Here is a 57,671-nt window from a genome sequence, read left to right as displayed (position 1 = left end):
CTTCGTTGGGCCCAAGATGACCCACACCATTGGCGCGCTAAAATGGATGAACGTTCTTCATGCTAGGATTTCTCTTCTTTTTGGAGGTACAGATGATCATTAGTGACCAATTCAGGGCCTTGATGGAAGAATTCAGGAAGGCAACAGAAGAGGAACTTGAAGCTATCAATGCGGTAATTCCTGCTGCGGAACTTGGTATGGCCCAAGCCATGGAAGTTACTAAGCATATGGAAGAAGTGCATGACCGCAAAATGCACTTGTACACGCAGCTTCAGTCCTTGAATCCCAGCGTGTAAATACTTCACATGCTACTGGTTCTTCCGGAAGGGTCGCACAGTGCGTCGACTGGGCCGGCATGCCATCGGCATAGCATCACATGTTCCCGTCGAGGTAACCCGGCCAGATCGGTTTGCTGGCTTTCTTGTCGAACAGCATAACAGTGTTGTCACTGTCGGGAACACGTTCAGAAACGTGCCTCCGAATAGTCATGCTAGGATTCTTTCCATACAACCAAGGAGGCCGGAATGACACGTCAGATTGTTTCGATCGAGCAAATCAACGCCTTGATTGCTGCTGAGATGGAGAAGCATGAGGAATGTCGGGACGTAAAAATTGCGTCGGCATATGTGCATGAGCCTGACGCAGATGGCTGTAATTGGGACCTCAATTCATGGTCGGACGATCGCGACGACTTACGCGTATGCCGAGATTGCATCTTTGACGCAGTGCGGGGTCTTCGGGCTAAATATAACGCGCCCGATCCAGTGCAAGCCCCGCCTGATTTTGCTTGATGTAACCATCAATCTTCACCAAACCTAGCCGGTTCTTAGGCGGGACGGTATGCGTGGGATCGCGCATTCGATGCCATTGGCCCCCTTGCCGAAAGACTTTAGCAGGAATGCTAGACCACGCGAATGAATGCTATCAAGTCGTAGCAAGTATCGGGCAGGTTCTTAATTGAACCGCTGTGAATCGCTTGACCAAAAAGTTTGAAAGATTGGCTGAGCAGCATGGAGCTGAATATAATGGCTGGGTAAATGGGATTGTCGAATAGAGGGTTAACCCACCAGTGGGCACTAACACGTCTTCGGCGCGTGGATCAATTTAATAGTTTGGATTCTTCATGGGCGCGTGGGGGACAGCTCTATATTCGGACGATACAAGCTGCGACGTCAGGGACGATTACGTCAACTATTTAAGGCAAGGTCTCAGTAACTCCGAAGCCGTATCAATGGTTCTGAACCGAATCGGTGACTTGCTGAAAAATCGTGAAATTGAATGCCTGGTTTACTTTGCGCTATCAGATATGGCATGGAAGTACGGTCGGCTCGATCAGAATATCCGACAACATGCCTTGAATTTGATTGAGGAAGGTGGAGATATCTTTGTATGGGAAAGAGATGCACCTGTTGAAGTGCCAGGACGAAAGCGTGCGTTAGCGGCCCTTAAGAAAAGATTGATGTCGGAACAGCCACCTCGCAAAGAGCTTAAAGTCGTAAAGCAGGCTCCGAAGAAGGTTAGAACGACTGCCGAAGTTGGTACGGTCTTTTTACTTCCTTTGTCGAGCAAGCTGCACGCCGCCTTGGTTCTGATAGGTTATCAAGAATTGGAAAAGAGTATTGAACCGAACTTTGTAGCATTAGACTGGCACGGTTACGGCCTGCCTGAAGAAAAGCTGCTTAATGATGTCGCAAGCAATGTAATCTTATTTAAGTCCGGGCTAGGTCCAAAAATGCAGGTTGGAGTCTTGCCTGCGGATGGGCGGAAAAATCCGATTGACAGCTTGATCATGACATCGACTCAAGTAAGTCGGGCCTTCTCTTTCATTCCATTCGATACCGTCTATCTATCTCTTGGACAAATCGTTAAGGAAATCAATACACGTTTTGCGATATTAGACGATCTTAACTCTGTAATGTAGTCGGGAGCTACACGCCGTTTATTTTCTTCTTTATACATTCAGTCGGTGGTGAGAGCACGATGCCATTTATAGAAGGAATAGGTACGATTGCATGCAGATGCGTGCTTGAAAACGGAGAGCCCGTTTTATTTGTTTCTCACGCTGGTAATGATTGGCAAATGTGTTGCCGGGCCGAGAATCATGACTTCAATGACTCTGCTGCCATGAAGCGTGATTTGGTTTTGGTGCATATAAAACATCTGGTTTCGCGTGACCCTACATTGGATGAGCTATCTGACCTTCCTGTAGATATGGGTGCGGCACGTACGTCCATTAGCACACCATGGATCACTTTCGAAGATGCTGATGACTAGTATGAACAACATACCGATGAAATAATGCGCCTTCGGCGCCTATTCCGCGTCTGGTATAAATTGCAGCAGGGCTTCGCGATAGGATGCCGTATCTTCAAACGACGCAGCGTAATTTTCATCCGCGAGGAGTTTTCTAAGGTTATAGAGAGCCGTCTCAGGATCTTCTAAGGCATGCCTTGCGTTCGTCCGTTCATACGGTTTTGCGGAAATGAGTGCGTTCACTGCGGCTCTGGCCTCCGCATTCTGGTGTTGCAAGACGGCCAACTGCTCCAGTAGCGCAGCTTGCTGGCCAAGTACTTCTTGATATCTGGCGGCCAAGGTTTTTTCGGCCTCCTGGCGTTGCTTAATCTCGGCTTGAAGCGTTTCAATGTAATCGGCAGCGTAAGCGCAGCCGTTTTTTCTCAGGCCCGAAAGTAGAGAATCGATCTTAGTCATCAGCGCATTTTACAACGTCAATATTTACTTCATTTGCCAGCAATCTCAATAGAGCTTTTACCCAGTGAGACAGTCGAGCCGCCATTGCCTCCGTAATGGATTCACCCCTGCTTACCAGTATCATCGGTATTAGAGAGAAGGCGTACTCTTTAAAAGAACCTGGAGGTAGGTACTTCAACGCACCGTGTGGATGCCAGGTTATTGGCAGAATTAACGCAACTCGCTCTATAAAAAGTAAAGCAGATAAAGCACTGAACTTTTGCGTTGTGGAAACGCTCTTATTGCCGTTTCTAATGCTTAAGCCAATGCTTTCTCTAAATCCAGTCTCGCCTCGTCTCTTGACCCTTGTTTTTACGCTCATACTTACAGCGTGTGGGGGAGGGGAGGAAATATCAGATGAGTCAAGGCTCGCCAAATCCATACGAAACGATACGCGACTTCCTATTGTGCGCGCTAAGGCCCGACAGCTTGTAGCCAAGGAGCTTACTGCCGGCAGCGGTTATCCGGCCGTGTTTATCCGGGATCTCAATACATTTGTTGAACTTGCAATCGAAGGGCAGGGGGCACAAAAAGTGCGATCCCAGCTCAAACAGTTCCTGGAGCATCAGGGAGACGATGGAAACGTTGTCGACGGAATCACCGTGCATGACGGTTCAACCTTCAAGGCTACGGTTGAAAGTGACCAGGAAAGCTCTCTTGTCCAGGCGGTCGGAAAGTACGTCGCAATGACCGGTGACAAGGCGTTTCTGGTAGAAGACGTTCGCGGTGTTTCCGTGATTGAGCGCCTCGAACACGCACTCATGTTTCTGTACAAGCAGCGCTTCGCGGCCGGTTACGGTTTGGTCTTCGGCGGCACGCGCGCGGATTGGGGCGATGTACAACCAGAAGATACTCCGGGCGTTTACCTGAATGCGGCCAGCCACCCAAGCTTAAGTATCTATGACAATGCAATGCTGACTCTGGCGCTGGTCGATCTGCAAACTTTATTAAGTAAGGCAGGGCGCGACACCAGCGTCTGGGCTGTCAGGGAGCGTGAATTACGCGCCGCGGTGAGGAGGCACCTGTGGAACGGCAAGCAGTTTGTGCCGCACATCTATCTTGATCGAGGATCGCCGTTTCCATCGAATTTTGACGAGTCCCGAATTTATTTCCAAGGGGGCACGGCAGTAGCGATTCAGGCCGGCTTGCTTGAGCCGGCCGAAGTGACACAGGCATTTACCCGGATGATCAAAAACAAGAACGACTCAGGCTCGGGGACCGTTGGCGTCTCTCTCTATCCAGCCTATCCCGCAGGATTCTTTCAGAATAAAGACTACATGGGCGCGGAATACGTGTACCAGAACGGTGGCGACTGGCCATGGTTCGGCGGCCGTATTATTCAACAGATGGTCGCACACGAGCAGGTGGCCGCTGCTTACCAGGAGATTGCCCCAATGCTGGACCGTGTGCTGCGAGACGATGCGTTTTTCGAGTGGTATACCCGCGAGGGGATAGCACAGGGTTCAGGCGAGTACAGGGGCTCTGCAGGGCAACTTGCCAAAGCGATCGACATGATTTTGGAATGGGCGGCGCACCGGTAAATTGCTCAGTTACACCCGGCGAAAATCTGCCGACGATCGAGCACTTGGCGTTCTCGGCAAGTCAGTGCAAGTCAGTATTCAGGCAAGGATTGACTGCTGAGGGCAGGTCGCGATCAAAGCGAGGGGAACTATAAAACATTTGCATTCATCGACAACACAAAATATAGCCATTACGGCAAAATGCGCTACAACCACCAATTGTCTCGATATAAGCTATGTCTGTAACATCTCAATTGAAATATATCCGCCTGCAGTCGGACGATGACCTGCCAGAATTGAGCGAACCAGGTCCATTTAAAGTCATTCTTGTTATTGACGAAGAAACGTCGCAGCCTTGGCAGTGGGACGTGGCCCGCTGGCTTGTTCGCACCAATTGCCGTTGTGTAATGACGTCGGGCCTGGAATGTGTTTCATGGGAGGAGGCGGTTGAAGATGCGCATCTGGAGGCGTTCGACTTTGAAGAGGTGCCTGAAGATCAGGCCATCGTCACGACTTCGCATGAGGACGAGGAATTAGCCGAAGTTTTCTGGTATTGCCGCCACCGTGCGAGGCATCCGGTACACGAGTTGACGCATACCGTGGTCCTGCATATTTCAAATGAGATAAAAAAGACGGAATTTGAGAAGTTATATGCGAATGCATGAGGTGGTAAGCTGATCGTCTCCGCCTAAGCGCCCCCGCCTAAATTTTGCATACGCGTACCGTTGCAGCAAATGCACTGCATACAGGCTCATTCTGATCCAGGCGGCACCAGAATTTCGCGGCTGCCATTGGTCGCCATCGAAGACAAGATGCCTGCCGCTTCCATCTGTTCCACCAGCCTGGCCGCACGGTTATAGCCGATCCGTAATTGACGTTGAACCGATGATATCGACGCCTTGCGACTGCGAATGACAAAGGCAACCGCCTCGTCATAAAGCGGATCGGATTCGCCATTGGCATCCTGTCCGGGTACCTCTGGAGCTGATTCATCGCCGGCCGCGCCCGCAAGGATCGCTTCCTCGTATTCCGGCTCGCCAAATTGCTTGAGGTATTCGACGACCCGATGCACTTCTTCATCCGATACAAAAGCGCCATGCACGCGTTGCGGATAGCCGCTGCCGGGTGGCAGGAACAGCATGTCGCCATGCCCCAGGAGCGTCTCTGCACCCATCTGGTCCAGCACCGTGCGTGAATCGATTTTCGACGACACCTGGAACGCTACCCGGGTCGGAATGTTTGCCTTGATCAGACCCGTGATCACGTCAACCGATGGCCGCTGCGTGGCCAGAATGAGGTGAATGCCTGCTGCCCGTGCTTTCTGTGCGAGGCGCGCAATCAGTTCTTCGATCTTCTTCCCGGCGACCATCATCAAATCGGCCAGCTCATCGATTACAACCACAATCAAGGGAAGTGTCGACAAGGGTTCCGGCGCATCCGGCGTCAGCGAAAACGGATTGGTGACCTTTTTTTCGGCGGCCTCGCCGTCACGTATCTTCTGGTTGAATCCCGCGAGATTACGAACACCGAGCGCCGACATGAGCCGGTAACGCTTTTCCATTTCAGCGACACACCACGACAGTGCATTGGCCGCAAGCTTCATGTCAGTCACGACCGGCGCAAGCAAATGTGGGATGCCGTCATAAACCGACAATTCGAGCATCTTCGGGTCGATCATGATCATGCGCACATCGGTCGGTGTCGACTTGTACAACAAGGACAGAATCATGGCATTGATCGCAACGGATTTACCGGAGCCGGTGGTGCCGGCAACAAGCATGTGCGGAGCACGGGCGAGGTCGGTGACGACAGGTTTACCTGTAATGTCTTTGCCCATCGCGAGTGCAAGATGCGAAGGCGATCCACGGTACGCATCGGATTCAAGCATTTCGGCAAGACGAATTATCTGGCGTTTGGCGTTAGGCAATTCAAGGCCCATGCAGGTTTTTCCTGGAATGGTCTCTACCACGCGAATGGACGTCAAACCAAGTGCACGGGACAGGTCTTTCATCAGGCCGACGATCTGCGCGCCGCGCACGCCGACGGCAGGCTCGACTTCAAAACGGGTGATGACAGGGCCGGCTCCGGCACCAAGAACAGTTACGGGTACCTTGAACTCCTTAAGCCGCTGTTCGATCAGCTGACCGGTTGCGGCGAGCTCTTCAGCGGGGATTTCCTCCAAGTCACCGGCGGGCGCATCAAGAAGATCGAGCCCCGGCAAATCCACGTCAATTTCGACCGGCGCCTGAAACTCGAACTGTGTTCCTGGCGCCGCGCGTACCGCCGTCACAGGTGCTGGCTGCGCGGCGGTCACTGAAGTTTCCACGATGGGAGCTGAATCCGGCTTTTCCGTTGTCTGACCGAGTACAGCAACGCATTCTTCAGCTTGGACGGTTGGTGCGGAGCGCGATACTGCAACTTCGCTGGGAATCTCAAACACTTCCGACCTGACGGCAATCACTGCTTCAGATAACCGCGTCGGTACGTCGATGTCGGGCACGACCGCTGTTGTAACTGGGATTGCTGCGGTGAGCGAGGAGACGCCAGACTCCTGCACCGCCGAACTGACCGGCATCGGTGTCGTGATTGTGAACTTTGTCAAAGAGGCCGTCGTTGACAACAATCCTGACGTCTCGAGCGGCACACTGGTCGCTGGCTCGGCAACAGCAAGCGTTTTCAGAATGCCGGATTCTTCGGAGATGGGCATCCGAACAAGTTGATGGCTTTCATTCAACGCACCCGGTTTCGCTTGTGCCGGTTCGCGAGGCGACGCAGATGACTTAGTTTCGGTAGCCGGAGCGGATGGCGCACGGATGATCGTCCTTGTTACCTTTCCGATAACAGGCCTTTCGTCGCTATCCCATGAAGAACGCTGCATCGATCTTTGAGCCGCCGCCGATGGACTGACCATGTGCCTGCGAGCGGTGGGTAGACTGGCTACCGGCGCTTCACTCCTTGCCAGCATTGCCGAAGTCGGGCGTATCAGTTCAAATGGCGCCCATTCTTCGCTTGGCCGTGGACTTGCTTTGTTCTCGTTCGAAGCAGCGTTTGATTTCCGCGAGGGGTTGAGGAAATCCTTCGAAGGGGGCGGCGTTACCGGAGTAGGCAGTGTCCACGATTTGGTTTTTCGTGTCCCTGCCTTTTCCAGCGTCACGGCATCGGGTTTTGAACGACGAGGAAGAGCATCTTGCGGGGATACTAGTGGCAACCTCTCGTTGCTCTGCCGGGCTTGCCTCGTTGCGGTATGAATCGCACTGCGCCCTTTGGACATCGCCTGGAGGGTTCGCATACCGAAGAGCCAGGGCATTGCCAATACGACCACGCCGAGTAACAGTAATACGCCCAGCAAGATGCCAAAGGTGCCGGTAATGCTTGTGGCGAGCATATTCCCGAACACAACGCTCCCCCGACCTGCTGCGCTGCTCCGGAGCATAGCCTCCAGCGCACTGCTCGCGCATAACATCAGCAGCGTCCCAAGCCAAAGGCGGATGGAACCATGTCCTTGCAAAGTCGCTTTTTTAAGGGCAAATGTTTTGAAAAGACGCACCAACAGGGGTGCAAGCCACAATGCAGACCAACCAAACCACCCAAAAACAAACATGTGCGTTCTCTGTTTTACTCTAACCAATCAAGCGATTATCGCTGTTTCCGGAGGAGTTGGTTTGCCTGCGGAAACGAGTGTTGTACTGTAGCAGATTGGGTGAGGATAAAAGCAGACGTCGCTGGACTTTTCACATGGCGGTACCGGTTATGCAGGTGCCTTGCTGAATTGAGACAAAGGGATCGCCGGTGGTTTCTCAACTCCCGGATCTTTGTCCCACCCTTTCCCCGAACTTGTCGAAGCGTTTGCTATAAAACAGGTCCAGGCCCGCCACTGTTCCGCCACGTACGACAACCGTCCAGTACCGCGTAAGTTCGTAGGTCAGCTTGAGTACGCTCTCGGCACCGGCAAGACTTTGTTCATAGCCAATGAACAGGCGGTCTGTCAGCTCTTTCCCCAGATTGACGACCTGCCCGCCGCCAAGGCCGAATTCGCTGGCGCCGATAGAAAATTCGTCCAGACCGAAGCCTTTGGCAATACGCGATCCGCCGAACTTGTTCAACAATCCAAGCGCCGCTCCCTTGGCGGCGGATTGCGCTTGTCCCTGCGCTGCGCTGCCGCCGCTGCGGCCAAAAATCAGCCACGAAAGTTTTTCTTCTTCCGCTACATTGGGTTCCGAGACCAACTGAACACGGGGTTGCGAAACTGTTCCGGTTACCTGCACGCCCGCGGCGACGTCCTGATTACGCCGCATGGCAAGGATGTTCAGGTTTGGATTGGTCAGCGGCCCGTCAAAGTTGATCACACCGCGTTCGACCGCAAGTTTGGTACCGAAGGCTTCATAGCTACCCTCGGCGATACGCACGGTGCCGAACGCCTGCGGTGTTTCCGCCGGCTCACCGATTATCCGGACTGATCCCGCAAGCCGCAAGTCGGCACCCGCGCCTTCGAACCGGAAATTCCTGCCGAGCCCTACGGTGACGTCGATGCGGGGTGAATATGGGCTGGATTTCGGAGCCTTGTCCTTGGCCGCATTCTTTTGCGGTGGCTGGTCTCCACGAATAATCACGACATCGTCGTCGAGCTTGGGTGCGGATTTTTCGGGTAAACTAAACAACGCACGATCGACGTCAAATTTTCCGGTGACTTGCAACTGCTCATTAACACGCGCCGCGATCGCCTGTCCGGACACCGTAAGCTGACCGGCAGGGCTCGCAAGCAGTTGTAGCTTGTCGGCCGTGATCGTCGCTTGCAGGTCGCGCGCTTCGTTCGTAAGAGGAATACGGCCGGCAATCGTCAGCGTCCCATCACCACCACGAAACATGACCTGTCTCAGGTCGACGATGTTATTGTCGAGGACAATTCGCGCCGTGCCATCGTTTAGCCTCACACCTTGTTCATACAGCGTCAGTGCGAGCCGATCGCCATTGATGTAGCCTGACAGGCGTGGATCCGACAAGGAGCCATTTACACTTACGTCAAGCGCAACCTGGCCGTTCAGCGCAATGCGTGGACCAGCCAATGCGGCGAGGTTGGACAGGCGTGGAATCGATGCCGTAACACGCCCGTTGACAGGTGCATCGGGGGAAACCGTCCAGCTTCCATCCCGTTGTTGCAGAGAGATCTTTCCCTGGCCTTCCAAGCTGCCAATCTGTTGCGTACCAGCACGTGCATTCAGCACCACCTCCTGCCCCTGTAGATCTGCGCGCAATGATAGCGCGTTCAATCCTAGGGCATTATTGGCGACCGGTCCGGGCAAGCGAATGTCACCGCGACGGCGTTCGACCAGAACGAAACCGTCTGCCCGGTCGGCGAGCGTGACGTTCCAGCTGCCATCAAGGACGAGATTGGTGTCTAGTGGCGGCTTGGTGCCGGTGATCTGTTCTTGCAAGGCAAGGACCCGACCAATATCGAGTGCAGAAAAGGCACCTTCGCTACGTAGTCGACCGTCGCTATAATCGATTCCTTGCACATCGATGTGGGCGTCCGCAAAACTGAGGCGTGCAGTGCCGAGCACGAGGTGTCCTGGGGCGACGTCAAGCTTGACGGGCGCAGCAAGCGAGAACTCGGGCAAGCCCTTGTTTTGCAGGTTTTGTACAACGCCGTCCCATTGGAAGCCCTGTTTCTGCTGCCGCAATGCGCCTTGTGCGGCAAGCGTGAGGTCAAGCCGTGCACCGCGTAGACGGCCATCTGTACCCAGCCGCACAGTGTGTTGTGCATAGCTACCGTTAATCGCAACGTCCACCTTGCCCAGGCGAATATCGCCGCTACGTAGATCACGCGCTGTGAGGTCAAGCACAAGGCCGGCATCAGGAGCGGTTCCGGGAAGGCCATTCATCCTGGCACTACCGCTGAGTAGCGCAAGACGATGCTCGCCAAACGCAAGGTGCTCGGCGCGATATTGGGTGTCGACACGCGGACTGTCCGTTGTCCCGCTGATTTCGCCATCGGCTTGCAGCATACCGGACAGACCATATCCAAGCCGGCCGAGAAAAGGCGCATCGGCATGGAACGTCAAGCGGTCTGACGGCTGGCCAAAACTGCCTTTCAGATTGATCTCATTTCCGGCCACCGAAATTCTTGCGTCGCTGGGTAATACCCGCTTGCCCGCAAACTGCACCAGCCCACCTCCGGTCAGGGGCAATCCTGCGTAGCGGCTTTCGCCTACGGTGAAGCGAATTTTGGCGGCGGGCTCGGGTTTGAGTTTGCCGTCCGCCTCGAACGTCATATTGATGTTGGCGTCAATTTCGGACAAACGACCGCGTGTCTTTTTATCCAGCTGCGCTGGTTGAACGTTGGCAAGGACCACTGCCGGATCGAAATTGCTCAAAGATCCGTTGAAAGAAAATGCCGACGGTTCGGCGCGATCAAGGTTTCCGGTCAGCGCCAGTTTGGCCGGTCCCGAAACGAGTTGTGCCGCATGCAGTGTAATGGCAGCCGGAGTCAGGTGTGCGTCGACACGGGCCGACAGGCGCGGTCCGGTGAGGTCAAGCTGAATTTTCTGATTACCGTTATCGAGCTTGATGTCGAGAGGACCGGCCAGGTCTGTCGTCACGAGTGCGCCATGCAACGCACGTAAATCCAATTTCGACGCGCGGAACGAAAACTCGCCATTTCCGCTGGTTTTCAGTTCACCGCCACCTTCAAGCGTTGCGTTCCCAGGAAGCTTGACCTGCAATGCCGACAACTGCTGTTTTTGCGTATCCAGCGTCACTATGGCGTGCGCCGAATCCAAGGGGAGCCGACCTTCGTCGATCTTTCCTGGCTTGCCATTTCGTATCTCGACAGGGCCAGTCACCGTGAGACCCAATGCGCTTCCTGCACTGCCTGAAGGAGTAGTTTGATTCTGAATCGGACCCTGACCTTTGGGCTGTAGCGAAGCATTGATAGCGAGTTCTGCCTCGGGCCAATCCGGGTTAATCGCACGCGGGTCGAATCCTTTAACGCGTACCTCCGCCCGCCGTAGCGGCACATCGGCGAACGGCGTCGCCTCGATGTCGGCATTACCATCAAGTCCCTTGCCAATGATGGCGAGCTTGACGCCAAGCTCTTGCAAGCTCCCACTCAGTTTCGCATCGGCATCGACCTGCTGGTCACGGTAAACCGTCGCAAGGCTGGCGTTTCCGTCGATAGGAAAGGGCCGGTCGCCAGTCAGCTTTAATGCGGCCTTTATATCCCCAAAGGGCGTTGTCGCTTTTTCCAGGCGAAGTCGATGATGCACTTGGTCCGAGCTGGCATTGAGCTGGATGTCGGCATAGCGGCTATCCTTGCCTTCTTGGTGCAGCAGTACCTGCTGTACGCTTGCGTTGTCAAGCTTCAGATGTATTGGCAATCTGATTTGTGTCGGCAAGGTAGCGGGCTCGGGTGGAAACGGATACAGCGTGACGTCGGCAGTTCCGATACGCAGCGACCGTATATGCAGTGTTTTGGGCGACCATGAGAAACGCCATGCGGCATCGACGCTGTCTATCCCGATCTGTTTTTTCTCGTCGCGGTAGCTGACGTTGCGCAGATGCAGGCCGTCGAGCAGGGTGCCGCCCTGGAATTCTGCAGTAAACTCTCCGGGGATAAATCGTCCGGCATTCTGCAGTAAGGTTTTAGCACCCCATTCAGTGCGAAGTAATGTGAAGGCCACGGCGGCGAGCAGGGCGAGCAGAATACAAAGGGCGGCAACGACCCAGACCAGGACATGGCGTGTGCGGCGCGGTTGCCTGGAGGAAGGGGCTGAAGTAGCTGGATGTTCGGCGTGCATGCTAGTTTTCAGAAAGCGACGCCAAGGGATAAATGCGGCCGTATGCGGCTTTCCTGAATGCCGTACGCAAGATCCACGTTGACGCGGCCAACAGGGCTGCGCCAGCGGGCTCCAACGCCCACGCCATGAAACACCGATTTATCGGCCCACCGATCCGTCGCCACGCCAACGTCATAGAATACGGCGCTACCCCACTGTTCGTTCAGCCAATGGACGTACTCCACGCCACCGGTAGCAAGGTAGCGGGTTGGATAGACGGTGCCGTTTTGCACGTTGCCGATACTCTGGAATCCGTAACCACGCACGGACTCGGTTCCTCCTGCACGGAAGAGCAGGGATGCTGGAATCGCCGCATTGCCCCCTTTTGAAACGACGGCGCCAAGTTCGGCACGCAGGATAACGATGTCACGCTTTCCAACCGGCATAAATTCCCGGCCCCGCGCGTAAAGTCGGAAAAACGTCTGGTCAGTCAGCAGGCCTTTAACCGCCACTCCGGCCTGCCAGGACACGATGCGCCCCTTACGCGGATTCAATGGATCGTCGACGTCACGCCGAGTTTTCCCCAATCCGGCCACCAGCGCCTGATGGGTTCCAGGCTGCACGACAACGTCTGCCGGCACGGGCGCGCCATTGATTTGTTTTAGTGAGTCACGGTAGTAGTCGATTGTGTAGGCGGTGTCCCGCTTGTCGGTATTTCTAGTACGATGCAGACCAAAACGCCGGGAGCGCAGGTCCACGCCTTCGAGTGTGGTGCGTTCAGCTGAAGCCAGTGCGCTGTCCACCCACGCACCCGCCCGTGGCGGCAATGCCAGTTCGAGCGAACCGAGCTGGCGACGTTGTTCTATGCGCGTCTGCGCATTCAATACCCAGGCTTTTCCAAACAGGTTGTAATGGGAATACAAGCCTTCAAGATGCGCACCGGTATCAGTCGTATAGCCGACACCACCACGGATACGCTGTTCAGGAAACTCTGTGACCTTTACCGTAACCGAAGCGAGATCGGCAGCAGCTGGGTCATTATCAATTAATACGACAGCATTGCTGAAATAAGGATTGCGCAAAATCTGACGCTGGAACTCCAGCAGGCGGTCCGCCCGATACTCTTCTCCCACACGTAGCGGATTGACGTTCCGGATAATCTCGTCCGGATAGCGACTGGTCCCAGTAATCGCGACTTCGCCCAGTGTGAACACGGGACCGCTGTCATATTGGACGCTCAAGTCTGCCTGTTGCTTATCAGCAAGGATGCGTGCCTCGGAGTCCGCAATGCGGGCGGCCGCATACCGCTGTCGTTGTAGCACCTGCAGGCCGCTCTGCTTTGCATCCGACCACTGTTGCTGGCGAAAGGGCTCACCTGGCAGCAAGGGCCATGTACTTTGCAGCTCTTCGACTTGCTCGGGCGAGCGCGATGCCGCCGGGCCGGTAACGTCGATATTCAGTCCTGAAATAAACGTTCGCGGGCCTGGATCCACGGATACACGCACTACCTGTGTTCCGGCATCATCATCGACCTTTACTTTTGTCGAAGTGGAAAAATATCCTTCGGTTGCGGCAAGCCTGCTGACCTGGTCGGGCGTCGTTGCCACCATGAAGTTGAGCTGGGAGACGCTGATATCATCGCGCTCCCGAAAACGAAACAAGTCCAGGAACTCACGGAGCAGTTTTTCCAGTGAACGCGGAGCCTCGATCTCCACACGATATACGGGCTCGGCCGCTATCGGAAAAGCAAACCATGCGGCGCATACACCCATGAGCACAGGCCGCATCGCACTTCGCACAATTGTTTGCGATAACCGACGTTTCAATCTTTACCTTTTTTGTTTGTTTGCATGTGATGCGTGCCCGGGGACATACTTTCTTACGTGTCGTGATGTGGCGGATCGCCAAAAGAAGAAATTTTACTAATTATGCTTATACCATTGCATTTTTCATACCAAAGGCGAGTATGCCGGAAATGTTGCGGGTAGCGCTTGATTCGGGGCACGAAGTCTTCTGATTTGATAGGGCTATGGTTACCACGTGGAAGAAATTTACGGGATTTTGTAAGTTATATTAAAAAGTTCATGTAGAAACGTTCATGTCGAAACGGGGATTTCATTAAGGCAATATGTTGTGGCGGCGGTAGCGTCTGGACTAGCCATACGGAGCCGATACCGAGTTCCACGCATATCTCGCGTTTTAGTCCACACAAGCGCTGTGCTGGGGCAGTGCGTTCCAGAGTCCGGACGAAGGCCGGGCAAACCATAAGGCGGCGGCTATCGCCGCTTACACCGCGCATAGCCACACTGATCGAGCAGGACAGTACGCCACAAAGAATTGAAGGTTGCGGTCAGTAGTGCCCTGTTTGCAAAAGGTAGCCAGATAGAGTCAGCGTTATGGGCTGCCGTAAAATAAGACGGTGGAGAGGGAAAGCGGAACTGGCTGTCGATGGAGCGGTCACTCGACATAGTGTTGTGTTGGCAGAGGCCGAACGACCGTTGGAGGTACCGTGAGGACCGAGAAAGAAAAAATGCTCGCTGGCGAGCTTTATGATCCTTTTGACGCTGAACTAGTCACTGCTCGGGAACGAGCACGCACTTTATGCCAGGCGCTTAACGCGACCCAAGAGAGCGAGCCGGAGGAAAGGCGCCGCATTTTAGTAGACCTGTTTGGCACCGGCGGCGATACCGTTTGGATGCAACCTCCGTTCTACTGCGACTACGGTGCCAATATTCACCTCGGCACACGCGTATTTTTCAATTTTAACTGCACCATTCTAGATGTCTGCGATGTGCGCATTGGCGACTACACCTTGTTTGGGCCGGGTGTGCAGATCCTTACACCTCTGCATCCGCTCGACGCAGATTTGCGTAGAAAACAGGAATACGGGAAGTCTATAGTGATTGGATCGGATGTGTGGGTCGGTGGCGGAGCATTGATTCTGGCGGGAGTCCAGATCGGCGCCCGAACAATCATTGGAGCAGGTAGCGTCGTAACCCGTGACATACCAGATGGGGTCTTTGCGGCCGGGAATCCATGTCGTGTGATTCGTCATGTCGAAGAGCAGGCCACACAGTGATGCGTTCCATCGGACTGTTCAGACTACGCCAGTCCGGTCGGAGAGTTCAACTATAAGCACTTTATCCCACAGGCGCAGCTCGAATAGATTATCCACGGAACGCACACCGCACCCGATACGCTGATCTGCGACCCATTGCGCCCCGCGATTGGCAACTGCGCTCAATGATCGATATACGACGCTAACTATATTTCCTGATTTAATTTTTTCTTTGGCTATTCGCGTTCTCTATACACGCTGCATGTTGACTAGTTGGAAGCTATCGCGCCAGGGCAACGAACATTATGTTAACTTTGCAGTCGAACTGCTTACCCCGATCATCCTATCCATCACGTTATCGCGTAATTTTTCCACATACGGTCCTGAACGGATGGCTGTAAGAACATGAGAAAATGAAAGTGCCTGGAAAATGGAAACCCGATCCATCAGGCCGTCACATGGTCTGATACCTACTCTCGACGATATCACCGATGCTTTTGTTACCGTAGATCGGGCATGGCGGTTCACATTTATCAACAAGAGCGCTGAAGCTCTTTTACAGCAACCACGGCATACGTTTTTCCTGAAAGAACTTTGGGACGCGTTTAAAGACGTTGCTTGGGCAGATTTCGAACGGGAATGCCGTCGCGCCATGGATGAGCACCGGGCCATAGAATTCGAGAGCTATTACGCTCCCCGGAAGCAATGGTTTGAAATCCATGCCCATCCGATTCATGATGGACTGGCTGTATATTTCAAGGACATTACCAGCCGCCATCGGCGTGAATTGTTCACCAATGCGCAGATGCGCATCATGGAACGTATTGCAGCTGGTGCGTCGCTTTACGAGATTCTGATTGCCGTTATCGATCTCGCTGAATCACAAAGTACCCGCATTACTTGTTCGGTTCTATTACTCGACGCCGAAACGCGTCGCCTACGCCATGGTGCTGCTCCGAAGCTTCCCAAAGAGTTTATTGACGGGACCGACGGTGCGGAAATCGGTCCGGATGTCGGCTCCTGCGGCACTGCGGCCTACTTGGGCCAGCCTGTTATTGTTGCGGATATCAGCACCGACCCTCTGTGGGTGAATTACCGTGATCTGGCATTGCGCTGTGCACTGCGGTCCTGTTGGTCGATTCCTATTATGGGCAGTCTCGGGCAAATCTATGGCACGTTTGCCGTCTATTCGGATACTCCCCGGTCGCCGGAGCTGGCGGAAATGGAATTGCTCAAGGCCTGTTCTTATATGGTAAGTGTCGTGATTGAACGCGAGCGAGCCATCGCGGCGTTGAAGGAAAACGAGCAACGATTCCGTGAACAGGCTTCGTTGCTCGACAAGGCACAGGACGCCATCTTCGTCTTTACCATGTGTGGAAAAATCATATTCTGGAATAAGAGCGCAGAAAGGCTCTACGGCTGGACGAAGGAAGAGGTACTTGGTAAGTCGGAGCAGGAATTAGGTTGCGAGAACGCACCAGTGTTCAACGCCGTAATGAACGAAGTCTTGACGGTTGGCGAATGGCGCGGCGAACTCACCGTTCGGCGCAAGGGCGGCACCTGTTTCATGGTCGAAGGTCGCTCCACGTTGGTAAGAGATGACAACGGCGTCCCACAATCGATTCTCTCGATCCACACCGATATTACAGATCGCAAGGCTGCGCAACGCGAAATACATAAGCTTGCCTTTTATGATCCGTTAACCGGCTTGCCTAACCGCCAGCTATTGCTTGATCGACTGGAACATGAACTTGTGGCCAACAGTCGTCGCGGTAGTGCGGGCGCGGTGATGTTTATTGATCTCGACAATTTCAAGGCTCTCAACGATACACTGGGACACGACATGGGAGATTTACTCCTGCAACAAGTGGCTCAGCGGCTATCACGAACCGTACGGGAAGGCGACACGGTGGCACGATGGGGAGGAGATGAGTTTGTTGTTTTAGTTGGTCAGCTAGGCATGCACGCGGCAGACGCAGCCGGCCATGCAGACACCATTGCGGAACAGATACGGGCATCCCTCAATTCACCATACGATCTGCACTCGTATGAACACCATAGCACACCCAGCATTGGCGTCGCCCTCTTTCAAGGAAATTCCGAGACGGTAGAGGAACTCCTTAAACATGCCGACCTCGCAATGTACCAGGCGAAGGCCGCCGGTCGCAATACGATACGTTTTTTCGATCCTCAAATGCAGGCTGCGATCACGGCACGGGTCGCGATGGAAACCACGATGCGTCGCAGCCTCCTGGATGGTGACTTTTTCTTGTACTACCAGCCTCAGATGGATCGCGACGGGCGGATCATTGGTGCGGAAGCCTTGCTACGATGGAGGCATCCGCAGCAAGGCATAATTTCCCCTGTCCATTTCATTCATCTTGCCGAGGACACCGGATTGATCTTGCCGCTAGGAGAGTGGATTCTAGAAACGGCATGTCGACAACTGGCGATATGGGCTACCGGGAGAGAAACGGCTCAACTCAGCATGGCAGTAAATGTCAGCGCTCGACAATTTCGTCATCCTGACTTCGTGAATCAAATCACGACGGCTATCGAAAAGACGGGCGCCGACCCGCACCGTTTGAAGCTGGAGCTGACAGAAAGTCTATTGCTTGACGACGTCGACGGTACTGCATCAAAGATGAATTTTTTGAATTTCATTGGCATTGAATTTTCACTGGACGACTTTGGTACAGGGTATTCATCGCTTTCTTACCTCAGGCGCTTACCCTTCAAGCAGCTTAAAGTCGATCAGTCTTTCGTAAGGGATGTACTAGTAAATCACGAAGACGCAACGCTGGTAAAGACGATAATCACCCTGGGTCGCAACCTGGGCCTAAAGGTTGTCGCCGAGGGCGTGATGACACAAAGCCAGTTTGATTTTCTCGACAGGTGCGTCTGCGATGCATTTCAAGGTTACTTCTTAAGTAAACCCTTATCGTCCGAGGACTTTGATATCCTGGTCAAAGCCCGTCCGAATCCCCAAGCCCTGGAGCAGGCTCGACGCGCTTCCTGAATAGAGATGACCCGCGTCTACAGATCATAACTGGGTAAGTCGATACCGTGGCATGCAGTGGATACCCAGTTAGTTTTTACAGCGCTGTTCTTGCCGGCTTAGGTTGGCGTACGCGTTTTCGTGCCAACTTTCGTTCGTCGCTGACCGACAAGTTGCGCAGTCCAGTCAGTGCGTGACGTATGGGAGCCGGGTCCGCGTTGGCGCCGTAGACGGCGTAGGCAGGATAGGAATACTCGGGTGCATCGGGAACAAGTCGCAGCGCACCGGTCTGGAGGTATAAATGGACGGCGCGTTTTCGGAAGTAACCCGACCCGCCTACCTCCAGAATGTAATTGAGAGCGAGAGGACCGAGTCCAACAAACAGGCCAGGATTTCCTAAGTCAGGGAAACTCTGGCTATGATGCAAGGCGAACTCACGCCCCCAGTCGACATACACATAGTCTCCCTTATTGAATTCTTGTGGCTCGGAATACGTTGTGACGAGAACCAGCTTTTCCTCAAACAGCAATTCGACTTCGAGGCCCGGGCGGTATTGTGGCGCATACAGTATGGCGAGATCAAGAACGCCATTCGCTACTCGAGTGGTCAGGTCTTCAGGAAGTCCGAGAGAGGTCCGTAGCGCAATCTCTGGTGCAGTTCTTCGCATCCACACAAGCCAGTTGAGAAGAAACGGATTCCACAGGCTCAGTTCCCCACCGATCGCTAGTACCGCCTGGCGATTGGGTGGCATCGCGACTTGGTGGCGAGCACGCTCCCAAATCTGTAGAAAGGTGGGGGCATAGCGCAAAAACTGCTCACCGGCACGAGTCAATGAGATGCCGCCCTTGTTACGTACGATGAGCTGACGCCCCAAACGCTGTTCCAGCATGCGGATTCGGGCACTCACGGTCGTCTGCGCCACATGCAGTTTGTCGGCGGCACGGCTGAAACTCGCACAATCCACGACCTCGAGGAAAGTTCGTACTGTCTCGGTATCCATGAGTCCGTCTCCCTGAGGTGGAAGAACCTTTGCAGCAAAAATATTGCTACAAACTGTCAATAACATTCATTAGACCACGTTTTTTAACCATCCTATCATTCCTGACAAGGTGCAGTACGTCTGTGTATGGCACCACCACGATGGCAGTCTGGGCATTCAATGCTTGCTGCATGCGGTGCCGGCTTTGCCTCAGGCTACCTCTTGCTACCGCATCTATGATGCGGTGTCCCTTACTTATAGTTGTCCGATTCGGGCAGGTACAGGAGGAACACATGACCACGTTAACGACGCAAGCGCCGGTGGAACCGCAAGGTGCAGCGATTCATTCAGAAGAGCGACGGGTCATTTTGGCCTCGTCCCTTGGCACGGTGTTCGAATGGTACGACTTTTATCTTTACGGCAGCCTTGCCGTATTCTTCGGCAAGTTGTTCTTTCCACCGGGTAATGAAACTGCGGGATTATTGGCGAGCCTCGCGACGTTTGGCGCCGGGTTTGCCGTTCGCCCGTTTGGAGCACTGCTGTTCGGAAGCTTCGGCGACAAAATCGGTCGCAAATACACGTTCCTAGTGACCATTGTCATCATGGGCTTGGCAACTGTGCTGACCGGACTGGTGCCAACGTTCGCGTCCATTGGCTGGTGGGCGCCGGTGTTGCTGGTGAGCCTCCGACTAGCACAAGGGCTCGCATTAGGTGGCGAGTACGGCGGTGCAGCTACCTATGTGGCAGAACATGCTGGAAGCGGTCGCCGTGGCTACGCGACCAGCTGGATACAAACGACTGCGACGCTTGGGATTGTATTGTCGCTCGTTGTGATACTGATCTGCCGTCTGAACATGAGTGCCGAAGACTTTTCCGCATGGGGCTGGAGGATTCCATTTTTGCTGTCTGCAGTATTGCTTGGTGTCTCCGTTTATGTGCGATTAAAACTGCAGGAGTCTCCGGTATTCAATGCGATCAAGGTGCAAGGCAAGACGTCAAAGGCGCCGTTGAGGGAAAGCTTCACCAATGGCTATAACTTGAAAATCGTCCTGCTGGCACTCTTTGGGGCGGTTGCAGGTGAAGGTGTGGTCTGGTACACCGGTCAGTATTATGCGCTGTTCTTTCTCATTAGCGTGTTGAAAGTAGACTATGTCACCGTCTACACATGGATCATTATTTCACTGTTGATCGGCACTCCGTTCTTCATTCTGTTTGGCGCACTCTCGGATCGCATCGGTCGTAAGAAGATAATGATGCTGGGATTCCTCCTTGCAGTGCTCACCTACATTCCCATCTTTCAGGGCCTCACGCATTACGCCAACCCAGGCCTCGAAGAAGCGACGGTCGCCAACCCGGTAATTGTATTTGCCAGCGATTGTGGCAAGCCATGCGACAGTGCTCGCGATTTTCTTGCCAAGCGCGGCGTTCCATATCGTCATGCGGATGCAAAGCCAAATGAACCACTGGTAATTTCAATTGGTGCGACGGAGGTCAAAGGCTTTGACGCCGAGGTATATAGCAACGCGCTTAAGGCTGCAGATTATCCGACGGCAGCAGATCCGGCCCGCATGAACCATGGAATGGTTATCCTGCTGCTCACCATCCTCGTCATCTATGTAACGCTGGTCTATGCGCCGATTGCGGCCTTTCTCGTCGAGTTATTCCCGACACGCATACGCTACAGCTCAATGTCATTGCCCTATCACATAGGCAACGGCTGGTTCGGTGGATTCGTTCCGTTGATTGCTACAGCGGTAGTGGTGGCGACCGGCAATATATACGCTGGTCTTTATTATCCAATGATAGTGGCAGGTATAGCGTTTGTTGTTGGTTCCTTGTTTATCCGCGAAACATTCAGACGTGATATCACCAGCGATAGTGATTACGCAGGCCATGCAAAGGTAAAAACGTAGGAGGGACCATGTCAGACATACCCGCATATCCAGTGCCCGATCAATGGAGTAGACGCGCCTGGATTGATGCAGAAACCTACCGCCGCGAATACATGCGGTCCATCAAGTATCCCGACGGTTTTTGGAAAGAGCACGCCGGCCGACTCGACTGGTTCAAGGCTCCAACCAAAATTCGCGATTGTTCCTTTAACCCTAATGACATCCATATCAGGTGGTTTTCTGATGGACGATTAAATGCAGCCTACAATTGCGTAGATCGCCATCTGCCCCAGCGCTCGGACCAAACGGCGATATTGTGGGAGGGCGACGAGCCATGCGAGAGCCGCTCACTGACTTATGGCGAGCTGTTTGCCGAAGTATGCCGGTGTGCAAACGGCCTCAAGGAACTCGGCGTACGGAAGGGGGACCGGGTCACCATCTATATGCCGATGATCCCTGAATCCGTGGTAGCCATCCTTGCCTGCGCGCGGATCGGCGCGGTCCATTCCGTCGTATTCGCCGGCTTTTCGGCAGGCGCCCTCGCTAGCCGGATCCGGGACTGCGAGTCATCGGTGTTGGTCACCGCCGACGAGGTTAGGCGGGGTGGACGCCGTATTTCGCTCAAGTCGTGCGTAGACGAAGCACTGGTGTCGTGTCCATCCATCCGAAAATGCCTGGTGTATCAGCGCCACGACGGCGTTCCCACAAGCCTTGCGAAGGGGCGTGATGTAGCATGGCACGAATTGATGCGACGTCAGTCCACGGTGTGCCCTCCGGAAATCATGTCAGCTGAAGATCCGCTGTTCATTCTGTACACATCCGGCTCGACTGGCGCCCCCAAGGGAGCGGTGCATACAACCGCTGGGTATTTGCTCTTCACTTCCTTGACGCATCAGTATGTATTTGATTATCACGATGGCGACGTTTATTGGTGCACCGCTGACATTGGCTGGGTGACTGGGCACAGCTACATTATCTATGGTCCTCTTGCAAATGGCGCGATCACCTTAATGTTCGAGGGAATTCCAAGCTATCCAGACGCGTCCCGTTTTTGGCAGGTATGTGATAAGCATGCCGTTAATATCCTTTATACAGCCCCCACTGCAATCCGGGCACTGATGCAGCAGGGTTCAGATCCGGTCAAGCGCACCAGCCGACAATCGTTGCGGCTTTTGGGCAGTGTTGGTGAGCCAATCAATCCGGAGGCATGGCTGTGGTACTACAACGTCATAGGGGAACGGAGGTGCCCGATTGTCGATACATGGTGGCAGACGGAAACCGGAGGTATCATGATCGCGCCTCTTCCCGGAGTGACTGCTCTTAAGCCAGGCTCGGCTGCAATTCCGTTCTTCGGGGTCGAGCCCGTGTTAATGGACGACAATGGCCACGAAGTGCATGGGGCTGGTTCCGGCTACCTCGCTTTGCGTCAGCTCGGGCCGGGTATGATCCGAACCCTGTATGGCGCGCACGAGCGTTTTAGCACCACCTATTTTGCGAAGTATCCGGGCCTATACTTTACCGGTGATGGTGCTCGAAGGGACACAGATGGCGACTACTGGATCACTGGCCGGATAGATGATGTCATCAACGTTTCAGGGCATCGTCTCGGTACAGCCGAGCTTGAGAGTGCGCTGGTTGCGCATCCGAAGGTCGCTGAAGCAGCGGTGGTTGGTTTTCCCCATAGTATCAAGGGACAAGGCGTCTACGCATTTGTCACGCTCAACGCCGACGCCTCGCCCAGCGATGCATTGAAAGAAGAACTCAAGGAATGGACTAGAAACCAGATCGGTGCCATCGTTAGTCCTGATGTAATCCAGTGGACACCTGATCTGCCGAAAACACGCTCGGGCAAAATTATGCGTCGAATTCTGCACAAAATTGCAGAAGGTGAGTACGAGGATTTCGGTGATATATCCACTCTCACAGACCCTGACGTGCTTACCCAAATCGTCATGCAGCGGAAGAAGCTAGCTGGAGCTCATACTATAAATAGCTAGTTGATACTTTTTTCGGACTGCAGGATTTCGAGCAGTGGTGAAGGAAAATGCCTACCGATGGTCAAGCAAGATCTGGGGTCATCGGTTTCCGTCACAGCACGGCAGGCTGATGGCCGTGGAAAACCTGACATGCAAAGCGATCGTGCGGTACTCAAACGATCAAAGGCTGGCTAATTAAAATATCTGCGGCTCAAGTCTGATAAGCATGCTCCAAAGCACATTGGAGCAAATTTCCATTTCGTTTTCACTGGCAGCAAGCGCAAAACAATATAAGGTTCGGCCTCCTACGCCGAACGGCCATAGCTTGGAAACGTCCGTAGCTCTTCAACCGTGCCTTCATTATTCAAGCCACGCCCGGCATCCGACAATATCGCTATCCTGACTTCCGCGTCGCAGCGTTCCTGAGTATGCGCGTGGCTTCTCAGATGCCGAGGAACACTGGGTGGCAGACCTGTTGTCCAGCCCTTTTGGCCGTACTGCGAAGCTTCAATCACTTCCTGATTTCTGCTTGGGTTGTTATAACGTTATGCAAAGAACTTCGTGGCAGGTGTTCCCGCGACCTACTACACTTTTGCGTAAATGTATGGAAAATTGATTAACAGAAACTAAAAAATTCACCTTGTTTTATCCTAAAGTGCTTATTAATATGACTTTATGCACAAAATCCAGTCTGTTTTTAGTAACAGTCGCATGCCGCTTTATCTGCAGGTAGAAGCGCTTATGCGTCAGAAGATTCAAAACCAGCAGTGGCGGGTTGGCGAACAGATACCGACTTTGGATGAGCTTGAAGAAGAATACAAGGTGTCACGCATTACCTTGCGCGCCTCGCTGAACCGGTTGGAAGAGCAGGGAATCATCCGTCGAACCCGCGGGTTAGGAACCTTTGTCGTCAAGGATTTATCAGGCGAGCGGTGGTTCAAGCTGCCCAATAACTTCGACGACCTGGTGTCCACTGTTGCAGATCTCAAAATCCGCCTTTTACATTTGGACCCGGAAGAGCATGCGATAGTCCCGGCGTTCAATTTTGGAAAAGTGGCAAAGGCTTACCATCGGATGCGACGGGTGCACTATCACCAAGATGTGCCGTACTGCCTGATCGACATCTACCTTGAGAAAAAAACTTATGCGCAGGACCCTGATGGTTTTAGCAGCGCGACGGTTATTCCTGCGCTTGCCGCAATGGAGAATGTCGAGATTACTGCGGGCAGGCAGATCATGCGCGTGACGATTTCCGACGAAGAAACGGCAGGGCATCTCAATATCGGCATCGGTGACCCAGTCGCTGATGTCTGTCGTGGATTATTGAATCAGGACGGGCTGCTGGTTTACTACGCACGCATCCAGTATCCGGCAAAGCTGATCGAAATCGAAACCGATCTGTTCCCACCGAAAAAAGCAGTGCGCAAGAGGATACGGGAGCAGCAATGAGTACTCAACTTACGGAGCCGAGCGTGGCAAAGGAAAGCAATCGTAAAAGCTATCTTGCGGATATCAGCTTGGCTATCGTGCCATTTGTTTGCCTGATCGGGTTCTGGTTCATGCTACGCGCGACCGGCCTGATCAATCCGACCTTGCTGCCATCGCCGGCCGCTGTTCTTGACGTGTTCTGGCACTCGGTCACCGAAGGCGACCTGCTTGTTAATATCGTAGCCTCGGTCAAGCGAGTGATATTCGGCCTCTTGCTGGGCATGCTGTTCGCAGTCCCCGTCGGTTTTCTGATTGGCTGGTATAAACCGGTCCGGCGGTTCGTCGACCCGCTGATCAACTTTTTTCGTGCGCTACCGCCGATTGCGCTCATTCCCCTGGTTATCGTCTACCTGGGGATTGGCGAAGTGGCAAAGATTGCCATTCTGTTCTACGCATCGTTCTTTGCAGCCGTCATTGTCATGTATGAAGGCATGACCCAGATTAGTCCGGTCTATATCCGTGTTGCCAAGACCCTTGGCGCGACCGACATGGAGATTTTCTTGAAAGTGATGCTGCCAATGACGGTGCCCCACATGCTCACCGCGTTGCGGGTAGCACTTGGCGTGGCATGGGCAACGCTCGTTGCATCTGAATTGGTGGCTGCACAACAGGGCTTAGGTGCAATGATACAGAACGCGTCCTCGTTCTTTGATTTGGGAACGATCTACCTCGGAATCATTTGTATTGGTACGCTTGCACTGATGATGGATCTGATCATCCGCAAGGTGTCTGAGCGGCTTGTGTCGTGGCAGGACAAAGTCGAGAACTAGCGCAGATAACAAGGACTTCTACATGGAACAGAAAACGGAACGTATCCGTTTTGCGAACGTCTCGATGCGGTACCCGACACGAGACGGCACGTTGGACGTGGTGCAGGACATGTCGTTCGGTATCAATCAAGGCGACTTTATTTCCCTGGTTGGGCCGTCCGGTTGCGGCAAGACGACGCTGCTCAACATGGCTGCCGGTTTCATCAAGCCAACGGCTGGCAGCGTCACGCTCGATGGCCAGCCTATCAGTGGACCCGGACCTGATCGGGGTGTCATGTTTCAGGAGTATGGCGTCTTTCCGTGGCTGACAGTCGAACAAAACATCGCCTTCGGGCTGAACCTGAGCCGCAATAACACACTGAGCGCCGCTGAGAAACGGGACACAATCGAGCGTTACCTGGAGCTGATGGGACTAGCCCATTTTCGGCATGCTTATCCCAAGACGCTATCTGGAGGCATGCGTCAGCGCCTGGCGCTGGCTCGTACCTACGCCGTCCATCCGGAATTCGTACTGATGGACGAACCCTTCGGGGCGCTTGATGCTCAGACGCGTAGCGCCATGCATGACCTCTTGCTGGAGGTTCTGCATGCGGAAGGCAAGACCGTACTCTTGATAACCCATTCCGTAGAGGAAGCAGTCTATCTGTCGAACAAGGTACTTGTCATTTCAGCGCGTCCATCCCGTATCCGTGAGGTGGTGGACATACCATTTGCCTACCCGCGTCATCGGTCCTTACAAGAGACGCAGGAGTTCAACCATATTCGAGCACGCATCCATGCCTCTGTCATGCGTGAATACGAAGCACAGCAAGCACAGGCCAAAGCAGCCTGACCATCCAGACAACAGGAGAAGAACATGGAACGTCGCACATTTCTACAACTCGCATCTGCCGCTGCGCTCACCACCATCCAGCCCCAGCTAGCACAGGCGCAAAATACCAAGCTCAAGATCGGTTATCTGCACACTCTCGCGGTAGATGGGCAGATATGGCTCGCGGAGTCGATGGGGCTGTGGAAGAAGGAAGGGCTGGAGCCTGAATTCATTCGCTTTCAGACCGGACTGGAACTGTTCCAGGCAATGAGCGGCGGCAGCATTGATGTGCTCTCGACCGGTGCCGTCCTGTCAAATTTTCCGGCACGCGGACAAGGCAAGGTCTTCCTAATCAATGATATTGAGTTTGCGACTGCACAGCTCTGGGTCCATCCTGATATGGGTATCAACAAGATTTCGGATCTGGCCGGCAAAAAGATTTCAACGACCACAGGTACGACCGCCCATGTATTTCTCGACAATGCATTGCGTGCCAATGGCGTAGACCCCAAGGGCGTGGAGATGGTCAACCAGCGTATGCCAGACGCGGTGACCGCCTTTATCTCAAAGGCGGTTCCCGCAGTTGCATTATGGGTGCCGTTCAATATTCAGGTACGTAATCGGGTACCGACCGCCAAGATGCTCACGGATGCTTCCGCTTATTATCCAAAGACGGCGATCGTTGGCGGTTGGGCAGCCCGCAATGATTACTATGAAAAAAACAAGGATGTCCTGGCGAAGATCGTACGTGTATGGGCACAGGCCAATGATGCAATGGTAAAGAACCCGGACCAGTCGATAGACACCTTGCAGAAGAGCTATTACAGGGAGGTGCCGCTGGAAGACTTGAAAGAACAGCTGAAAGCCCAGAAGATGTTTACGTCGGCCGAGTGGACGAAGATGTACACCGACGGCACTGTGACTAAATGGCTGCAGCAAGTGACCGATTTCTTCACCGACTTTGCCAAGATCCCTAACGCGACGCCTGCATCGCAATACTTTGATCCCAAGATTTATCTGGGCGTTGTTAAATCATGAAACCGGAGCTGACCGGAAGCGGGCGCTCCTACGATTACATCATCGTAGGAGCGGGCTCAGCCGGTTGCGTGCTTGCCAATCGCTTAACGGCTGACCCGGACGTGCGCGTGTTGTTGCTTGAGGCTGGAAAGGAAAACACCAATTTCTGGCTGCATCTGCCTGTCGGGTATTTCAAGACAATCTACGATGAGCGGTTTTCGAGACTGTTTGATACGGAGCCATGCGAGGGCGCCGGGAATCGCAATATTATCTGGCCTCGTGGCAAGGTAATCGGGGGGTCGAGTTCGATCAACGGATTAATCTATATCCGTGGACAGCATCAGGACTACGATGACTGGGCGAAAAAGGGGGCAACAGGGTGGGATTACCGTTCCGTGCTTCCTTTCTTCAAACGCTCCGAGGGATACACCGGCGGCGAAAGTGAATACCATGGTGCCAGCGGCGAGCTTGGGGTATCCGATCTGCGCAATGATCATCCGTACTGCCAGGCTTGGCTTGAGGCCGGTCAACAGTACGGCCTGCCGTTCAACCCGGATTTCAATGGTGCTACCGAGTACGGCGTCGGAGCTTACCAGCTCACCTTAAAGAATGGTTGGCGCTCAAGTTCAGCCGTGGCTTTTCTCAAGCCGGTTCGTCAACGGCCCAACCTAACCGTCATTACCGAAGCATATACCCATAGGGTGCTGTTTGATGGCGCGGTCGCGACGGGGGTGGAATGGCGGCATAAAGGTGTAGTCCATCAGACCAAGGCGGAACGTGAGGTCATACTTAGTGCAGGCGCAATTCAGTCACCGCAAATCCTGCAGCTTTCGGGGATTGGCCCGGCCGAATTGCTACGCCAGCATGGGATCGCTGTTGTAGTAGATGCCCCTGAAGTGGGAGAGAATCTGAAAGACCACTATCAGGCGCGTACGATCGTCCGGTTGAAGAAAAAAATGTCGCTCAATAATGACGTGCGAAATCCATTCCGGCTAGCTTCAATGGGGATGGAATGGCTGTTCAGGCAATCCGGTCCCCTGACCGTCGGCGCGGGACAGGTAGGCGGTTTTGGCAAGACCGAGTACGCGCAGGATAATCGCGCGGACATGCAGTTCAACGTGATGCCATTGTCCGTAGACAAGCCCGGGACGCCCTTGCATGACTATCCAGGCTTCACTGCGTCGGCCTGCCAATGCCGTCCTCTTTCCAAGGGGAAGATACAGATCCGATCGGCTGATCCACTTGTTGCGCCGCGTATCGAGACGAACTATCTGAATGCAGAATTGGACCGCAAGGTACTGACGGCCGGCGTGCAAATGCTGCGCGATATTTACCGCCAGCCGGCATTTCGCGATCTTGTCGCAGAAGAGGTCTTGCCAGGAACCAGGCGCACCACGCCTGAGGATTTACTGGAGTTTGCGCGTACCGCTGGCGGCACGGTGTTTCATCCAGTCGGTACCTGTCGGATGGGCAGTGATCCGCGCGCGGTGGTTGATCCTCAACTGCGTGTACGTGGCGTCGACAGACTGCGGGTGATTGATGCTTCAGTCATGCCTGACATGATTTCGGCCAATACCAATGCAGCATCGATCATGATCGGCGAGAAGGGGGCCGATATCATGCTGCGGGAACGGCAGTCTCTCGTTAATGATGTCTCTGGAACGCTGATGCCGGTCGACCAGGTATAACGAAATCATGACTATGAAAACTCTACCTGCCTACCTTTGTTCTGCCGGTGGCCTTAGTTCTCTCATCTCCACCCCGGTTTGCACTACGAAGACGTAGAGTGAGTCCGATTTTATGATCTGGGCGGCTCCAGAAAAATTTCTGTATTCATGCTGTTTATATAAAGATAAACCAAGATGCGTCCACTTCCCGCGTTTCCATCTATCCGTTTGACTACCGTTGAAGCAATCGTCCTGCGCGTGCCTATTGACGAGCCCGTGCAGACGTCCTTTGGTGTCATGTATGACCGTCCGGCGGTATTAGTACGCCTGGAGGACGATCAGGGCGCGGTAGGTTGGGGGGAAATCTGGTGCAATTTCCCCAGTGTTGGGGCCGAACATCGCGCGCGCCTGCTGGAGTCTTGCGTTGCACCTATCCTATTGCAGCAGGCTTGGTCACATCCCACTCAGGCATTCGAAGAGTTAAGCCGACGGCTGCGCATCCTTGCCATCCAATGTGGTGAGCCAGGCCCTTTAGCTCAGGCAATCAGCGGTGCTGACATCGCTTTATGGGATCTGGTCGGAAAACGCCTCGGCCAGCCGCTCTGGCAACTGTTTGGTGGAGCCTCACGGGTGCGGACTTATGCATCAGGGCTTAGTCCGACTGCCCCGGAGTTAATGGCAGCTGCGAAGCATGATGAAGGCTACCGTGCATTCAAGCTGAAGGTTGGGTTCGGCGCTGAGCGCGATCTACACAACTTGCGTACTTTGCGCGATCTGTTCGGTTCTGGCACAAGCTTGATGGTTGATGCAAACCAGGCTTGGACACCAGACCAGGCACGGGAGATGAGTCAACGGTTTGCAGAATTCAATCCAGTGTGGCTGGAAGAGCCTATCGCCGCTGATTATCCAATAGAGGTGTGGCAGCAACTGGCCAAATCCACGCCCCTGCCGCTAGCGGCAGGCGAGAACCTGAGAGGTGCCAGGGAATTCTCAGATGCGATTCGATCCGGTGCCTTGTCGGTGATTCAGCCGGACCTTGGTAAATGGGGTGGATTTAGTGGTTGTCTGGAGGTGGGACAGCACGCTATTGACTCGGGAATAATGTTCTGTCCACATTGGTTGGGAGGCGGGGTGGGGCTCCTGGCATCAATGCACCTGCGAGGCGCGTTTGGCGATCGTGACTATGTGGAAGTCGATTCCAATCCAAACCCCCTGCGGGAATTGTTGTTGCCGCCTGGGCTGAAGGTGGTTGAAGGTATGGTGACATTGCCGGATAGTCCAGGCCTGGGGCTGAGCCTGGATATGAATGCAGTAGGCGAGTTCAGACGGCCGCATGCATACTGATTCTTTTCACTGAGGAGCAGGGCGTAACTTTCGGATTGATAGTGCTATCTGCCCAATTGGCTGCGCATCCGTTTTACCATGGCGACTTAAGCTTACCTGTATGCAAATAGGTCATAACTTAGACTATGTTCAATTAATGCCACTAAAGCGCCAGCGTTAACTGATCGAAGGCGGCTTCTCCTTGGTAACTTCGTTGCGTGTATTCGTAGATCGTCGCGGACTCGACGCATCCCACGGCTCGGTGGTTTAACCATTGCGTTATTTTCCTAAGCAAGGTCCGGATTGTCAGGCGTGAGTGTCCCGAGTTGTCGACTAATACCAATTCCAAGTCATAACGTGACAAATGAGTTCGATGGATTTTTTCGACTGGAAAGGCGCAGGAGGAATCCATAGCGGGCTATGGATGACGAGTGCAACGCAGCCAGACGGCTCGGCGCCCCCGGAAAAAGACGCGATCTCATGTCATGGAATGACTTGGGATTGGTATAAGCATGACTCCTCATCACATTGTTACTACATTTGCAGCCTGGAAACAATATTGATGTTATGATAAATCGCATCCTGATGTGCTTTCTCAAGATGCAGGCCTAGATCCTTGATTTGAAAGCTGCATCCGCGTTGTCAATTTTTCATCATGCGTACAAATTAAGCGCAAACTATGGAGACTCCGGTTCTCGACATCCAGCGTCGCCTGATGGCTGCCAGCCTGCCTGCGTTACCGCAGGTGCTCGTGCAGCTGGTCAGCCATTGCGAATCCGAGGAAGGCGGAATGGCAACGCTTGCCGAACTGCTTTCCAAGGATGCCGCACTCGCCACCAAAGTGCTGCGCGTTGCGGCCAGTCCCGTCTATCGCCGCGGTCCTATGCCGGCGAATCTTGAGCAGGCACTAACGGCTATCGGCATTGACATGGTGCGTACCCTGCTCATTACTGAATCGGTCTATCAGACCTTCAACGGCTTTACGGCCACACGCGGCGTTGACCTTCGGCCCTTTTGGGCGCACGCAATCGCTACCGCCATCTCTGCGCGTGCCATCGCCGACAAGCTTGGCTATGCTCAAGTCGAGGAAGCCTATCTCGCCGGCCTGCTCCATGATATCGGCCGGCTGGCGCTGGTCACGGTCGCGCCGGACGAGTATGCCGCCAATTTTTATGCGGAAGACGACGATGCGCTGTGTGCGACGGAAGAACGCACGCTAGAAATTACACACCCTGAGGCAGGTGCACTGCTCATTGAAGGTTTGTCACTGGACTCGTTTCTCGCCGACAGCGTTCGGTATCACCACGAACCGCTGGAACGGTTACAGACGGCGCATCCATTGGTGCGCCTGACCGCCCTTGCGGATGCCTTCGCTACGCACGCCGGCACAGCGGATGGAATTCCGCCCGAGGTGGCACGCATGGCCGGCTTTTCACAGCAGGAGGCGCAGGAACACGAACAGGCGCTTGCGGAGCAGATTGCGCATCTGGCAGCCTCGCTGGGCATCGAAATGCCAAAGGAGATGCGTCCCGCATTGCGGGCCCCGCGCCTCGGCCCATCGGAAGCATCGATTATCGGCGGCGACCAGCTCAACGAAAAGGTGCGAGATCTCATTCTCGTGTCGAAAACGGCGGAGGAGCTCCGCAAGTTCCACAACGCCGACGCATGCACCCGCGCCATCGTGAAGTCGGCAGTTGTCCTGTTCGGCTTCTCCGACGCAATCGTGTTGTCGGCATCGGCCGGCAGTAACGTCCTCACACCAGCTGCATTGGAAGACGGCCGTATGCGCCTGTCCGCATTGTCACTGCCGCTGGACGAAGGTAACATCGCCGGCATGGCGGCGCTGCATGGCAAGGCGACCTTCCATATTCCCCCACGGGTAGCATCGGTGGTCGAGGATCAGCTGCTCCGTTTTTTCAAGACGGATGCGCTCGTTGCGCTGCGCCTTTCGTCCCCGGCGGACGAGCCTGTGGTCCTGCTCGGCGCAATGGGCGCCGGGCCGGCGCTGCTCTTGCGCAGTCGCCAGCACCTGCTAGGCGACTTTGGCCGTCAGTCCGGTGCCATCCTAGGTCAAACGGTGCTGAATAACGAAAAAGCCGACGTTCCGCATGCAGACCTCACCAGTGAGTTCCAGCTTGCTGCGCGGCGTGTTGCGCATGAAGTTAACAACCCGCTGTCGATTATCAAAAACTATCTCACGTTGTTGGATCGCAAGGCCGACAGCAGGCAATCGATCGGCGACGATTTATCGGTTGTGGCTGAGGAGGTTGACCGGGTGGCGCAAATCGTCAACGACTTCGCCCAGGAGCATCAGGCGCGGCCGGATGACAGTGCCGACGTCAATGGCGCACTCGCGCACGCCGCCCGCATGTTTGCCGAGAGCGGTTCGTTGCATCCGGAGGTACGCATTGCGCATCACGCCTCACGCAAACCGGTCCGCGCCGCCATCGACTCGCGTGTCCTCAACCAGATCCTGATCAACCTGGTGAAGAATGCCAATGAAGCGATGGCCAACGGCGGACGTATCGATCTGCGCAACGCCGGACTGGTACCGCGTGACGGTCGGCTTTGGGTCGCCGTCAGCGTAATCGACACCGGACCCGGGATTCCGGACACATTGATGTCTCGGCTGTTCTCGCCGATAACCAGTGCAAAAGACGGCCCCAACCGTGGGCTCGGCCTGTCCATTGTGCACGACATGGTGACCAAGGCAGGAGGGCAGATCAGCTGCCGCAGCAGCAATGCCGGCACGGTGTTCGACATTCTCCTGCGCCCTGCGCCCTTTCATGCTCAGCCCGAAACCGGAGAAGATGGATGAACATACACAAAGCACCGATCTTCGTTCCCGATTTCACCGGCGGGAATGACACGACGATTATCGCACCCGTCGCACCGCGCTTGCTGCTGGTCGACGATGAGCCGCGCCTCCTGTCCAGTCTGGCCGCGCTGCTTGACGGCAAGGGCTATGAACTGACCACTGTCGGCGGCGGGCACGAGGCAATCACCATGCTCGCACGCCTGCATTTCGACCTCGTGCTGCTTGACCTGCGCATGCCCGGGGTGAGCGGTCACGACGTCATGGACTTTATCAATGAGCGCGGTATTGACACAGATGTCATCGTGCTGAGCGGGGACAGCGGAATCGAGGCGGCGATCGGGGCGATCAACCGCCGCGCTTATGGCTACCTGCGCAAACCTTATCGGCATGATGAACTGCTCAGTCTTGTCGGCAACGCACTTGAGCGCCGCCAACTGGCTGCGGAAAACCGCGACTTCGCCTGGCGGCTCGAATGCTCGGAAAAGCTCTACCGCTTCCTCATCGACAGCTCTCCCGACATCATCTATACCCTCGATCCCGAGGGCCGCTTTACGTATATCAACCGCCGTGTGACAGAACTACTCGGATTCGACCGCAATGAATTGATCGGCGCTTCATATACCGCCATTGTGCATGACGACGACCTCGAGCGGGCACGTTACGTTTTCAACGAACGTCGGGTCGGGGAGCGTGCCACGCGCAACGTTGAGCTGCGGCTGAAATGCGCAGACCCGATGAAGGCACGTACTTTCGAAACATCGCTGCGCACCATCTCGTTCAACTCCATCGGCATGTACCTGAACAACGGTAAACACGGCACGGTCGAGTACACCGGCACTTATGGCATTGCGCGCGATGTCACCGAAAAGCGGCGCACCGAAGAGGTCATCGCTTACCAGGCTTATCACGACATCCTCACGGACCTCCCCAATCGGGCGCTGTTCCGAGACCGGCTGGAGCTGGCTCTCGTGCAGGCCCGGCGCAAGGACGAAGAGCTTGGTCTCATGTTCGTCGATCTCGATCGCTTCAAAACCGTGAACGATTCGCTCGGCCATCTGAAGGGGGACGAGCTCCTGCGGCAAGTCGCCGCGCGCCTGAAGAGTTGCATTCGAAAGGGCGATACCTTGGCGCGCATCGGTGGCGACGAGTTCGTGGTGCTCATGCCGGAATTGCGTGAACGATCGTCTGCCTCCGTCATTGCGCAAAAATTCCTGCAGGTGCTGGCAGAGCCGTTCATTCTCGATGACACGACGCTCCATATCTCCGCCAGTATCGGCATCGCGGTGTTTCCCGAGGACGGTGACAAGATCGACGACCTGATTCGCCACGCGGACATGGCGATGTATAAAGTGAAAGGAGAAGGAAAGAACGGGTTTAGCTTCTACGACCGTTCACAGCTCGACGCCGCGCATGACAAGGTCCTGCTGGAGCAGGACCTGCGACGCGGCTTCAAGGCGGGCGAACTCGAAATGTATTACCAGCCGCAGATTGATGCCAGGACCGGCGCGGTGGTCGGTGCCGAGGCCCTCATGCGCTGGAATCATCCGCGGCGCGGAGTGCTTGCCGCAGGCGAATTCCTGCCGCTTGCTGAGGAAGTCGGCTTGATGGTTCCATTCAGCGACTGGATGGTGGACAGCGTGTGCCGTGATCTCCGACGCCTGCGCGATGACGGCAAGGAGGCCGTCCGAGTGTCGATCAACTTGTCGCCGATTTGCCTCATGCGGGACAACTTCTTGCGGACATTGACGAACGCGTTCGAAGCGTATCGCGTACCGGCGACGCAACTGGAAGTCGAGATCACCGAAAATATTTGCATCCGCGATCCTGAAACCGCCATCAAGCATCTGAAAAAGCTGAGCGACTTCGGTGTGCGCATCGCGATCGATGATTTCGGCACCGGCTATTCGTCGTTGGCCTATCTGCAACGCTTTCCTGTCAATACGCTCAAGATCGACCAGGCCTTCATCCGCGAGATTGGTCATGATGACGGTCACTTTCCCGTTGTACTCGCCATCATTGCCATTGCGCGAGGTCTAAACCTCGACCTGATTGCGGAGGGCGTGGAATCGGAGTTGCAAGCGCGGTATCTCGAACAGGCCGGATGCAGAATTATGCAGGGCTACTTGTACCATAAGCCGCTTCGGCTGGAACGGTTCAGTGAACTGCTTCATGTCCAGGCCCCCACACGCAGGCTAGGAGCCGGATGATGGAAGCGGCGGCGACAGCTGACCGGGTCGAGGCTTCGGCGCAGAGCGGCACGCCGGAAGCGCAGTTTGCACTCGCGCTCATGTACCTAATAGGACGCGGCGTGCCGCGCGACGAGCAACAGGGGGTCGCATGGCTGGAGAAAGCTGCCGCACAGGGTCATGCGGAGGCGCAGTTCCATCTCGGGGGGCGCCATGCGAGCGGCCAGGGCATTCTGGGTAATAAACAGGACATCGACAAGGCAATTGTCTGGTACCGCAAGTCTGCAGATCAAGGACACGCCAAGGCGCAATACAATCTTGGCCTGCTTCTGTATGGTCGGAAAGGCACGAACGCAGCAGAGAAACTAGAGGCCATTGACTGGTTTGAGAAAGCGGCGAGCTCCGGCCACGCCGGCGCACAGAACAACCTCGGCCTGATCTACGCGAATGGCGTCGAGACATCCCGCGACTACCGCAAGGCGATCGATCTGTTTGCCCGAGCCGCGGCGCAGGGCGACGCCGCCGGGCAAAACAACCTTGGCATCCTGTACAGCAACGGTAAAGGTGTGCCGCAGAATCATATGCAAGCCGCCGGTTGGTACGCGAAGGCAGCGGCACTCGGTCACGCCGCCGCGCAGTACAACCTAGCGAACCTGTATGAAACAGGCAAAGGCGTCGGCCAGAACATGGACGTCGCAACCAAGTGGTATCGCAAGGCCGCCGAACAAGGCCACCTGAAGGCCCAGCTTAGCTTGGCGCAAATTCTGGCCCGAGGCAGCCATCTGCCGGAGGACATGGCTGAAGCCATTTCCTGGTACCGCAAGGCAGCCGAGCGAGGCCATGCGGAAGCCCAATTGCAATTGGCGAAGATCCTGGACGCGGGTGAAGGCGTCGAACGGAACACCCGGGAAGCGCTGCACTTTTACCAGCTCGCCGCTCACCAGCATATTGTGGAAGCCCAGTTCCGCCTCGGGGTGTTCTACGACTGCGGCGTTGATGTCGATAAGAACGACGAAATGGCCTTGCACTGGTACGGCAAGGCAGCCGAGCACGGCGTCGCGCGCGCGCAATACAACCTCGGACTGATGCTTGCCTATGGACAGGGAGCGCCGGCCGATTTAGGGAAAGCCTGGCAATGGCTGTACCTCGCCGAAGCGACCGGACTGCAGCGAGCGGCCCGTCATCGCCGCGCCATCGAAACACGTATTTCAGCACAGGAGCTTGCTGCAGCAAAAAGTGCGGTTGCCGACTGGATGCCTCAGCAAAAAAGGCGTTTTGATCGCTGAGTAGAAAATAGCAATAGAGACGAATGCTTCGCATCACGGCATCAAAATTTCAGGAAAAGCGGTTAAGCTTGGCCCTGGAAAATACTTCGCCGATAAACACCTCCTGCAATGACCAAGATTGAGCCAATAAGATTATTCATGCTTCTCCCTGCCTGCGTCCTGTTATCGGCTTGCGGGTCGCTGCGTGCGATCCAAAATACGGAAGAGGGCGCCTATGCAGAAGCTGTCTCGGTCTGGAGCCGATATGTCGACTACGACGGCGATATTGCGGCTGCCACGACGTGGGAACGGAAGGTCAGGCCGGGAGTGACTGTGCATGAAATCGAAGAGGCGTTCGCCAGTGTCGCCGCGGAAGACAATCTTAAAGCGGTGGGAGAATCGGCTTTATCGGAGGAGTTAAAAGCCAGGACCGGCCAACCTCAAAAATTCCTGAAAATTTATTCCTACTGCAATCCGTTGACGGCAAGGGCAATGGTGGATTTCAGCCCTCATATGGCCGCATATCTGCCTTGCCGTATCACCGTAGTGGAAAAGGAAGACGGTCTGTGGCTCTACGCTTTGAACATGGACATGCTGATCAAGATGGGGCGAAAGTTGCCTCCAGATCTGAAGAAGGCGGCTTTGCAGATGCGCAACTCTATCTGGAAGTTGATGGATAAAGGCGCGCGCGGGGAATTTTAGTGCCGGAAGGGAACGATTAAGTCCATTTTCCAAGCATGATTATTTTCTAATTTAAATCATTATATGCGTATATAATTAGCTTGTAATATTTGATAGTGCGTTTTTCCACCTGAAACGGGTTCGCGTCAATCTTTATGGCCACCTCAAAGTCAATCACGCTACTTTTCCTTGGGTTGCTGGCCTGGCTCGGCATTCATATGTCTGGCGTCGCCGCGAGTCCCGGGCTCACCCTTGAGCCGATACAGGTGTCGGCACGCGTATATTACTTTCAAGGGCAGGCCGGCATGGCGAGCAAACAGAACCGCGGCTTCATGTCCAATGCCGGTTTTGTCGTCACCAATGACGGTGTCGTCGTGTTCGATGCGCTTGCAACCCCGGTGCTTGGTGATGCAATGCTTTCGGCCATAAAAAGGGTCACCTCGCAGCCGGTAAAGCGCGTCATCATCAGTCACTATCACGCCGATCATTTTTATGGCGCTCAAGCCTTGAAGGCACAGGGCGCCGAAGTCTGGGCACATGAAAACGGCCAATCGTCCTTGCGTTCCGACGCCGCGACGGCACGCCTTGAAGAGCGACGCGCGTCGCTGTCACCGTGGGTGAATGCAGAGACCAGACTGATTGCTGCAGACCGCTGGCTTCATTTTCCTGAAACAAAACAGATCACATTCGATATGGGCGGCGTCCATTTTCGCCTGCTGGATTCGAGCGGCGCTCATACCGGGGAAGACATCATGCTGTATGTGGATGGCGATCGCGTGCTGTTTGCCGGCGACCTGTTCTTTACCGGCAGGCTACCCTTTGTCGGCGAGGCCAATAGCAAGATGTGGCTGGAAACGCTGAACCGCATGCTGGATGTCGAGCCGGCTGTGGTTGTTCCGGGGCACGGAGAGGCGTCAAGGCGTCCGCTGGACGATATGAAGCTTACCCGGGATTACTTGGATTTCCTGCGACAGGAGATGGGCAAGGCAGTGAGTGAGCTGCTGCCGTTCGAGGAGGCCTATCGTAAGGTCGACTGGTCCCGCTTCGAAAAGTACCCGGCGTTCCAGCAAGCCAATCGCATCAACGCATATGGCACTTACCTGCTGATGGAGAAGGAAAGTTTCGGCAAGGAATAATCACATCTGCTCGAAATAAACGGAATGGTGACGACATGAACATAATCAATTTAATGCGTAGCACTACGCTGATATTCCTATTGATGACGGCTGTCTTGGCGACCGCCGCCGAGCGCGAACACAAGGTGGTTTACCACATTAACGACAGTGCCAACGCGACGGCTGCACTCCACAATATTCGCAATCACTTGAACGCTAGTCCAAAGACAAAAATCGTGGTGGTGACGCTGGGTGCGGGCATCGATTTTCTTCTCGACGGAGCAAAAAACCCGAATGGCAATCCGTATGAGATCCCGGTGCAGGAACTGGCGGGACGGCAGGTGGAATTTCGCGTGTGTAATAACACCTTGGAGAGCCGCAACATCGACAAATCGCGTGTGCTGCCTGAAGCGACTATCGTGCCTTCCGGCGTGGCGGAAATCGCTCGCTTGCAGGCAGAAGAAGGGTACGTGTACCTAAAGCCCTGATTTTGTGCACCGTATCTGAGTACATCGTTGTAAAATTTCCAAACTTCGGGTCCGGTAAGCCGCAATGTGCCGGTAATGCGTTGCAGAGCATTGACAGTATTTTTATTTCTACATAGGCAAATAAAGTGGATAGCAATCTTGGGCGAGCACAGATGACTGAGCTGTTTGAAGAAGTATCCAACTACTTCTTCCTGCTTTCCGAACCTACGCGGCTAAAAATCCTGCATTGTCTGTGCAACGGCGAGCGGCCGGTAAATGACATTGTCACGGAAATCGAAGCGACTCAGGCGAACGTCTCGCGGCAGTTAAACATGCTGTTTCGCGCAAAAATCCTTGCGCGGCGAAAAGAAGGCACCCAGGTCTACTATCGGATCGATGATCAGACTACGCTCGAGATTTGCAAAACCGTATGCGGTCAAGTTTCTTCAAAGATCATGGCACGCCATGTTTCTGATCAAATGGCTTCTACATTCACAGTCATGACACCAAGCTGATAAGTGTAGCTTGAAGGCAATATTTTTGACTACAATATGCGTAAGTAGCTATATACTTGAGTGTCTAATCAATAAAATAGTAACGCAAGGAGACTACATGACGGATGATATGAAAAAGCGAGGCCGTATCATGCGCGCGCCGGAAAATTTTCTGGACGCGGGCCTTGCTTTGGAAATTACCGAAAAAGGCTTGAACGAAGAGCGGCGCGGTTTCCTGCGCAAAAGCTTTTTGGCAGCCAGCGCTGCTTTAGCTACCGGATCGCTATCCCGGCACGCGGCAGCTAGTGCGCCATTGGATGGCGACCCGAATATCCTGACGCTGCCCGAGCATTCGACGACACTCGGTAAACCCGTTGCCGCCAATCCTTATGGAATGCCGTCCCGTTTCGAAACCAACCTATTGCGCCGGGAATCTCCAGGGCTGACACGCGTCAACGCGGCATCTGTTTCGTTCACGCCGTTACAAGGCTTGTTCGGCATCATTACCCCGAGCGGGCTGCATTTCGAAAGGCATCATCAGGGGTGGCACGACATCGACCCGAGTCGCCATCGCTTCATGGTCAACGGCCTTGTCAAAAATCCCAAGGTGTACACCATGGATGACCTGATGCGGCTTCCATCAGTGTCGCGCATCCACTTCATCGAATGCGGTGCCAACACCGCGATGGAGTGGGGCAATGTCGCCGTACCGGCGGTGCAATATTCGCACGGTATGCTGAGCTGCAGCGAATTCACGGGCGTGCCTCTTTCCGTATTGCTGGACGACTGTGGGTACGACAAAAAAACGGCAAAGTTCATTCTTGCCGAAGGTGCCGACGGTTCCGGCATGACTCGCACGATAGCGATCGATCGCGCACTCGATGATGTCATTGTCGCCTGGGGCATGAACGGCGAAATGCTGCGACCGGAAAACGGTTATCCGTTGCGCCTCGTCGTCCCCGGCGTGCAGGGCGTCTCCTGGGTGAAATGGCTTCGGCGCATCGAGGTAGGCGACAAGCCTTATGCGACAAAGGATGAGGCGATCCACTATATCGACGCCATGCCGGACGGCAGCTACCGTCAGTACACCTCTATCCAGGAATGCAAATCCGTCATCACGACACCGTCTGCCGGCCAGCGCCTGCTCGACAAGGGCTTCCACAATATTACCGGCCTGGCATGGTCCGGACGCGGAAAAATCAAACGTGTCGACGTGTCGGTGGATGGCGGCAAGAACTGGCGTACGGCGCGGCTTGAGACACCTGTGCTGTCGAAGTGCCTTACACGATTCAACATTGATTGGATATGGGATGGTTCGCCGGTGGTACTGCAGTCGCGCGCAATCGATGAAACTGGTTATGTACAACCGAAGATCAATGAACTGCGTGCCGTACGCGGTACGAAATCGATCTATCACAACAATGCCATCCAGTCATGGAAGGTCGCCGCATCGGGGGAGGTATTCAATGTTCAGGTGTATTAAGGCGTTTGCCGCCTTGTCCTTGTTGCTTGGCGGCGCTGCCGCGATGGCGCAAGGCTACCCGAATGTCGGGCGAACCGCGACCGACAAGGAAGTCGCCGCATGGGACATCGATGTGCGTCCCGATTTCAAGGGATTGCCGAAAGGTTCGGGGTCGGTGACAAAAGGCATGGAAGTGTGGGAGTCGAAGTGCGCATCCTGCCACGGCACCTTTGGCGAGTCGAACGAAGTGTTTACGCCGATTGTCGGTGGCACAACCAAGGAAGACGTCAAAACCGGAAAGGTCGCCGCGCTCACCGATAACAAGCAACCGCAACGCACCACGATGATGAAGGTGCCGACCGTCTCCACGCTATGGGATTACATTAACCGTGCAATGCCTTGGACTGCGCCCAAGAGCCTGACGACGGAAGAAGTGTATGCAGTAACTGCCTATATCTTGAACATGGCGGAAGTGCTTCCTGACGATTTCGTGCTTTCAAACGAGAATATCGCGGAAGTGCAGCAGCGCATGCCTAACCGTAACGGCATGACGACGAACCACGGTATGTGGTCATTGAAGGGCAAGGCGGATGTACAAAGCGTCGCTTGCATGAAGGACTGCAAGGGCGAGGCGACGATCCGTTCCGAGCTTCCCGCTGCAGCGAGAAATGCCCACGGCGATCTGTCGCAGCAGAACCGGCCATTTGGCGCGGTGCGCGGCGTGGACACAAAAAAACCTGCTTCGGCGGAGCCGGTTGGTGCGAAAGCCCGCAGCGATGTCGTCAACACATCTCAGCAATTGAAAGTTGCCGTACCTGCTGCAAAGGATGGCGCGGCGCTGGCAAAGCAGAACGCCTGCATGGCGTGCCACGGCATGACCAACAAAATCGTCGGCCCTGCGTTCAGCGATATTGCTGCCAAATACAAAGGTGATGCAACCGCATTATCGCGTCTGACAGACAGGGTTAAGAACGGAAGTAGCGGAGCATGGGGTGCAGTACCCATGCCTGCACAGGGACATGTCAAGCCTGAAGATATAGGAACCGTCGTGGAATGGATCCTGCACGGGACCAAGTAACCGAAGTTCAATCGCAGGCGCGGCAATGCGCCTGACGTGAAGAAGCATGATTCAAAAATTCAGGGAGATCGAGAATGAAGAAGCTTGGAATGATCGTCGCGTTGTCACTGGCTGCAATCAGCGCAACAGCGGCGGAGCATCAAGTAAAGATGCTCAACAATGGCAAGGATGGAACGATGGTGTTCGAACCGTCGTTCCTCAAGGTGGCAAAAGGCGACACGGTTAAGTTCGTAAAAGGCGATCCATCCCATAACAGTGCAGCCGTCGTTGTGCCCGCAGGTGCGACGGCATGGAAGGGAAAGATGGATGAAGAAATCTCGGTAAAGCTGGATCAGGAAGGCGTCTATGTGTACGTCTGCGATCCGCACAAGGTCATGGCAATGGCCGGCGTCATCCAAGTCGGAAAAGCGACCAATTTGGACGAAGCAAAGAAAGAATCGGACAAGCTTGCCAAGACCTTTGTCATGAACAAGGACCGGCTCGCCAAGGCCCTTGCGCAGGTGCAGTAAAACTAACCAACGGTATTGACCGGCCGCGCGGCCTTGTCAATTTGAAGAATGGAGAAAGCAATGAATCAAAATCGACGCGACGTTCTGCGCATCAGTTCGGTACTCGGCCTGGCGTTCACCGCCGGATTGCTCAAGCCGAGCGACGTATTTGCGGCCGACTGGAAGGCCAATGTTTTTGAAGCAAAAACACTTGAAGATGCGGTCAAGGCACTTGGCGGCGACAAATTCGTCGTGAGCAAGGACGTTACGGTGAACGGCCCGGATATTGCCGAGAACGGCGCCGTGGTGCCGGTATCGGTCGCCAGCGCGGCGCCCAATACCGAGTTCATCGCCATCCTCGTGGAGAAGAACCCGAATCCGCTGTCGGCCAGCTTCAACATCCCGGCCGGCACCGAGGCGGCGGTCAGCACGCGGGTAAAGATGGGCGGCACCTCCAACGTGCATGCGCTGGTCAAGGCTGACGGCAAGTGGCTCATCGCAAGCAAGGAAATCAAGGTCACGCTCGGTGGTTGCGGCGGTTGATCATCGACAGCGTCGCTTTCATATCATTCACGCTTAAGAGGAAATATCATGGGAAACCCAATGCGGATTCGCGCAAACGCCAACGGTGACGTCGTCGAGGTCAAGGCTTTGATCCGTCATGACATGGAAACCGGACAACGCAAGGATGCGTCTGGAAAAACTATTCCACCGCACTTCATTCAGACCCTGACCGCCAAGTGCAACGACAAGCTCGTACTTGATGCGCAGATGGGCACATCCATTTCCAAGGATCCTTTCCTTTCCTTCAAGTTCAAGGGTGGCGCAAAAGGCGATAAGCTCACGATCACCTGGACCGACAATAAGGGCGATACGCGCACCGACGAAGCAGTCATCGCCTAGTCGAATCGGCTGCATGCATTCCAGACAAAATAAGGAAGTGGCACACGCCATCTTCCAACACAATGGAGACGTAATGAGACGTACAAGCCATTATGTTATTGCGACCGCGATCATCGTCGCGGCAGCACCCGCCTTCGCGCAAACCTCGGCGACCGACGAGATCGCGAAATACCGCCAGTTGCTGGCTGACGGCAATCCCGCTGAACTGTGGGAGATGCGCGGCGAAGAACTGTGGAAAAAGAAGGAGGGGCCTCAAAAAGCTTCGCTGGAGCAGTGCGATCTTGGCAAGGGCCCCGGCGTGGTCAAGGGGGCGTACGTTGAGCTTCCGCGCCATTTCAAGGACGTAAACAAAGTGATGGACGTGGAGCAAAGGCTGATCCATTGCCGTATGACCTTGCAGGGTTTGACACGCGAGCAGGCGACCAAAAAGCCGTTCGCGTCGCCCGGCAGTCCATCCGACATCGAAGCGCTGGTGTCTTACATTACTGCGGAATCCAAGGGGATGAAGATGGCGGTTACCGCCAGCCATCCCCAGGAAAAAGCCGCCTATGAAATCGGCAAGAAGATCTTCTTCTATCGCGGCGGCGCCCACGACTTCGCATGCGCGACCTGCCATTCGACCGACGGTCAGCGAATTCGCCTTCAGGAGTTGCCCAACATTCTGAACAAATCGAACGCCCAGGCCGCCTATACGACATGGCCCGCGTATCGGGTTTCACAGGGTGAGGTAAGGACCATGCAGCATCGATTGAACGACTGCTTCCGCCAGCAGCGCTTTCCGGAACCGCTCTACGGCTCCGATGTGATTACCGCTGTGACGATGTTTCTGGCCAAGAACGCCGAAGGCGGCGTGTTCAACGCACCTGCGTTGAAGCGATAAGGAGAACGGTATGAAAAGAATCGCAATCGCCGTCGTGATGGCGGGTGCCGTTGCGGGCTGCGCGACGATGGCCGGCGACACCGACTATGGCAAAGCCGCTCTCGACATGATCAAGTCGGACTTCAGATCGAAAGGACCGGCAACGGTGGAAGGCGTACTCAAACAGGACGAGGCGCAACGCTTGTGCAGCGAATATCCAACCGAGCGGCCCAAGGAAGTGGCGGAAAAGATCGAGACGGAACAACTCAAACTGGTGAAATATCCTGAGGGCGGCAAATATCTTGGCAAGTGGCAGGAAGGCGAAAAGATCGCGCAGAACGGGCGTGGCATGCAGTCGTCCGACCCGATTGGCGGCATCAACGGCGGTAATTGTTATGCCTGTCATCAAATGACAAAGGAGGAAATCTCCTTTGGCAATATCGGCCCTTCACTGTATCACTACGGAAAACTGCGCGGCCAGAGCGAAGAAATTCTCAAGTACACCTGGGCAAAGATCTATAACTCCCAGGCGTTTACTGCCTGCTCCAATATGCCGCGTTTCGGTCACAAGGGCATCTTGAATGAGAAGCAGATCCAGGACGTGATGGCCTTGTTGCTGGATCCGCAATCGCCTGTCAATAAATAAACGGTCTTGACCAAAGACGCGGCAAGTGCAGTACGTAGCAGTGCTGCATGCGTCGCCAGCCTGAGTGAAATAAAGGAAGAAAAATGGGTTTGAACCGTCGCGAGTTCATGCAAGTAATGGGGATCGCCGCCGCGGGCGGCATGGCGCTCAGCGCGAAGGCTGCGCTGGCCGCGCCTTCCGGCAAGCTTTACGATCTGCCGCGTTTTGGCAATGTGAATTTCCTGCACTTTACCGACTGCCACGCTCAGCTACTTCCGATCCATTTCCGCGAACCGAATGTGAATCTCGGCATTGGTGATGCCTACGGGCGCATGCCGCATCTTGTCGGCGAGCACCTGCTCAAACATACAGGTATCAAACCCAATAGCGCGCAAGCCCACGCGTTTTCTTATCTAAATTTCGAAAAGGCGGCACAAACCTACGGCAAGGTCGGCGGCTTCGCCCATCTCGCTACTCTGGTCAAGCAGATGAAGGCATCGCGGCCAGGTGCGCTGTTGCTGGACGGCGGCGATACCTGGCAAGGATCGGCCACCGCACTGTGGACAAATGGCCAGGACATGGTGGATGCTTGCCTGACGCTTGGCGTCGATGTGATGACAGCGCATTGGGAAATGACGCTCGGTGATAAACGCGTCATGGAAATTGTCGAAAAGGATTTCAAGGGCAAGGTCGATTTCGTTGCGCAAAACATCAAGACCACCGACTTTGGGGACCAGGTGTTCAGCCCGTATGTGATGAAGGAAATGAATGGGGTCCAGGTCGCCATCATCGGCCAGGCATTTCCGTACACGCCTATCGCCAATCCGCGGTACATGATTCCGGACTGGAGCTTCGGCATCCAGGATGAGAACATGCAAAAGATGGTCGACGAGGCGCGCTCGAAAGGTGCGAAGGTCGTGGTCGTACTTTCTCACAACGGAATGGATGTCGATCTCAAGATGGCTTCACGCGTGCGTGGGATCGATGCGATCATGGGTGGACATACGCACGACGGCATGCCGGCGCCTGTCATTGTCAGCAATGGAGGTGGCAAGACGTTGGTCACCAATGCCGGCAGCAACAGCAAGTTTCTTGGCGTGCTCGACTTCGATGTCCGCGGCGGCAAAGTGCAGGATTTCCAGTATCGCCTGTTACCGGTGTTTTCCAACTTCCTGCCAGCGGACAAGGAGATGGATGCGCTCATCAAGAAGATCCGCGCACCGTTCGAATCCAAGCTCAACGAGCAACTTGCTGTGACCGAAGGAACACTCTACCGACGCGGAAATTTTAACGGCACGTTTGATCAGCTCATCGTCGATGCGCTGATGGACGTCAAGCAGGCGGAGATCGCATTTTCACCGGGGTTCCGCTGGGGCACATCATTGCTGCCGGACAGCCCTATCCTGATGGATCACCTGATGGACCAGACCGCTACCACCTATTCCTATACCACGGTATCGGAGCTAAGCGGCGATACGATCAAGACCATTCTGGAGGATGTGGCTGACAATCTGTTCAACCCCGACCCGTATTACCAGCAGGGCGGCGACATGGTACGCGTTGGCGGCATGACGTACGCAATCGAGCCGAAAGCGAAAATGGGCGCGCGGATTCAGGACATGCGTCTGAACGGCAAGCCGATTGAAGCGAACAAGACTTACAAGGTCGCCGGCTGGGCGCCGGTCGCCGAAGGTGCCAAAGGCGAGCCGGTATGGGATGTTGTCGCGCAATGGCTGCGCACAACGAAAACGGTAAAACCGCGCAAGGTGAACACACCGCGCCTCATAGGAATGGAAGGAAACCCTGGGATCGCGGTATAAGACCGGCATGCATTCTGTTCAATCAGCATGGTGCGCTACGCTGTTAGGCTTCGCATGCCTTGCATCAGCGATGAATGGTTCGTTCGCTGCCGACAATCATTCTTCCATTCCTTTGGCTGCCGACCTGCGTCAGGACGCCATAGAAGCGCAGCGTGAAGGTAAGCCTGTCCTTGTTCTTTTCACGATGCCGGGCTGCAGCTACTGTCATGTCATCCGGCAGAATTACCTTGTGCCGCTGCTGAAGGCCGCCGACAGAAACGATCGCCCGATAATTCGCGAAGTCGACTTGACCAGTCTTCAGAGTTTGATTTGGCTGGATGGCGAACGCATGACTCATAAGGCGTTTTCCATTTCACATCGCATACGTTTCGCGCCGACAGTCATTTTCCTCAACGCGCAAGGCGAACAACTTGCCGAACCGCTTGTCGGCGGCGATACGGCTGGCATGTATGGCGCCTATTTCGACAACCGGTTGTCCGCTGCGGCACAAAAGATGGCGGTACAGAAGCGCACCCCACTAAAGGAGAAGCAATGAAGCATTTCTATACAAAGCTGTTTGCCACCATGTTCATCGCCGGCTTCCAGCAGGCATCGGCCGCGGATGCGAGCTATACGGTCAAGCTGATGACGCCCGAAATCGCCCTCAAGGCGGCGCAGGCCGGATTGCAGGCTTGCCGCGATGCCGGCTATCAGGTAGCTGTTGCGATCGTCGACAGGACCGGACAGACGCAAGTCGTCTTGCGGGATCGGTTCGCCGGCATGCACACACCGGATGCCGCGGTCAATAAAGCATGGACCGCGGTCAGCTTTAAATTAAACACCAGCCAGTTTTCCGAAGCGACCCAGGGAACCAAGCCCGCGAGCGGAATTCGACATATTCCGCGCGTGCTGGCGCTCGGCGGCGGCATGCTGGTCGAAGCTGGGGGAGCCACCTACGGCGCAATCGGCATTTCGGGCGCGCCGTCGGGAGAAGCGGATGATATGTGCGCGGCAGCCGGGATCGCAGCAGTGAAGGAAGATCTGGAGATGTGAACTGTTTGTTCACTGTCCGTCTCGTGGGTGCAACAAATCGTATAGACTCGTGCATTGTATTTCTCATGGGCAACTATCACTGGTATAACTAAGCATTAACATCTGGTTCATTCATGTACCAGATATTTTTTCCACTTAGACGATTTGCATCCGCTGGACATCAGCATGAAACTAAAGACGAAACTTGTATTGAGCATGGGGCTGTGCTTTGCCCTGTTTATCCTGGCATTGGCAGTTGCTCTCATCGGCACCTTCAACACCAAGTCGCGCTTCGAGACTTTTCTCGACAAGGACCAGGCCATCCTACAGGCGGCTACCACGATGTATGCCCAAGGGCTTCAGATGGGGCAGGCTCTGCGCAATATCGTGATGGATCCTGCGAACAAGACCGCCTACAAGAATCTGGACGACGCGAGCAAGGAGTTCAAGCAGGCGCATGAACTTGCGGAGTCGCTGGCCGAATCCGAACCTGCGGTGCTCGCCATGCTGAAGGAGGTGGCTGCGATTCGCGAACGGCAAAAACCGATTCAGGAAAAGATCGTCGCACTTGCGGCTTCTGACCAGTCTGCCGCAATCGCCATGATCAGCAAGGACGAGACGCCGGTATGGCGGCAGATGCGCACGCGGCTCATCGATTTTGCGAAGGCAAAGAATGCAGCGGTCGCCGAAACGAAATCGAGCATGGTCGCATTCACCGAAAAAATGGTTTCAATCAGTGTGGTGCTTGCACTGTTGGCCGTTCTGCTCGGCGCAAGCATGATGGCATGGCTGATCCGTAACGTGATGAAGCAGCTCGGCGGAGAGCCGGATTATGCGGTCAGGATTGCAAGCGACATTGCGACCGGCAATTTTTCGACGGCAGTATCGATCAGGGACGATGATCGCTCCAGCGTTTTATATGCGATGGGCGCGATGCGGGAAAAACTGAGTCAGACGCTTGCCGATATCAAGCGGTCCGCCGAAACGATCGATATCGGTTCGCGTGAAATCGCAACGGGTAACGCGGATCTGTCGGCACGCACCGAGGCACAGGCGGCCAGTTTGGAAGAAACCGCCAGCTCCATGGAAGAAATGACGAGCACCGTGCAGCAAAATGCCGAGAACGCGCGGCAGGCGAATCAGTTGGCTGGAAGCGCGTTTAGCGTTGCTGAAAAGGGCGGGCAGGTCGTCACCCAAGTGATCGACACCATGGGATCGATCAAGGAAAGCTCACGCAAGGTCGTGGACATCATTACCGTCATCGATAGCATTGCCTTCCAGACCAACATCCTGGCACTGAATGCCGCTGTGGAAGCAGCGCGTGCCGGCGAACAGGGGCGAGGTTTTGCGGTTGTCGCTGCTGAAGTCCGCGCGTTGGCGCACCGCTCAGCCGGTGCAGCGAAGGAAATCAAGGCCTTGATCGGCGACTCGGTCGACCGAATCGAAAATGGCAGCGTGCTTGTTAGTCAGGCGGGGCAAACCATGGAAGAAATTGTTGTTTCGGTTAGGCAGCTTACCAGCCTCATCAATGAGATCGCTGCCGCCAGTGACGAACAGAGCGCCGGTATCGCACAGATCAACCAAGCTATCTCGCAAATGGACAATGCCACCCAGCAGAACGCCGCGCTGGTGGAGCAGGCGGCCGCTGCCGCTCAGAGCATGCAAGACCAGGCCGCAATCCTGAATCAGGCGGTTGCGTTATTCAGGCTCGCATCGAGTACCACCTCCGACAGTCTTCATTCTGCTGAACGAATCGGTGCTTCCCCGCCATCTCTGCATGTAGCGAATGCGTATCCGCGGCTGCGCTAGGGTGCTAATGCGATTCAATTAAATTCATAGTCTCGAGCCAACAAACAGCAGAAAATACTACAGCGTATTACATAAATTCATCTGGAATTCATGAAAGCCTTTCCTGTCAAAGAAATGTTGCCATTTATATCTTGGACAGATCATCGCCTCTCCTTGCTCACTCGATTTGAGGCAGAAGATTCTGCAGGCCCATGATCGTGGTATGGGTTCTCAACGCGAGATTGCCGAGTTCTTTGGTGTCAGTCTGTCATTCGTGGAAAAGTTGCTGCAGCGAGTGCGTACCACCGGCAATGCCGCTTAAAAAAGACCCTCCATGCGTGTGAGAAGGACACTGCGAGAGTCCGCCAGGCACGTCGCCAATACCGTAGGAAAATAGCGCGTTATACCACTCGTCGATTGAAGTTTATTGATGAGGCCGGCTGCAATATTGCCATGACGCGCCGCCGCGGCCGCGCAAAACTGGGTGTCCGTGCCGAGGATGCAGTACCGAAGAATTTCGGTCGCAATGTGGCGGTGCTGCAAGCATTGTCCTGCCATGGTCTGGAAGCGGTCATGACAGTCGATAGTGCCACCGATGCCGCAGTGTTCCTTACTTATCTCAATCATGTTCTGATACCGACCTTGCGGCCGGGTGATGTCGTGGTGATGGATAACTTAAGTGCCCACAAAGTCGCCGGTATTGCGCAAGCCATTGAAGGTGCCGGGGCCACCTTGATGTATCTGCCACCTTACTCGCCGGAGTTCTCTCCCATTGAAAACTGCTGGTCCAAGCCTAAGACCAAATTACGAAGTGCAAAGGCAAGGATCCGACAAGCACTTCGAGGACAGAGGTTCGATGGCTAGCTGAATTGTGCCGCCGCATGGCAGGCCGAAACGATGTGGCTCGTCGGCGGTGATGCGGTAGGTAACAATCTCCGGACGAACGCGTTTCATTCCCAGCTTGCGGACACGATCGATCAGATCGTCTTCGATGCATCCGTCGGAGACAGAGCCGACCTCCAGGCCGTTTTCGCAGATAGCCAGCATGCTCCTTCCGCGCGAGGACTGGAACCCCTGGTCTTCACAATTGTGAGCAGCTCGCAGCGGTGTCCGACGGCAAGCTATTGCTCACAGGTTTTTAGAACTTCCATATCGATGCTATTCATTGCCGTATCCGCGAAAGCACTTTATGAAAGTCGAAGACCGGTCGGTATGCATGCATTCAACGATCAGATCGCACCCGCTGACGCTGGTTCGACCGCTGAAACCGTGCAGCCGGTGTTTCCCGTAGGCATGAAACCTATCCATGCCTGCTGCCCGCGGCACCCACCTTACGAAGGAGTTTGATTATGGTGTCGTGGTTTTTATTTGACTTAACGCAAATGACGACTGTCTCAGCCAAGTACGCTAATTTTGCAATACCGACTGCACTGCCGGTGCCAATCCGGCGCGCTGTGGCCGATTGCGACGATAAGAATCGATGACAAGGTGAGGCGCCGGGTTATCGGGACATACAATGGAGACAAGCCTGACGGATGGAATGCGACATTCCGCCGACTATGGCCAATTCCCTTTTCTGCCCTGCGGCTGTTCCTCCTTCCATGATCAAACGGCAATCAACCTGAGGAGTAATCGCATGGCAATCAAGGTATCCATGACCGTCAATGGCACGCCGGCGAGTGCGGAAATCGATCCGCGCACCCTGCTTGTCCAGTTCCTGCGCGAAAACCTGTCGTTGACCGGTACCCATGTCGGATGCGACACCAGCCAGTGCGGCGCCTGCACAGTGATTGTCAACGGCAACGCTATCAAGTCCTGCTCGGCGCTGGCGGCGCAGTTCCAGGGCGCGCAGGTGACGACGATAGAAGGCATCGCCGGCCCGGGAGGCGAGCTTCACCCGATGCAGGCCGCTTTCAAGGAATGTCATGGCCTGCAGTGCGGCTTCTGCACCACGGGCATGATCATGTGCGCCATCGATATCGCCCAGCATCATCCCAATGCATCGGAGCGTGAAATCCGCGAGCAGCTCAAGGGCAATATCTGCCGCTGCACTGGTTATCACAACATCGTCAAGGCGGTCCAGGTGGGCACCGCCAACATGAACGGAGCCTGACATGAACGCCCCTTCAGAACGTGAAACCGGCATCGGCGCTTCGGTACGCCGCAAGGAAGATTACCGGTTTGTCACCGGCAGCGGCAAGTACACGGATGACGTCCAGGTCCCTGGCCAAACCTATGCGTATTTCCTGCGCTCACCGCACGCGCATGCCACGATCAGATCGATCGACACGAGCGCTGCCCGGAGCGCGCCAGGTGTCATCGCTGTCCTGACCGGCGAGGATCTCGCAACAGACAACGTCGGCAGCGTCCCTTGTGGCTGGCTGATTACGGATGTCAACGGCCAGCCGATGAAGGAGCCGCCGCATCCGGCACTGGCCCAGGGCAAGGTTCGCTACGTCGGCGACCAGGTCGCGCTCGTTGTCGCCTCAACGTATTTGCAGGCGAAGGATGCAGCCGAATTGATCCAGGTCGATTACGACACGTTGCCCGCGGTTGCCGACGCACGCGATGCGCTCAAACCAGGCGCCCCAGTCGTGCACGACATCGCACCTGACAACAAATGCTATACCTGGGCGCTCGGCGATAAAACGGCGGTCGATGCAGCGTTCGCCCAGGCACATCACGTCACCCGCTTAGAGATAACGAACAACCGGCTGGTCCCGAACGCCATCGAGCCGCGCGCTGCACTGGCCCAGTACAACCGCAGTGATGACAGCTATACACTGTACGTCGCCAATCAGAATCCGCATGTCGAGCGATTGCTGCTCACTGCGTTTGTGCTTGGTCTGCCAGAGCACAAGATGCGCGTCATCGCCCCGGACGTCGGCGGCGGTTTCGGATCAAAGATATTTTTGTATGCGGAAGACGTGGTTCTGGCCTGGGCATCTAAAAAGCTGAACCGTCCGGTGAAGTGGACCGCGGAACGCTCCGAATCATTCCTGACCGACGCGCATGGCAGGGACCATGCGACCGTGGCGGAGATGGCGGTGGACCAGAACGGAAAATTCCTGGCCATGCGCGTACACACGGTCGCCAATCTTGGCGCTTACCTGTCTACCTTCGCGACGTCGGTCCCGACCATCCTGTATGCGACGCTCCTGGCGGGACAGTACACGACGCCACATATTTATGCCGAAATAGACGGCGTGTTCACCAACACCACGCCGGTCGACGCCTATCGCGGCGCGGGACGCCCGGAGGCTGCGTATGTGGTCGAGCGCCTGGTGTCGGCGGTAGCCCGCGAGATGAACATCGATGATGTCGAATTGCGGCGCCGCAATTTCATCACAGCGTTTCCGTACCAGACGCCTGTGGCGCTTCAGTACGATATTGGCGATTTCAATGCCTGCCTGGACGGCGCGGTCGAACTGGCCGATGTCGCCGGCTTCCCCGCCCGGCGTGAGGAAGCGAGGCAGCGTGGAAAACTGCGTGGCATCGGATTTTCCACTTATATCGAAGCTTGCGGCCTGGCGCCTTCAAACATCGCCGGTGCGCTAGGTGCCCGTGCGGGATTGTATGAAGTCGGAGAAATCCGCGTTCATCCGACTGGCAGCGTCACCGTGTTCACCGGGTCGCACAGCCATGGGCAGGGACACGAAACGACATTCGCGCAGATTGTTTCGACGCGCCTTGGCATTCCTTTCGAGCAAGTGGACATAGTGCACGGAGATACCGGTCGGGTGCCATTCGGGATGGGTACTTACGGCTCGCGCTCCCTAGCGGTGGGTGGCTCGGCCATCGTCAAGGCGCTGGACAAGATCGAGGCCAAAGGCAAGCAGATTGCCGCACATTTAATGGAGGCTTCGGCTGGCGACATTGAATTCAAGGATGGCAAATTTACCATTGCCGGTACCGATCGCAGCGTACCTTTTGCGCAAGTTGCGCTGTCGGCTTACGTGCCGCATAACTATCCACTGGACAAGCTGGAACCGGGTTTGAACGAAACCGCTTTCTACGACCCGACAAATTTCACCTATCCGGCCGGCGCCCACATCTGCGAAGTCGAAGTCGACCCTGAAACCGGTGTAGTCGAGGTGGTTGCCATGACCGCCGTTGACGATTTTGGAAACATCATTAATCCGATGATTGTCGAAGGCCAGGTACACGGAGGGCTGGCACAGGGTATCGGACAAGCGTTGCTGGAGAACTGCGTCTATGACAGGGAAACCGCACAACTACTGTCAGGAAGTTACATGGATTACGCAATGCCACGCGCCGAGGACTTGCCGAATTTTAAAGTCGGCAGTCGGGTGACGCCTTGCACGCACAATCCGCTGGGCGCCAAGGGCTGTGGCGAAGCAGGCGCAATCGGCTCACCGCCGGCAGTCATCAATGCCGTGATCGACGCACTTTCGCCACTCGGAGTAACGCATCTGGATATGCCCGCGTCACCGGAGCGCGTGTGGAACGCCATTCAATCCGCCGCACAGTCAGCGCAACAGTCAGCCAACCAGGCCGCGTGAGGAGAGCGATATGTATGCATTCGAACTGCATCAACCCAAAAGCATGAGCGAAGCCGTTGCGTTGCTCGCCAATCCGGATTGCCAACCACTGGCTGGTGGACAAAGCCTGGTCGCGGCAATGAAACTCCGGCTCGCTGCGCCCGCAAGCCTGGTGGACTTGGGCGGCATTGCAGAACTGCGCGGCATCCGGCGTGAAGACGGCAATCTGATCATCGGCGCTGGAACCTGCCATGCCGACATTGCCGGCTCCAGCGAGGTGCGGCAAGCCATCCCTGCGCTGGCATATCTGGCAGGTGAAATCGGCGACATTCAGGTACGCAATCTCGGCACCTTGGGCGGATCGCTGGCCAACAACGATCCGGCCGCCTGCTATCCGGCTGCCGCCCTTGCATTGAATGCGTCAATCCGGACCGACCGGCGAACTATCGCGGCAGACGGCTTCTTTACCGGAATGTATGAAACGGCGCTCGAACCAGGTGAAATTATTACGGCGGTTCAGTTTCCGATTCCGGACAAGGCGGCATACATCAAATTTGTGAATCCTGCCTCGCGCTTTGCGCTGGTGGGCGTCTTTGTCAGTCGCAGCAGTGATGGCCAAGTGCGCGTAGCGGTCACCGGATGCGCCGGCTGTGCGTTCCGCATGCCGGACCTGGAAAAGGCACTCGCATCGAGTTTCACTCCGGACGCCGCGAAAGCGGTCCGTATAGCGCCCGACGGGCTGAGTTCGGATTTGCATGCAAGTGCGGCTTACCGCGCACACTTGATCCCGGTGCTGGCCGGGCGCGCTGTTGCAGAGGCGTTGAAATGAGGCTGCGTCACGGCGGCATCATCTCCATAGGGAGCCTATGTCACTAGACCATCCTCCTGCTTCCGTCGATGAGGTGGCGCAGCTCCTGGCGTCTCAGCAATATATCGCCGAGCGCCATCTGTCGACAACGCTGTATCTCGCAATGGCCATGAGCCGGCCTCTTTTCCTGGAGGGCGAAGCCGGAGTCGGGAAAACCGAAGTCGCCAAGGCGCTGGCCGCCGGACTCAACCGGCAGCTGGTACGCTTGCAATGCTACGAGGGACTGGACATTGCAAACGCAGTCTATGAATGGAACTATCCGCGCCAGATGATCGAGATCCGGCTTGCCGAAGCGGCCGGGGAAGCCTCGAAGGATCGGCTTGAGGCTGACATCTTTACCGACCGCTTTCTGATCAAGCGCCCCTTGCTGCAAGCGCTGGAAGGGACAGGCCGCGGCCCTCCGGTACTTTTGATCGACGAACTCGACCGTGCCGATGAGCCGTTTGAGGCGTATCTGCTGGAAGTGCTGGCGGAATACCAGGTCACGATTCCTGAGCTGGGTACGATCCGGGCAGAGCGGCCGCCGTTGGTCATTATTACCTCGAACCGCACGCGTGAAATCCACGACGCCGTCAAGCGGCGCTGCTTTTATCATTGGGTGGACTATCCCGATAAGGAGCGAGAACTGGAAATTGTTCGCTGCCGGGTGCCGCAAGCTGCTGACACACTGAGCCGGGAAGTGGTCGCATTCATTGCCCGCCTGCGCAAGATGGAGCTGTACAAGGTGCCGGGCGTAGCCGAAACCCTCGACTGGGCGGCATCGCTCGCAGTCCTGGAAAAAACCGCACTCGACCCGGAAGCGGTGCAGGCAACCTTGGGTGTCGTGCTGAAATATGAGGACGATATTGCCAGGATGCCTGCCGGTAAAATCGCACAGCTTATAGACGATGTCCGGACGGATGTTGCGGGGATGCGATGAGCGCTGTGATGCCGGATCAAGAGCAAGGGCGACTGGCAGAAAACGTCGTGTATTTCGCGCGGGTGCTGCGCAGGGCTGGGCTGGCGATCGGGCCGGCCAAAGTAATTGATGCCTTGCGCGCGCTGCAGGTAGTTGGCGTGGAACGGCGGGACGATTTCTACTATGCGCTGTCGACAGTGCTGGTTGACCGACGAGACCAGCAAACCCTTTTCGATCAGGTGTTTGAACTGTACTGGCGCGATCCGTCCCGCATCCAGCAGCAGCTGCAACAGCTGCAGGACCTCCTGGGTGGCGTACGTGCGCCGAAACCGGATACAGCGACAATTGCGCCACGAATTGCACAGGCTCTGATGCTAAAAACACCGCATGTCGCACCGCCTGGCGCCGACTTGCCTCCGGAACTGACGTTTGACGCGTCGATGACGATGTCGCAAGCAGAAGTACTTAAGGAGAAGGATTTCGCCGCAATGACAACGGAAGAGCAGGCTGAGGTGAAGAAGCTGATCGCTTCCCTACGCATGCCATTGCCGGAAATGACGAGCCGCCGTTCTCGTCCGCACTCGCAAGGAGCGCAGGTCGATTTACGCAATACCCTGCGGCATATGGTCAGAACCATGGATGGCTGCGTCGAATTGCGACATCGGACGCCACGCACCCGTCCACTCAAGCTGGTGGTCTTATGCGATATATCTGGCTCAATGGAAAGCTATACGCGCATGTTCCTGCATTTCATCCATGCGTTAGCCAATCATCGCCGCCGCATGCATTCCTTTCTTTTCGGCACGCGTCTTTCCAACATCACGTATCTGCTGCGAGACCGTGACGTCGATGGCGCACTCAGCCAGGTATCACGGCAAGTGGCAGACTGGGCTGGCGGCACCAGAATCGGCGCATGTCTGACCGAGTTCAATCGGCATTGGGCACGCAGACTGCTGGGGCAGGGGACCGTCGTGTTGCTGATTACGGATGGTCTGGACAGCGGCGATATCGAAAGTGTCGCCGTCGAAATGGAACGGCTTAGCCTCTCATGTCGACACCTGATCTGGCTGAATCCTTTGTTGCGCTTCGAGGGATTTGAAGCTAAGCCTGCTGGAGTACGCGCTATGTTGCCGCACGTTGACCTGTTCCTGCCCGTGCATAACTTAAAGAGTCTGAGTCGCCTGGGCACCGTGCTGGACGAGACTGTCCCTCGCCGGTCAGTTTCACGTACCCGATCACGTCATTCGTCAGGAGGTCAATATGGAAATGTCTAGCGTTCAAATTGTGCCCGCACCACCGGACAGAGTCTGGTCGGCACTCAACGATCCTGAATTGCTCAAGAGGTGCATTACTGGCTGCGAGGCAATCGAGCCGATCGAGGAAAACCAGTACAAGGTCTCGATGACGGTAAAGGTTGGGCCGGTGAACGCCAAATTTGCGGGGAAGATATTTCTGCTTGATCTGAATCCTCCCGAATCCTACACAATCAATTTTGAGGGGCAGGGAGGCATGGCGGGTTTCGCAAAAGGGAACGCGAAAGTCGCTTTGTCGCCGGAAGGCGAGGTTACCAAACTGGCCTATACCGCTTCGGCACAGATCGGCGGCAAGCTGGCACAGATAGGCTCCCGCCTGGTCGACGGTGCGGCCAACAAAATGGCAACCGACTTCTTTGCTGCACTGGCCCGGGAGCTTAAGGAAGAACCACAAGCTTCCACTTGATCGCATCGTTCAAAGGGGTTGAATTCCAGGAAATTGCAATAACCACCGCAGGTATATGGCTGGTGTCTCATGTTGATCATGCAAAGCGGTCGACATCGCTGGACTACTAAGATCACCGGTTAATCTTTCACGCATCAAACAAGGAGACGAGAATGGCCGAAGAAACCAAAGGATTCAAGGTTTGGAATGTGCAGATGCAGGAAATACCCTCAGACGCAAAAGGCGAAGACGGTACGGCGGAAAGCGGGCAAAAGGCGATCGCATCGGTATCGGTTGAGTGTTTGCAGTGCGGCGAAACCTGGACCGCGACCGAAGGCGCTGCCGAAAAGAGCCTGACAAATGTACTGGGGGGTATCGTCATTTCCTGTCCCAGCTGCAAGCAGACTGGCGGTGTCCAGCGGCCGGATTTCCAATAATTATTGTCTTCAGATGAGAGAAGCTGGCTGGTACGTGTTGCAGTTTTAATCTAAGTCGAGGTCTAGTGTGGTGTCCCGCAAATAACTTTACAAAGACGCTCAATCTTTTGCAGGATGGAGTCGGCGGTGGCGGTCCAGACGAACGGTCGCGAGTGGACATTGTATTGCGCGACAAAGCTGTCGATCTTG

General features: G+C 55.2%; 48 protein-coding genes and 2 pseudogenes. 43 read left to right on the top strand and 7 right to left on the bottom strand.

Annotated elements, in window-relative coordinates; genetic code table 11:
- Nucleotides 1-92: 92 nt before the first annotated feature.
- From ACFQUU_RS20265 to ACFQUU_RS20250, 4 genes are all read left to right on the top strand, one after another.
- Nucleotides 93-296 (top strand): hypothetical protein, encoded by a 204-nt coding sequence (locus ACFQUU_RS20265; protein ID WP_382249932.1) that lies wholly within the window; start codon nt 93-95, stop codon nt 294-296.
- A gap of 228 nt (nt 297-524) precedes the next feature.
- Nucleotides 525-791 carry a hypothetical protein gene (locus ACFQUU_RS20260; RefSeq protein ID WP_382249931.1) on the top strand — a complete coding sequence of 89 codons (267 nt, stop codon included), beginning with the start codon at nt 525-527 and terminating at the stop codon, nt 789-791.
- Nucleotides 792-1,231: 440 nt separating this feature from the next.
- Nucleotides 1,232-1,921: a hypothetical protein gene (locus ACFQUU_RS20255; protein ID WP_382249930.1), complete on the top strand. Its 690-nt coding sequence runs from the start codon at nt 1,232-1,234 to the stop codon at nt 1,919-1,921.
- Nucleotides 1,922-1,980: 59 nt separating this feature from the next.
- On the top strand, nt 1,981-2,274 hold the full coding sequence (locus ACFQUU_RS20250) for a hypothetical protein (RefSeq protein ID WP_382249929.1): 294 nt from the start codon (nt 1,981-1,983) through the stop codon (nt 2,272-2,274).
- A 39-nt stretch (nt 2,275-2,313) separates the two neighbouring features.
- On the opposite strand, the gene ACFQUU_RS20245 is transcribed toward ACFQUU_RS20250, so the two are convergent.
- Nucleotides 2,314-2,709 carry a hypothetical protein gene (locus ACFQUU_RS20245; RefSeq protein WP_382249928.1) on the bottom strand — a complete coding sequence of 132 codons (396 nt, stop codon included), beginning with the start codon at nt 2,707-2,709 and terminating at the stop codon, nt 2,314-2,316.
- A 95-nt stretch (nt 2,710-2,804) separates the two neighbouring features.
- Here ACFQUU_RS20245 and ACFQUU_RS20240 point away from each other — a divergent pair, with 95 nt between their 5' ends.
- Complete coding sequence (locus tag ACFQUU_RS20240) at nt 2,805-4,289, top strand: hypothetical protein (RefSeq protein ID WP_382249927.1); 1,485 nt, start codon at nt 2,805-2,807, stop codon at nt 4,287-4,289.
- Between the two features lie 215 nt (nt 4,290-4,504).
- Nucleotides 4,505-4,933 (top strand): hypothetical protein, encoded by a 429-nt coding sequence (locus tag ACFQUU_RS20235; protein ID WP_382249926.1) that lies wholly within the window; start codon nt 4,505-4,507, stop codon nt 4,931-4,933.
- A gap of 86 nt (nt 4,934-5,019) precedes the next feature.
- Here the strand turns inward: ACFQUU_RS20235 and ACFQUU_RS20230 are convergent, their stop codons facing one another.
- The 3 genes from ACFQUU_RS20230 to ACFQUU_RS20220 form a co-directional block, all read right to left on the bottom strand.
- On the bottom strand, nt 5,020-7,653 hold the full coding sequence (locus tag ACFQUU_RS20230) for a DNA translocase FtsK (protein WP_382249925.1): 2,634 nt from the start codon (nt 7,651-7,653) through the stop codon (nt 5,020-5,022).
- A 412-nt stretch (nt 7,654-8,065) separates the two neighbouring features.
- Entirely contained in the window at nt 8,066-12,061 is a 3,996-nt protein-coding gene (locus tag ACFQUU_RS20225) for a translocation/assembly module TamB domain-containing protein (RefSeq protein WP_382249924.1), read from the bottom strand.
- An 8-nt stretch (nt 12,062-12,069) separates the two neighbouring features.
- Nucleotides 12,070-13,827, bottom strand: coding sequence for an autotransporter assembly complex family protein (locus ACFQUU_RS20220; RefSeq protein WP_382249923.1), 1,758 nt, complete (start codon nt 13,825-13,827; stop codon nt 12,070-12,072).
- A 722-nt stretch (nt 13,828-14,549) separates the two neighbouring features.
- Between ACFQUU_RS20220 and ACFQUU_RS20215 the strand changes: the two genes are divergently transcribed.
- Both ACFQUU_RS20215 and ACFQUU_RS20210 read left to right on the top strand, forming a co-directional pair.
- Entirely contained in the window at nt 14,550-15,119 is a 570-nt protein-coding gene (locus ACFQUU_RS20215; protein ID WP_382249922.1) for a sugar O-acetyltransferase, read from the top strand.
- Between the two features lie 409 nt (nt 15,120-15,528).
- On the top strand, nt 15,529-18,117 hold the full coding sequence (locus ACFQUU_RS20210) for an EAL domain-containing protein (protein WP_382249921.1): 2,589 nt from the start codon (nt 15,529-15,531) through the stop codon (nt 18,115-18,117).
- Between the two features lie 76 nt (nt 18,118-18,193).
- Here ACFQUU_RS20210 and ACFQUU_RS20205 read toward each other — a convergent pair whose 3' ends face one another.
- Nucleotides 18,194-19,096, bottom strand: a complete 903-nt coding sequence (locus tag ACFQUU_RS20205) for a LysR family transcriptional regulator (RefSeq protein WP_382249920.1) — start codon at nt 19,094-19,096, stop codon at nt 18,194-18,196.
- A 272-nt stretch (nt 19,097-19,368) separates the two neighbouring features.
- Between ACFQUU_RS20205 and ACFQUU_RS20200 the strand changes: the two genes are divergently transcribed.
- From ACFQUU_RS20200 to ACFQUU_RS20065, 28 genes are all read left to right on the top strand, one after another.
- Nucleotides 19,369-20,988, top strand: a complete 1,620-nt coding sequence (locus ACFQUU_RS20200; protein WP_382249919.1) for an MFS transporter — start codon at nt 19,369-19,371, stop codon at nt 20,986-20,988.
- Nucleotides 20,989-20,996: 8 nt separating this feature from the next.
- Nucleotides 20,997-22,964 carry an acetate--CoA ligase gene (gene acs / locus ACFQUU_RS20195; RefSeq protein ID WP_382249918.1) on the top strand — a complete coding sequence of 656 codons (1,968 nt, stop codon included), beginning with the start codon at nt 20,997-20,999 and terminating at the stop codon, nt 22,962-22,964.
- Between the two features lie 654 nt (nt 22,965-23,618).
- Nucleotides 23,619-24,392 (top strand): GntR family transcriptional regulator, encoded by a 774-nt coding sequence (locus ACFQUU_RS20190; RefSeq protein ID WP_382249917.1) that lies wholly within the window; start codon nt 23,619-23,621, stop codon nt 24,390-24,392.
- A complete protein-coding gene (locus ACFQUU_RS20185) occupies nt 24,389-25,201 on the top strand; it encodes an ABC transporter permease (RefSeq protein WP_382249916.1) in 813 nt (270 codons plus the stop codon). Before ACFQUU_RS20190 ends, ACFQUU_RS20185 begins: the two co-directional genes overlap by 4 nt.
- Before the next feature lie 22 nt (nt 25,202-25,223).
- Nucleotides 25,224-26,033: an ABC transporter ATP-binding protein gene (locus tag ACFQUU_RS20180; protein WP_382249915.1), complete on the top strand. Its 810-nt coding sequence runs from the start codon at nt 25,224-25,226 to the stop codon at nt 26,031-26,033.
- A 24-nt stretch (nt 26,034-26,057) separates the two neighbouring features.
- Nucleotides 26,058-27,050, top strand: coding sequence for an ABC transporter substrate-binding protein (locus ACFQUU_RS20175; protein ID WP_382249914.1), 993 nt, complete (start codon nt 26,058-26,060; stop codon nt 27,048-27,050).
- Nucleotides 27,047-28,717 carry a GMC family oxidoreductase gene (locus tag ACFQUU_RS20170; protein ID WP_382249913.1) on the top strand — a complete coding sequence of 557 codons (1,671 nt, stop codon included), beginning with the start codon at nt 27,047-27,049 and terminating at the stop codon, nt 28,715-28,717. Before ACFQUU_RS20175 ends, ACFQUU_RS20170 begins: the two co-directional genes overlap by 4 nt.
- 174 nt (nt 28,718-28,891) lie before the next feature.
- Complete coding sequence (locus tag ACFQUU_RS20165) at nt 28,892-30,040, top strand: mandelate racemase/muconate lactonizing enzyme family protein (protein ID WP_382249912.1); 1,149 nt, start codon at nt 28,892-28,894, stop codon at nt 30,038-30,040.
- A gap of 658 nt (nt 30,041-30,698) precedes the next feature.
- Complete coding sequence (locus ACFQUU_RS20160) at nt 30,699-32,837, top strand: HDOD domain-containing protein (protein ID WP_382249911.1); 2,139 nt, start codon at nt 30,699-30,701, stop codon at nt 32,835-32,837.
- Nucleotides 32,834-35,044: an EAL domain-containing protein gene (locus ACFQUU_RS20155; protein ID WP_382249910.1), complete on the top strand. Its 2,211-nt coding sequence runs from the start codon at nt 32,834-32,836 to the stop codon at nt 35,042-35,044. The genes ACFQUU_RS20160 and ACFQUU_RS20155 overlap by 4 nt, the downstream gene beginning before the upstream one ends.
- Nucleotides 35,041-36,309 (top strand): tetratricopeptide repeat protein, encoded by a 1,269-nt coding sequence (locus ACFQUU_RS20150; RefSeq protein ID WP_382249909.1) that lies wholly within the window; start codon nt 35,041-35,043, stop codon nt 36,307-36,309. Before ACFQUU_RS20155 ends, ACFQUU_RS20150 begins: the two co-directional genes overlap by 4 nt.
- A gap of 312 nt (nt 36,310-36,621) precedes the next feature.
- Entirely contained in the window at nt 36,622-36,990 is a 369-nt protein-coding gene (locus ACFQUU_RS20145) for a DUF302 domain-containing protein (RefSeq protein WP_382249908.1), read from the top strand.
- Between the two features lie 134 nt (nt 36,991-37,124).
- Nucleotides 37,125-38,105: an MBL fold metallo-hydrolase gene (locus ACFQUU_RS20140; RefSeq protein WP_382249907.1), complete on the top strand. Its 981-nt coding sequence runs from the start codon at nt 37,125-37,127 to the stop codon at nt 38,103-38,105.
- A 35-nt stretch (nt 38,106-38,140) separates the two neighbouring features.
- Nucleotides 38,141-38,572 (top strand): DsrE family protein, encoded by a 432-nt coding sequence (locus tag ACFQUU_RS20135; protein WP_382249906.1) that lies wholly within the window; start codon nt 38,141-38,143, stop codon nt 38,570-38,572.
- A 152-nt stretch (nt 38,573-38,724) separates the two neighbouring features.
- The gene (locus tag ACFQUU_RS20130) at nt 38,725-39,066 is read left to right on the top strand and encodes an ArsR/SmtB family transcription factor (RefSeq protein ID WP_382249905.1); all 342 of its coding nucleotides are present in this window, start codon (nt 38,725-38,727) and stop codon (nt 39,064-39,066) included.
- A 97-nt stretch (nt 39,067-39,163) separates the two neighbouring features.
- Entirely contained in the window at nt 39,164-40,528 is a 1,365-nt protein-coding gene (gene soxC / locus ACFQUU_RS20125; protein ID WP_382249904.1) for a sulfite dehydrogenase, read from the top strand.
- Nucleotides 40,512-41,585 carry a c-type cytochrome gene (locus ACFQUU_RS20120; RefSeq protein WP_382249903.1) on the top strand — a complete coding sequence of 358 codons (1,074 nt, stop codon included), beginning with the start codon at nt 40,512-40,514 and terminating at the stop codon, nt 41,583-41,585. The genes soxC and ACFQUU_RS20120 overlap by 17 nt, the downstream gene beginning before the upstream one ends.
- A gap of 74 nt (nt 41,586-41,659) precedes the next feature.
- On the top strand, nt 41,660-42,094 hold the full coding sequence (locus tag ACFQUU_RS20115; RefSeq protein WP_382249902.1) for a pseudoazurin: 435 nt from the start codon (nt 41,660-41,662) through the stop codon (nt 42,092-42,094).
- A 60-nt stretch (nt 42,095-42,154) separates the two neighbouring features.
- Nucleotides 42,155-42,616 (top strand): thiosulfate oxidation carrier protein SoxY, encoded by a 462-nt coding sequence (gene soxY / locus ACFQUU_RS20110; RefSeq protein WP_382249901.1) that lies wholly within the window; start codon nt 42,155-42,157, stop codon nt 42,614-42,616.
- Nucleotides 42,617-42,664: 48 nt separating this feature from the next.
- Nucleotides 42,665-42,976: a thiosulfate oxidation carrier complex protein SoxZ gene (soxZ, locus tag ACFQUU_RS20105; RefSeq protein WP_382249900.1), complete on the top strand. Its 312-nt coding sequence runs from the start codon at nt 42,665-42,667 to the stop codon at nt 42,974-42,976.
- 73 nt (nt 42,977-43,049) lie between these two features.
- Nucleotides 43,050-43,856, top strand: a complete 807-nt coding sequence (gene soxA / locus ACFQUU_RS20100; protein ID WP_382249899.1) for a sulfur oxidation c-type cytochrome SoxA — start codon at nt 43,050-43,052, stop codon at nt 43,854-43,856.
- Nucleotides 43,857-43,866: 10 nt separating this feature from the next.
- Entirely contained in the window at nt 43,867-44,481 is a 615-nt protein-coding gene (gene soxX / locus ACFQUU_RS20095) for a sulfur oxidation c-type cytochrome SoxX (RefSeq protein WP_382249898.1), read from the top strand.
- An 83-nt stretch (nt 44,482-44,564) separates the two neighbouring features.
- Complete coding sequence (soxB, locus tag ACFQUU_RS20090; protein ID WP_382249897.1) at nt 44,565-46,280, top strand: thiosulfohydrolase SoxB; 1,716 nt, start codon at nt 44,565-44,567, stop codon at nt 46,278-46,280.
- 70 nt (nt 46,281-46,350) lie between these two features.
- Nucleotides 46,351-46,815 (top strand): thioredoxin family protein, encoded by a 465-nt coding sequence (locus ACFQUU_RS20085; RefSeq protein WP_382249896.1) that lies wholly within the window; start codon nt 46,351-46,353, stop codon nt 46,813-46,815.
- Entirely contained in the window at nt 46,812-47,312 is a 501-nt protein-coding gene (locus ACFQUU_RS20080) for a heme-binding protein (RefSeq protein ID WP_382249895.1), read from the top strand. Before ACFQUU_RS20085 ends, ACFQUU_RS20080 begins: the two co-directional genes overlap by 4 nt.
- 165 nt (nt 47,313-47,477) lie before the next feature.
- Complete coding sequence (locus ACFQUU_RS20075) at nt 47,478-49,100, top strand: methyl-accepting chemotaxis protein (RefSeq protein WP_382249894.1); 1,623 nt, start codon at nt 47,478-47,480, stop codon at nt 49,098-49,100.
- A gap of 166 nt (nt 49,101-49,266) precedes the next feature.
- The gene (locus tag ACFQUU_RS20070) at nt 49,267-49,401 is read left to right on the top strand and encodes a helix-turn-helix domain-containing protein (RefSeq protein ID WP_382249893.1); all 135 of its coding nucleotides are present in this window, start codon (nt 49,267-49,269) and stop codon (nt 49,399-49,401) included.
- Nucleotides 49,350-49,943: an IS630 family transposase gene (locus tag ACFQUU_RS20065; RefSeq protein WP_382249998.1), complete on the top strand. Its 594-nt coding sequence runs from the start codon at nt 49,350-49,352 to the stop codon at nt 49,941-49,943. The genes ACFQUU_RS20070 and ACFQUU_RS20065 overlap by 52 nt, the downstream gene beginning before the upstream one ends.
- On the opposite strand, the pseudogene ACFQUU_RS20060 reads toward ACFQUU_RS20065, so the two are convergent.
- Nucleotides 49,920-50,245: pseudogene (locus ACFQUU_RS20060) on the bottom strand (XdhC family protein); the annotation flags it as partial. The gene ACFQUU_RS20065 and the pseudogene ACFQUU_RS20060 overlap by 24 nt on opposite strands.
- Nucleotides 50,246-50,721: 476 nt before the next feature.
- Between ACFQUU_RS20060 and ACFQUU_RS20055 the strand changes: the two are divergent.
- From ACFQUU_RS20055 to ACFQUU_RS20025, 7 genes are all read left to right on the top strand, one after another.
- A complete protein-coding gene (locus ACFQUU_RS20055; RefSeq protein ID WP_382249997.1) occupies nt 50,722-51,192 on the top strand; it encodes a (2Fe-2S)-binding protein in 471 nt (156 codons plus the stop codon).
- 1 nt (nt 51,193) lies between these two features.
- On the top strand, nt 51,194-53,602 hold the full coding sequence (locus tag ACFQUU_RS20050) for a xanthine dehydrogenase family protein molybdopterin-binding subunit (protein ID WP_382249892.1): 2,409 nt from the start codon (nt 51,194-51,196) through the stop codon (nt 53,600-53,602).
- A 10-nt stretch (nt 53,603-53,612) separates the two neighbouring features.
- A complete protein-coding gene (locus ACFQUU_RS20045) occupies nt 53,613-54,410 on the top strand; it encodes an FAD binding domain-containing protein (protein WP_382249891.1) in 798 nt (265 codons plus the stop codon).
- Between the two features lie 37 nt (nt 54,411-54,447).
- Nucleotides 54,448-55,368 (top strand): AAA family ATPase, encoded by a 921-nt coding sequence (locus tag ACFQUU_RS20040; protein ID WP_382249890.1) that lies wholly within the window; start codon nt 54,448-54,450, stop codon nt 55,366-55,368.
- A complete protein-coding gene (locus ACFQUU_RS20035) occupies nt 55,365-56,621 on the top strand; it encodes a VWA domain-containing protein (RefSeq protein WP_382249889.1) in 1,257 nt (418 codons plus the stop codon). The genes ACFQUU_RS20040 and ACFQUU_RS20035 overlap by 4 nt, the downstream gene beginning before the upstream one ends.
- Nucleotides 56,608-57,066, top strand: coding sequence for a CoxG family protein (locus tag ACFQUU_RS20030; protein WP_382249888.1), 459 nt, complete (start codon nt 56,608-56,610; stop codon nt 57,064-57,066). Before ACFQUU_RS20035 ends, ACFQUU_RS20030 begins: the two co-directional genes overlap by 14 nt.
- 152 nt (nt 57,067-57,218) lie before the next feature.
- Nucleotides 57,219-57,482, top strand: a complete 264-nt coding sequence (locus tag ACFQUU_RS20025; RefSeq protein WP_382249887.1) for a hypothetical protein — start codon at nt 57,219-57,221, stop codon at nt 57,480-57,482.
- A gap of 62 nt (nt 57,483-57,544) precedes the next feature.
- On the opposite strand, the pseudogene ACFQUU_RS20020 reads toward ACFQUU_RS20025, so the two are convergent.
- Nucleotides 57,545-57,671, bottom strand: a pseudogene (locus tag ACFQUU_RS20020) (IS630 family transposase); the annotation flags it as partial.

The organism is Herbaspirillum sp. GCM10030257, from assembly GCF_042666555.1.
Lineage (GTDB): Bacteria > Pseudomonadota > Gammaproteobacteria > Burkholderiales > Burkholderiaceae_D > Noviherbaspirillum.
Note: the sequence above shows the minus strand (reverse complement) of the source record. Positions and strands in the feature narration are given on the sequence as shown.

What these genes read in the sequence shown, in the direction of transcription:
- ACFQUU_RS20265 (WP_382249932.1), top strand. Translation starts at nt 93, where the DNA reads ATGATCATTAGTGACCAATTCAGGGCCTTGATGGAAGAATTCAGGAAG.
- ACFQUU_RS20260 (WP_382249931.1), top strand. Translation starts at nt 525, where the DNA reads ATGACACGTCAGATTGTTTCGATCGAGCAAATCAACGCCTTGATTGCT.
- ACFQUU_RS20255 (WP_382249930.1), top strand. Translation starts at nt 1,232, where the DNA reads ATGGTTCTGAACCGAATCGGTGACTTGCTGAAAAATCGTGAAATTGAA.
- ACFQUU_RS20250 (WP_382249929.1), top strand. Translation starts at nt 1,981, where the DNA reads ATGCCATTTATAGAAGGAATAGGTACGATTGCATGCAGATGCGTGCTT.
- ACFQUU_RS20245 (WP_382249928.1), bottom strand. Translation starts at nt 2,709, where the DNA reads ATGACTAAGATCGATTCTCTACTTTCGGGCCTGAGAAAAAACGGCTGC.
- ACFQUU_RS20240 (WP_382249927.1), top strand. Translation starts at nt 2,805, where the DNA reads ATGGATTCACCCCTGCTTACCAGTATCATCGGTATTAGAGAGAAGGCG.
- ACFQUU_RS20235 (WP_382249926.1), top strand. Translation starts at nt 4,505, where the DNA reads ATGTCTGTAACATCTCAATTGAAATATATCCGCCTGCAGTCGGACGAT.
- ACFQUU_RS20230 (WP_382249925.1), bottom strand. Translation starts at nt 7,653, where the DNA reads ATGCTCGCCACAAGCATTACCGGCACCTTTGGCATCTTGCTGGGCGTA.
- ACFQUU_RS20225 (WP_382249924.1), bottom strand. Translation starts at nt 12,061, where the DNA reads ATGCACGCCGAACATCCAGCTACTTCAGCCCCTTCCTCCAGGCAACCG.
- ACFQUU_RS20220 (WP_382249923.1), bottom strand. Translation starts at nt 13,827, where the DNA reads ATGCGGCCTGTGCTCATGGGTGTATGCGCCGCATGGTTTGCTTTTCCG.
- ACFQUU_RS20210 (WP_382249921.1), top strand. Translation starts at nt 15,529, where the DNA reads ATGGAAACCCGATCCATCAGGCCGTCACATGGTCTGATACCTACTCTC.
- ACFQUU_RS20205 (WP_382249920.1), bottom strand. Translation starts at nt 19,096, where the DNA reads ATGGATACCGAGACAGTACGAACTTTCCTCGAGGTCGTGGATTGTGCG.
- ACFQUU_RS20200 (WP_382249919.1), top strand. Translation starts at nt 19,369, where the DNA reads ATGACCACGTTAACGACGCAAGCGCCGGTGGAACCGCAAGGTGCAGCG.
- acs (WP_382249918.1), top strand. Translation starts at nt 20,997, where the DNA reads ATGTCAGACATACCCGCATATCCAGTGCCCGATCAATGGAGTAGACGC.
- ACFQUU_RS20190 (WP_382249917.1), top strand. Translation starts at nt 23,619, where the DNA reads ATGCACAAAATCCAGTCTGTTTTTAGTAACAGTCGCATGCCGCTTTAT.
- ACFQUU_RS20185 (WP_382249916.1), top strand. Translation starts at nt 24,389, where the DNA reads ATGAGTACTCAACTTACGGAGCCGAGCGTGGCAAAGGAAAGCAATCGT.
- ACFQUU_RS20180 (WP_382249915.1), top strand. Translation starts at nt 25,224, where the DNA reads ATGGAACAGAAAACGGAACGTATCCGTTTTGCGAACGTCTCGATGCGG.
- ACFQUU_RS20175 (WP_382249914.1), top strand. Translation starts at nt 26,058, where the DNA reads ATGGAACGTCGCACATTTCTACAACTCGCATCTGCCGCTGCGCTCACC.
- ACFQUU_RS20170 (WP_382249913.1), top strand. Translation starts at nt 27,047, where the DNA reads ATGAAACCGGAGCTGACCGGAAGCGGGCGCTCCTACGATTACATCATC.
- ACFQUU_RS20165 (WP_382249912.1), top strand. Translation starts at nt 28,892, where the DNA reads ATGCGTCCACTTCCCGCGTTTCCATCTATCCGTTTGACTACCGTTGAA.
- ACFQUU_RS20160 (WP_382249911.1), top strand. Translation starts at nt 30,699, where the DNA reads ATGGAGACTCCGGTTCTCGACATCCAGCGTCGCCTGATGGCTGCCAGC.
- ACFQUU_RS20155 (WP_382249910.1), top strand. Translation starts at nt 32,834, where the DNA reads ATGAACATACACAAAGCACCGATCTTCGTTCCCGATTTCACCGGCGGG.
- ACFQUU_RS20150 (WP_382249909.1), top strand. Translation starts at nt 35,041, where the DNA reads ATGATGGAAGCGGCGGCGACAGCTGACCGGGTCGAGGCTTCGGCGCAG.
- ACFQUU_RS20140 (WP_382249907.1), top strand. Translation starts at nt 37,125, where the DNA reads ATGGCCACCTCAAAGTCAATCACGCTACTTTTCCTTGGGTTGCTGGCC.
- ACFQUU_RS20135 (WP_382249906.1), top strand. Translation starts at nt 38,141, where the DNA reads ATGAACATAATCAATTTAATGCGTAGCACTACGCTGATATTCCTATTG.
- ACFQUU_RS20130 (WP_382249905.1), top strand. Translation starts at nt 38,725, where the DNA reads ATGACTGAGCTGTTTGAAGAAGTATCCAACTACTTCTTCCTGCTTTCC.
- soxC (WP_382249904.1), top strand. Translation starts at nt 39,164, where the DNA reads ATGACGGATGATATGAAAAAGCGAGGCCGTATCATGCGCGCGCCGGAA.
- ACFQUU_RS20120 (WP_382249903.1), top strand. Translation starts at nt 40,512, where the DNA reads ATGTTCAGGTGTATTAAGGCGTTTGCCGCCTTGTCCTTGTTGCTTGGC.
- ACFQUU_RS20115 (WP_382249902.1), top strand. Translation starts at nt 41,660, where the DNA reads ATGAAGAAGCTTGGAATGATCGTCGCGTTGTCACTGGCTGCAATCAGC.
- soxY (WP_382249901.1), top strand. Translation starts at nt 42,155, where the DNA reads ATGAATCAAAATCGACGCGACGTTCTGCGCATCAGTTCGGTACTCGGC.
- soxZ (WP_382249900.1), top strand. Translation starts at nt 42,665, where the DNA reads ATGGGAAACCCAATGCGGATTCGCGCAAACGCCAACGGTGACGTCGTC.
- soxA (WP_382249899.1), top strand. Translation starts at nt 43,050, where the DNA reads ATGAGACGTACAAGCCATTATGTTATTGCGACCGCGATCATCGTCGCG.
- soxX (WP_382249898.1), top strand. Translation starts at nt 43,867, where the DNA reads ATGAAAAGAATCGCAATCGCCGTCGTGATGGCGGGTGCCGTTGCGGGC.
- soxB (WP_382249897.1), top strand. Translation starts at nt 44,565, where the DNA reads ATGGGTTTGAACCGTCGCGAGTTCATGCAAGTAATGGGGATCGCCGCC.
- ACFQUU_RS20085 (WP_382249896.1), top strand. Translation starts at nt 46,351, where the DNA reads ATGAATGGTTCGTTCGCTGCCGACAATCATTCTTCCATTCCTTTGGCT.
- ACFQUU_RS20080 (WP_382249895.1), top strand. Translation starts at nt 46,812, where the DNA reads ATGAAGCATTTCTATACAAAGCTGTTTGCCACCATGTTCATCGCCGGC.
- ACFQUU_RS20075 (WP_382249894.1), top strand. Translation starts at nt 47,478, where the DNA reads ATGAAACTAAAGACGAAACTTGTATTGAGCATGGGGCTGTGCTTTGCC.
- ACFQUU_RS20050 (WP_382249892.1), top strand. Translation starts at nt 51,194, where the DNA reads ATGAACGCCCCTTCAGAACGTGAAACCGGCATCGGCGCTTCGGTACGC.
- ACFQUU_RS20045 (WP_382249891.1), top strand. Translation starts at nt 53,613, where the DNA reads ATGTATGCATTCGAACTGCATCAACCCAAAAGCATGAGCGAAGCCGTT.
- ACFQUU_RS20040 (WP_382249890.1), top strand. Translation starts at nt 54,448, where the DNA reads ATGTCACTAGACCATCCTCCTGCTTCCGTCGATGAGGTGGCGCAGCTC.
- ACFQUU_RS20035 (WP_382249889.1), top strand. Translation starts at nt 55,365, where the DNA reads ATGAGCGCTGTGATGCCGGATCAAGAGCAAGGGCGACTGGCAGAAAAC.
- ACFQUU_RS20030 (WP_382249888.1), top strand. Translation starts at nt 56,608, where the DNA reads ATGGAAATGTCTAGCGTTCAAATTGTGCCCGCACCACCGGACAGAGTC.
- ACFQUU_RS20025 (WP_382249887.1), top strand. Translation starts at nt 57,219, where the DNA reads ATGGCCGAAGAAACCAAAGGATTCAAGGTTTGGAATGTGCAGATGCAG.